This window comes from Paenibacillus gallinarum, from assembly GCF_014836635.1.
In the GTDB taxonomy this organism is placed as follows: domain Bacteria; phylum Bacillota; class Bacilli; order Paenibacillales; family Paenibacillaceae; genus Paenibacillus; species Paenibacillus gallinarum.
This window is the reverse complement of sequence record NZ_JACSQL010000014.1, coordinates 57,672-115,342: the sequence shown is the minus strand read 5'-3', so window position 1 is coordinate 115,342 and position 57,671 is coordinate 57,672. Positions and strand designations below refer to the sequence as shown.

The following is a 57,671-nucleotide window of genomic DNA, read 5'->3' as shown; positions in this document are numbered from 1 at the left end:
CCACGTTCCCACGCTAAAAACCTTATATTAGGACGGACTACAGCTAACGTTCTGTCATCTTCGTCGCTCAGCTCCTGAGGCCTGCGCTTGCGCATTACAATCTGATCTGCAAGCTGGAGAACTTCATAAATATTTATGAAGTAGAGAACAGGAATAAGAAGACCCAGCAATATGAGCAGCGGCACATTAATTTGTATACCAATCGTAGAGAAATAAAGAAGAGCTGATAAATCAAGAAATAAGAGAAAAATAAATGTCAGACCTTTAAGGTATACACCAAGATATAAATGACCCAGACCCGGGAATAAAGCAGATAATAGACCTGCAATAAACTTATGTTTTTTGCGTGTAAAACGTTTTGATGAGCCAGATTGCATGGAAGGCTGCATGTGAATATCCACCTCCTGAAGAACAAACTATGAACAGTAAGTCCATTTTATTTTTGATACTACCCTATTCTCTTTTGTGTGTAACTGGAAAACAAATGGGATTTATCAAGTCTAACCTTCATAAATAGAAAATAGTAATAGAAATATAAAAAGAACTGTTCAGTATGTTTGAACAGTTCTTGTATGATCTATATAAGATACAAAAGAATACCCTTGTTATGCAAGCAAGTCTTCTATTCCACTGATATGGAGCGAAATTGATGCCACTCTTGCAGCTTAGTAACAAGGGACACCGTATTGAAACTGGTTGGAACTAGCACATGCAGAGTAACCTCGACATGCCTTTCTAACTCTGATCGATAGTTTGATGAACTAATATCCAGATCGCTTACTGTCATTTTACGAACGGCAATCTTCTCTTCCTCCATAAAATGAGAGATTTTCTCTAACAATACAGGTGTAGACACCGCACTTAGTGTAATAATGTGGGGTTTATTCGCTTTCAGATAACGCCTTTCCACTTTATTAAACACCCATAGGTTAAGAAGAACCAATACGGTGGATACAATGGCAGCGAAATAAAATCCAGCACCTACTGCAAGTCCAATACCCGCAACTACCCAGATAGAAGCTGCCGTTGTAAGTCCTGTAATGGACTTTCCTGTAAATAAAATGGTCCCGGCACCCAAAAAACCAACCCCTGTTATTACAGCGGCTGCTAAACGAGCAGGGTCCATACGAACATTCGCTTCATTCACGAAATCAGCAAAACCATATGCGGACAATAACATAATAAGTGCAGAGCCTAAGCAAACTAAAATATGTGTCCGAAAGCCAGCTGCATGGTTGGACCGCTCTCTCTCAATTCCAATTAATCCACCGAGTGTCATTGCAGTCAATAATCTTAAAAGGATATCCCAATATCCAATGAACCATGGATCGCCCATGTTATCTTACCCCTTCCGTTAAACTCATCCAGTATTAGGAACGATCGTTTATCCTATTCAAATGAAAAGTCGTTAATTCCACTCCAGGAGCAACCTCCTGCGTTTCTACCGGTTTAAAACCGTATTTTTGATACAAGTTCGAAGCTGGTATATTTTTAAGTCCCGTTGAAACGATGATTCTGGGTACATCCCGATTTAGATTCAGCACATGTTCAATAAGCTGTCCTGCTATTCCTTTACGAAAATGAAGCGGATGAACCATCATCCGAGAAATGGTCTTGGTTCCTTCCTCTTCTGTCTCTACAGCTATCGCCCCGAGTAGTTCCATATCATCTGTTATATAACCAAAAAACGATTCACCGCATCCCTGAATCGTCTCTACGGTATCTAAAAGCGGTGGAATTTCATTAAAGCCAATCCACTGTGCTTCCAGGCGATATGCCAAGTGCTGAAGTCTCCAAATCTCAAGGACCAAATCTGTATCCTGTAAAGAGACTGGTATGATTTTGCCTTCCATCTAAGCTAGTTCCTCCTACCATAAAAGAAGCCCGTCATCATCGACGAGCTTCCCTCAGTATATTCAAGCGCAACCTAGCGGCTTAAAACTTCAACAAGCAGTTTATTGGCAAGTCCAGGGTTTGCTTTACCCTTACTTTCCTTCATCACTTGTCCAACCAAGAAACCAATAGCTTTCTGCTTCCCTGCTTTGTAATCCTCTACTGACTGCGGATTAGCTGCAACAACCTGTTCAACAATCGTCAGAATGGCTCCTTCATCACTGATCTGTACGAGCCCTTTCTCTTCTACAATCTGCTCAGGAAGTTTGCCACTCTCCAGCATTTCTTTAAATACAGTCTTCGCGATTTTATTGCTGATTGTCCCCTTCTCAATAAGGCCGATCATTTCTCCGAGTCCTTGTCCAGTCAGCGGGAGTGCAGTGATCTCTACCCCTTCACTGTTAAGGTAGCCAAGCAAGTCCCCCATAATCCAGTTGGAAACAGCTTTCGCATCCGAAGTGTATTTCATGCTGTCTTCAAAAAGGTTAGCAATATGCACAGATGAAGTAATGACTTCCGCATCATAGGTTGGAAGGCCATATTCCGAAGTATATCTCGCCTTCCGCTCGTCGGGAAGTTCTGGAATCGAAGCGCGAACGCGGTCTTTCCATTCCTGACTAATATGAAGGGTAACTAGATCCGGATCCGGGAAATAACGATAATCATGAGCTTGTTCTTTACTCCGCATGGATAACGTTTTGCCAGCAGCTTCATCCCAGCGGCGTGTTTCTTGAACAATCTCTTCCCCATCATCAAGTAGCTCCGCTTGACGAATCTCTTCGTATTCTAATCCACGCTGCACTCCCCGGAAAGAGTTCATGTTTTTCAGTTCTGCTTTCGTTCCGAGTTTGGTCTCACCAAAAGGACGAAGACTGATATTAGCGTCACAACGTAACGAGCCTTCTTCCATCTTCACATCGGATACATCGCAATACTGCATAACAGCACGAATCTTCTCAAGATAGGCACGCGCTTCTTCTGGAGACGAAATCTCAGGTTCAGATACAATCTCAACAAGCGGTGTTCCTACACGGTTGAAGTCAGCAAGCGATGCATATCCACCGTCAACGTGTGTCAGCTTGCCCGCATCTTCTTCCAAATGCAAACGAGTGATACCAATACGTTTCGTTTTGCCGCCTACTTCAATGTCAATCCAACCATTCTCCCCGATTGGCTGATCATACTGTGAAATCTGATATGCTTTCGGCGAATCTGGATAGAAATAGTTCTTACGATCAAATTTGCTTACATCCGCAATGGTACAGTTAAGAGCCATTGCTGCTTTCATGGCATATTCTACTGCTTGACGGTTAAGTACCGGCAGTACGCCGGGGTGTCCTAAACAAATCGGACATGTATGTGTATTAGGCGGTGCTCCAAATTCCGTAGAGCAGCCGCAGAAGATTTTGGATTTCGTATGGAGTTCAACGTGAACTTCCAGTCCGATGACAGTCTCATATTTCTTTGATGACATATTCTATTTCCTCTCTTTCCTCTGTGAATTACAGCTGTGGACGCTGTTTATGGTAATCGGTGTGCTGCTCAAAAGCATGGGCTACACGCAGAACGGTTGACTCATCAAAAGCCTTTCCGATAATCTGCATACCAACAGGCAATCCATCTGCAAAACCACAAGGGACGCTGATCGCTGGAACACCGGCGAGACTTACAGGAATGGTAAGAATATCATTCAGATACATCGTTAGCGGATTATCTACTTGAGATCCAAGTTTAAATGCAGTTGTCGGAGCAGTAGGCCCGATAATTACATCATAGTTTTTAAATACTTCATCAAAATCATTTTTGATCAAAGTACGTACTTTTTGAGCTTTCAAATAATATGCATCATAGTAACCTGAGCTAAGCGCATAGGTACCCAGCATAATACGGCGCTTCACCTCAGACCCGAAACCTTCACTGCGGGAACGGTGATACATATCCAGCAGATTGTCCGGATTCTCAGCACGAACGCCATAACGTACTCCATCAAACCTTGCCAGGTTAGAGGAAGCTTCAGAAGAAGCAAGCAAGTAGTAACTTGCTACTGCATATTCGGTATGCGGAAGAGAAACTTCTTCCCATGTAGCGCCCAGGCTTTCAAGCACTTTCAGGCCTGCCATGACCGTTTCTTTAACCGATGCATCGACACCTTCTCCTATATATTCTTTTGGTACCGCAATTCGCAGCCCTTTCACATCGCCGGTCAAAGCACTGAGGAAATCAGGTACTTCTACATTAGCTGAAGTAGAGTCCATTGCATCATAACCGGAAATCGCTTGGAGTACATAAGCGGAATCTTCCACATTTTTGGTGAGCGGTCCAATCTGATCAAGAGAGGATGCAAAAGCAACGAGTCCAAAACGAGAGACACGCCCATAGGTAGGTTTGAGTCCAACCACGCCGCAGTAAGATGCAGGCTGACGGATCGATCCTCCTGTGTCGGAACCTAGTGTGAAATAAGCTTCACCCGCTGCCACAGCTGCGGCTGATCCACCACTGGAGCCGCCAGGTACATGATCCAAATTCCAAGGGTTACGTGCTGGATAGAAGCTGGAATTCTCGTTGGAACCCCCCATTGCAAACTCATCCATATTTAATTTGCCGAGTGTAATCGTATCGGCTGCTTTCAGCTTTTTCACAACTGTTGCATCATAGACAGGGTCGAAATTTTTCAAAAACTGACTGGCACATGTCGTCCGAAGTCCTTCAGTAACAATATTATCTTTGATTCCTGCAGGTAGTCCAAATAGCAAGCCTCGCTCTTCTCCAGCCGCAAGCTTGTCATCAAGACGTCTTGCAGCCGCTTGTGCTCCTTCTTCATCTAAAGTCAGATAAGCACGAACCTGTTCTTCTACTTTGCCGATTCTTGCATAAGATGCAGCCACTAATTCGGAAACTGAAAACTCCTTGGCATGCAGCTTATTATGTATTTCGGGTAATGTAAGATTAAGCAAACTCAACGGTATTTACCTCCCTATTGTATCTATTCAAGTATAGCCGGAACTTTAATCTGACCATCTTCTTCATCCGGCGCATTCAGCATAACTTTCTCTATTGGCAGACTTTCACGCACTTCATCTTCACGCATTACATTTGATACATGCAGTACATGTGTAGTCGGCTCGATCCCATCGGTGTCTAGCTCGTTCAGCTTTTCAGCATACTGCAAAATCGCGTTCAATTGCTCCGTTAGCTGTGTTTCTTCCTCTTCGCTTAGGTTAAGACGTGCCAGCTTTGCTACATGCTGTACATCCTGATTAGTAATACTCATACTAGGTTCGTTCCTCCTTCAAATTAACCCTATCTATTCATATTGTGTCCATTTTAACACGTCCATGCAGTGAATCAAATGAAATCGTTATAAAGAAACAAAAGGAGCCGGGAAAAATATCCGGCTCCTTACAATTAAATCCATGCACGTAGATTAACTTGCTTTATAAAATCCGCTTGTGACATTGGTTCGTTCGCGGCCTCTTCTTCCTCTTCCACTAATTCCAGTTCATCGCCATTCAGTAACTGACGAAACAACTTCTCATTATGTGTAGCCAGTGCGTAATCAATAAGGGCATCCCTCTCTATACGCTCTGCTTCCTGTCTCAAGATTTGTTCTTCGGGTTCTATATCACCTGATGGAACAAAAAAGTTGCGATTAACCTGAGGAACACGAATCACATAGTCAAAAGCATTATCTGGATTCCGATCATACGCAATAATATAACCGTAATCTCCTACAGGAAGATTCTGCTCAAAGGCGTCCGCGACGATGATAATCTTTTCCCCTAAATTCAGCATCGTCTACCTCCTGATTCATTATTGTCTGTCTAGTCTACTAAAAAAAAGTAACGATGTCTATGGAAAGAATCGCCCCATGCGAGATAAAAAGATAGATAAGATAAAGAGAGCTAAATAAAAAAAGAACGCAAACCGGGACGAATCCTCAGTCTGCGTGCTTGTCATAGTTGGGTGTTTCTAATAAAGTTCATTCTACTCATTAAGAATAGATTTGTCCATACCTTTAGACGAAAAATGTCGGATTTTCTACTATTTTTAGCGAGAAGCACGAACGTATGGATTATTTTGTTTCTCAAATCCGATGGTTGTTTTCGGGCCATGTCCGGGATATACCACAACATCCTCATCAAATGTATAGAGTGTATTCTGTATGGAGTCAATCAACTCACGCTCACTGCCTCCAGGAAGATCGGTACGTCCTACACCCGAACGGAATAATACATCACCGGCAAAAAGATCTTTACCGCTAAGCAGACTCACACTGCCTGGTGAATGTCCTGGAGTGTGGAATACTTTAAAGGTATGTCCTACTAAATTCAGAGTCTGACCGGCAGCGAGGTCATATTCTGCCGGGCCTGTCATCAGCGGTTCCGTCACATCAGGCCAGCGAAGCGATCCATTCCATTTAGGAGATTCCAGCCATTCTGCTTCCGCTGCATGCAGATAGACAGGGCACCCTTTCCACTTCCGGATTTCTTCTACACCGCCCATATGATCAAAATGAGCATGAGTAAGCACGATAGCTTCAATCTCAAGATTCTCAATCGCCCGGACAAGCGACTTAGGGTTCATACCCGGGTCAATAATAAAAGCTTTATTGGTATCTTCTCCTTGCACCAAATATGCATTTGTTTGCAGTGGTCCAAGGTTAAAAGTTCGTATATTCAGCATCTAAAAACCGGAAATCAGTTCACGCAGCTCACGTATAATCGCTGCCTGATACTCCGTACCCTCCCCGTAACGTTTTATAATTTCCTTGCGTGTTTCTGTGAGATTATCCTGATAATCTGCCGCCTCACGGTCTTTATTCTCTGCCTTAAATTGAACCATTGCTTCCTGCACATGAGCAGGACGAGGTCCCCATGTTCCAAGCACGTGACCACCGGAGTCTGTAAAGATAACTACCGGAATCGAACGTCCACCCAAGGTTAAGAATTGATCCATAATTTCAAGGTGATTCTCCATAATCAGTACTTCTGTAGGAATTCCTGTAATCTCCAATGCTTGGAATACGACCGGAATATTACGAACGACATCTCCGCACCAATCAGCTGCCAAAATAAGAACACGCAAATCATCACGATGATTTAAGCTTTCAAAGAAAGCTTGATCTTCGGCATTTGCCCACTCAAACCGTTGATACCAATCTTGAAAAGCCTCTTGGTTCTGAGTCATGTTCGAAACAAATTCTTCTGGTGGTAATCCTTTACCGAATTTATGCGATAAATTTGGAGCCATGAGAAGCACTTCCTTTCCGTTTCAGAATGTGATCAATTGATATGATGATTACATATAAACCAAATCGATAAAATACAAACAGAAAAGGAAGATATGATCATCCTTACTTACTTTATGTAAAAACGAGGATACCCTGTAAAGAAGATCAAAGGCTCTCCTTTTCCATCATATCACGAAGTTCTTATTTTCTTCTACCAAGACAGGTGTCCACTACAGCTCAGTCCGCATATGGTACAAAAAAGGAGGTCGATGGCATGAATCACTCTGCCCGTCCCGGACAGACCGCTCCCTACGCTAAAGGACCCAAGACAAAGCTGCCTTCAGCAAGAAAAATCCGCAGGGCTTGCAACAAAGAATTGTACCGGACTATAAAGCGACTCAAAGTTTATATTGCACCAGACCTTGTAACACAAGGAGAAAATCTATATTACCGAAAAGTGATCGGCAACCTGATCTGGGTGAACGAAAATCATAATAACCGAAAAGCTCAGTGTGACTGGTGGGACAAAGATGTACTCCCTGAGCTTGCCGTACTTTGGGATATCCCAGAAGCCAAGCTTTCCGCTGCATTTCGAGATTCCTACGGAGGATAACTTCTGCTTATTTAGGATGAAGGCAAGTCTTTTCTGAATTCATCCCTTCTGGGGAGCCGAACAGGTAAAGCCAGAGCACCCAGTAAAATGAGAATCATCCAAAACACCGTATAACTAAAATCAAAATCAATCCCGCCATGCAGTATAAGAATCAACCCGGCAGGTAAAAGTTCCGGGGCATACCGCCACAGAAGTCTTCCTATATAGAGGAAGAGACTTGCCATAAGCATCAGCCCTATCAACCCCGTATCGATCCACATATCGAGATAGGCGCTATGTATTTCATTCCCCGCATACGGGGCTGATTGCACCGTATGCACGGCATGTTTCCAGGCCTCCCCGCCATGCCCCAGCCAAGGGGAGTGCAGGGCAAATCTGGCTGCATCCTGCCACATGACCTCCCGGGAGACCCAAGTCTCTCCGGAGGTCATTCTTGCGGATGCAGTATGGATCACGAGCCAGGCACAGCTGGCAAGGCTCGCTGTACTTACTGCGGCAGCGGCCACCCTCCGGCCGCGCGCAAGCAGTGCATGGAGCAGCAGCGCACCTGTGAGCGCTGCGATCTCCCCCCCGGCCAGCCACAGCAGGCCGGGGATTGTTGCCGGCGCAAGGCTCGCACCGGCAAGTGCTCGGTGCGTGACAGCCGCCGCAAGGAGCGGCGCAGCACCCGCACAAAGCAGCAGCAGGCGTTGTCCGCGCTGCTGCAATAGGAGCATGGCGGCAGCGCATACGCACGCCGCCAGCCAAGCACCGCGCGACTCGCTGAGGAGAAGCGCGGTTGCAGCTGGATACAAAGCAAGAGACGAGAGGATCACTCGCTCTCTTGCACCTTTTCCACTGCAGCTAAAATCGGATGTTGCTGCCGCGAGGCGCTCCAGTAAAAACATCCCAACAAGCGCTGCATAGGCATTCGGATATTCAAGCACCCCGGATAATCTTGCTCCCGCAAAGCTAATTAGCGGATCATCCGTGCGCAGAATGGTATAAGGTAATACAAACAGACCACATACAGCAGACAAACCGCTAATCACAAGAAGCCAGCCTGCTACCTGAATACTTGCGGCAAGCCATCTTTTCCCGAGTGGTTTCCTCCCAAGCAGAAGACAGACTGCGGCAAAGACACTAATAAATCCAAACCGAATCATATCTTGAAAAGTACCTTCTAGACTAATCGGATTCCCCCCTATGAATTGGAGCGCATAAATAACAGATAGAAGTAGAGGAATCATATATAAAAAAAATCCTTGGCCGTAGAAAGGATCATACCAAAGTCTACTCTTTTTTCTTATCTGAAACCAAACATATAAATACAGAGCAAACAGCGCACAAAAAAACATCCCTCCAAATTTATATACATCTTGAATATAAAAGAGACCTCGTTCCATGATCCCCATCACGAGCACAAACCCAGTAAGGCCACCTAATATAGAATACAGCCATCGTTCTTTTTGCGCAGATTGTTCTCCTATATTTTGATGCATCATGATTTAACGATTCCTCTTTTCCTTTTTATCTTCCTACCTACTATTCCCTAAAAAAAAGAGGTCAACCCTATATAAGGGTTGACCTCTTATCTAACACTGTTGTTCAATTTTCCCATGCTACTTACGAGTTAGGAAGCAAATCACGACAAGCTCGTTCCAGGTAAGGATCGACATGTAGGAAGTCCCGGTAAGCCTTGTATTCTTTCCACAGAGTATCCCGGTCGCCTGCTTGTCCGCGTACCGCTCGGATTAGGATGTTTTTTGGTGTGTGCTCCATATCAATAAACTCCAGCAGCTGTGTTCGATATCCCATCATATCAAGCAATTTAGCTCGAATGGAATCTGTAGCAAGAGCAGCGAAACGCTCTTTCAGAATGCCATGAGACAATAATGGGTTCATAACCGAAGCTTCCATTTGCGCAAACAATTCATGCTGACAGCAAGGTACAGACAAAATAACCGAAGCTCCCCAGCGAACTGCTTTATCCAGTGCGGCATCGGTTGCCGTATCACAGGCATGAAGCGTAACCACCATATCTACTTGTTCAAGCTCATTATACTCTGCAATATCTCCTACCAAAAACTTCAGATTCTGATATCCCAGATTCTTGGCGATCTGACTACAATGTTCAATGACATCTGCTTTCAGATCAAGTCCAACAACCTTAATTTTCCGTCTCTGCTTCACCGCCAAATAATGATAAAGAGCAAACGTTAGATACGATTTACCACATCCAAAATCAACGATAGTAATCGGTCTCTCCTCTGGCAGACTAGGCAGGATATCCTCAACCATCTCTAAAAAGCGATTGATCTGTTTGAATTTATCATATCTACGAGCATGTACTTTTCCTTCCTCACTCATGATACCGAGTTCAATGAGAAAAGGAATCGGTTTGCCATCTTCAAGTACATATCTTTTTTTACGATTATGTGAAAGGTCAATCTCCTTTTTGGACGGGGACCGAGTTAGAATGGAGACCTTGTATTTTTTACTGATCAAAATTTGATAGTCTGCTTCTGGTGTACACAGCATACCTTGTCTAAATGTTTCCTCGAACAAAGCGGTCACAGCCTTAACTGCCTGCTCTGGTTCTAAGTTTTCATGAATCACCTTATTGTTCTGATGATATGCAAACTGATAGTGCAATTTATTCTTTAGCAATAACGGCTTAATCTGTACTTTTGAATAAAGTTGGCCTTCTCGTTTACGTAACTGGCTAAGCGTAGCATTGATCAAAGCCTGCTCTTCAAATATATTTGTAATTAATTTTCGTAAAGAATCCAAAATGGTACATCTCACTTTCTATATAACTTTATCTTAGTAACGATAACATATTAGACACTTATGTTCAGTAAGTTTATTTTTATCATGGAGAGACTGAATCATACTACTTACTTTGCAAATGATAAAGCCCTTCTTCTACCTCTTGACGAGGCAGCCCTCCTTGTTCAAGCCTCTTATCCTCTAGTTTTAAAAGGCGATGATAGAACACGCGAGCTTCTTCTTTGTATTGTTCTTCACGGTCCACCAAACGATACCAACTATTCTCAGCTTCCGCATATTGACCTATTTCCTCACGGTATAATGCTGATAATCTTTCCGTTTTGTCAGGAAGTTCATATCCTTTGACTTTCACATATAGCTGCTGAATTCGTACCGGTGCTTGCAAAATATCCGGATTGGCTCCATTCAGCATACAGTATAGATATAAATGCAAAGCCTTCATATACCGAATCAAGCTTACGTCTGTGTGTCCTTGATCCTGATATATCTCGCCTTCTTCTTCTAGAATACGGGCAACCTGCTGAACTTGATCTACTTCTACCCCACCACCTTGACGGAATAGATCAATAATATCCTCGGTAGGTAACGAATTCAGGAGCTGAGAATTTAAACGAAATTGACGTTTTAGCCATTCATCGAGCTCCCATAACGCTTCTATATGTTTTTTCTTTTGTTTGAGTTCAAACACTTTGCCGATCATGTTGGTCATTTCCTCCACCATACGAAGGAGATAATCTCTTCTAAACATATGGACTTCCACTCCTTAATCAGCGTATCCGTACTGTATCGTATTGATTTTACCTGCATTCATCCGAAAAAGCCAAACCACAAAAAAAAGCAGACAGGTTCTTTCATTCACCTGTCCGCTTGCTAATCTATATTTTTAATTTACATGCTTATTCATAAACTCTAAGATAACTCGTGCCAGCTCTTCCGGTGCCTCTACCATACTCATATGCCCAGCACCACGAATTAAAGCTTGCGTAACTCCTGCACCATCTGCAGTAAAGGTTCTATCCGGGGGTACGACTCCATCCGATTCGCCAGCGATAAGCAGTAGAGGTACGTTGGACTCCTCCAGAACATGACGCCGATCAGGGCGTTCTCTCATTGCGATTGCTGTGCTCGATGCTCCTAGCGGAGAAGTACGATATCCAATTTCCTGAATTTTATCGATGACGGTGGACATCCGTTCACGGTTTTCCTCTGCAAACAAACTCGGTACGAGAGAATCCACAAAATTCTGAATTCCTTGTGTTTGAATGGTAGAGACGGCTGTTAATCTTTTCTCTTTTGCCTCTTCGCTGTCTGGATAAGCAGTGGAATGAACAAGTCCAAATGCTTTAATCCGTTCAGGATAACGTTCTGCAATAGAAAGAGTGATGTACCCGCCAAGTGAATGACCAAATACACTTACTTTGGCTACTTCAAGTGCATTCAACATTCCTATTACGTCGTCTGCCATTTGATCTATGCTGTAACTGCTATTTGGAGCATCTGACTGACCATGTCCTCTCAGATCAGGAACAATGCAGCGATAATTCGCTGTGAGTTCAGGGAATAGTTCATCAAAATAAGCTGAACTGCCGCAGAAACCATGCAACAGTAAGATGGCCTCTCCTGCTCCTTGATCCTTATATGCAATGTTCTGATTTCCAAGTTCAATTTTCTCCATCAGTTACGCCTTCTTTCTGTTAGCCGTATTAAAAGACCCTGATTAAACTTATCTATTCTATTACTCTTTTTATAACCTGCTGAAACGCTCTACTTATCTATAATCATTTCCTAGACCTCAATAGCTAATTCATTTACTTGGCCCATTCTTGTGTGGTCTACACCTGCTCTAGCAGCGTGTGCAATCTGTGAAGCCATATTCATTACTTGATACAGTGAGGTCATTTGCAAGATGGAATACGGCCTAGGACCGTTCCTATTTACAATGCCGACAATACTATAATTCCCTACAGGAGGCAGTTGTCCTTTTACGGACCGTCCCGGGAACAAAGCAGTACCCTTACCTATAAATCTACCTATATTAGCAGCATCTCCTAGACAGGCATCTATGGCAATAATAATCTGATCAGGAGGAATTTCTGCAAGATACGACTCCAGGTTCGTTGCATCACAAGGATTTGAAAGCGTACCTATCACTCTTGTAAAACCATGATCACACAGATAAGTTCCGGTCAGCGGGCCAAGTGCATCGCCAGTAGAGCGATCTGTTCCAATACATACGAAAGTAATCTCTTCTTCCCTATGCTCGGTATATATTTGTTTAAAAAAAGAGACAAGCTGATCCGCTGTCATCGCGTTCTTCACTGACATTCCGCTTCGAGAAGTAAGAGAAGTGAATTTAGACAATACCCGTCATCTCCTTTTCGTGTCTTCTTTTTCTTTCTATCCTACTCCTTACATGATACAATACGAACAAACTTTACTGTACCGAAAGGAATGGACGGAATATGGATTTATCTCAAAAAAGCCCGGAAAACATTGATTACATGATTGAGGCTATTAAAGGAAAATTAAAAATGGCGAGTGCTTCTGCCCTGCAATCTTCTGCTTTTTCCGTGGAACAATATGATGATATCTATGACCTATACGATGTTGTCAATTCAAAAACAAATCTTAGTATATCTGAAGTGGAAGCGCTAGTGTCTGAGCTTGGTCGCCTGCGCCGCGTGTAACAACTGCATAAGAGAATATAACAAACAGCCCTGTGCTTACGATGGCATATAGATCATTTCCTGATTAGGAGAAAATCTATAGGATCCATGTTAAGTTTACAGGGCTGTTTTTTATAATGAAGAAAGAAACGTTCTACGTTCTATGCATGGGATTCCAGTATGAAAGCAGATTCTGCCTTGCCTACCACAGTACGTGCGTCATTCCGGATCTCTCCGGGGAACTGCTCCGTAAGGCGCTGGATCGTCTCTGCATTATCATAACCGATCTGTGTAAGAATGGATTTCACAATGAGCCCCCACTCTTCATCTGAACCATCAAGTACTTTAAAACTGATACCTAACCGTTCCTTGCGTAAAGCCAAACAGAATACACCCTGAAACCCGCCTTTAGCTACAATATTATCATCTTGAAGGAGGACAGAGTCAACTCGTCCTGTTCCTCCGACCATCTCTGGAGCTTTATTCATGGCCGTAGTAATCACTTCTACCGCTTTGCGGGTTTCCTCATCTTCAATCAAATCTGGACAAGCCAGTTTAAGAAATGCCGTTGCCATTGTTGAAATAGGCAGTGCGAAAACAGGGAATCCACAACCATCCACCCCTGCTGCCATATCACTTGGATCAATTTCCCCTAGATGAGATATGGTTTGTTTGATTTCTTGTTGAACTGGGTGATTCGGATCGGCATAGGAAGAAAGATCATATCCCTTTACCTTACTGTACGCAAGAACTCCCATATGCTTACCCGAACAATTATGCAGGAGCCTTCTCTTATCTCCTTGCTGCCGAATATAATCCGTGCGGCTCTCCTCATGCAGCGGAAAACTTGGTGCACATACAAGTCCGTCTTCATCCAAATTTATCTTTTCTTTCATGTGCTCTAATGTATTCCTATGAAAAGGTTCTGAGCGATGAGAAGATACCATCAGTGCAATTTCTTCTTGACTAAGATCGTATGCATCCACAATTCCTGCCCGAATTCCAGGTATTGCTTGAAGTGGTTTTGCAGCAGAACGTGTAAATGTCCTAAAGTGGGGATTTCCTGCCGAATAAACAACCTGCTTCTTATCATTCACGATACATATATGTCCTCGGTGTGCACTTTCAAGTACGCCCGAACGAAATTCTTTTATTAACATTGTGTCCGTCATGCTAGTTCTCTCCTTCTAAATAAAGGGACCCTTTTTCATTATTATAGGATACCCTAACATTCACCATAGTACAGTATAGTACAAAGATGATATTTTGACAGATAAAATAGGTAAACTATTATGAAAGGTTCATATTTAAGTTGAAATTTTTAACTATAAAGGAGCTCATTAAAACATGCTAAAAAACAAAAACCATTCGTTAATATGGACTAGTATCGGTTTTGCTGCAAGTTTCATTGTTATTTTTCTTATTGCTTTTCTATTCTACATACTGGGGACAGACCGCATACAAGAACTTGATATCCGGATTCAAGAGTTGCTATTCCCTTCTGAAACCAGCTCGTACTATGCTCTCCTCCCTCTTATGCGGGTGATCACATCCTTTGGTTCCTTTCATTATTCTTTGATGGTAGCACTCGCATTCGCTTGTTATTACATTATTTATCGAAGTCGTTATTTAGAGGGAAGCATCGTACTGCTAAGTTTTCTCGGAATGTGGGGAATTAACGCCCTTAGTAAATACATTGTGCGCCGAGAACGTCCGGATCTTGACTTTCTTATCAGCGTTAGCGGTTACAGTTTTCCAAGTGGACACGCCATGGTTGCCGCTGGTTTTTACGGTTCCCTGCTATTAATCGCAGTCTATTCGCTGAAACAGAAAAAAGGAGATCCCATGTTACTTACTATGATTGGCATCACGGTTATTTTCTTACTTGGATTCAGTCGTATTTATCTGGGTGTACATTATCCTTCAGATGTGTTAACAGGATTCACTTCAGGCGGCGTATGGGTGTTATGCATAAACAAGGTCTTTCGAACTGAATTTGCATTATCTCCCTCTATGAAGCACTAGATGTTACCATCCTTGTTTCAATACTGGCAAGGAACGTTTATATATCGAATAGCAAGGCACAAGAGCAAGCAAAGGAGGCGATTGTTATGTGGGCCATCATCTTAAGTATCGTAATGGCGATTCTCATTGGACTTATCGGCGATGCTCTCGTTGGCCATAACATGCCAGGTGGTATTTTAGGATCGATGATTGCAGGTTTAGTCGGTGCTTGGATCGGTACGATGCTATTCGGTGACTTTGGTCCCGTCATCGCTGATTTTGCCGTAGTCCCAGCCATCATCGGAACAGCAATCTTTGTTTTTCTTCTCGGACTTATTGGAAAGTTGTTTAGAAAAGCAGCTTAACGGGGTAAGAAAAGAACAAGAAGTAATGAACTTATAAAATTTAAAAATTAGAGGAGCGATTATAATGAATCAAAACGACATGGAATACAATAGATCAATTGCAGACTACAGAAACGAAGATACGGGGAATAGCAGCAACTTTACGAAAGGTTTATTTATCGGAGGGTTGATTGGTGCTGCAGCAGCGCTGCTTTTCGCACCGAAACCGGGCCGCGAACTTCGCGGTGACTTGTCTTACCGAATGGGTGAAGTATCCGATAAAACGAAAGAAGTGGCTACCGTAGTTGGCGATAAAGCTTCTGAAATTGCAAAAACAGTTTCTTCTAAAACTACAGACTTGGCTAAAACAGTTAGTGATAATACTTCTACTGTCATTACAAGTGTGAAACAAGCAACTGCTGACGTAACGGATGAAGCTAGAAAAGCTTCTGAAAATGTAAGCAACGAAGCACAAAAATCTTCAAACAACATTTCGAATGAAGCAAAAAACGCAACTTCTCAGGTTGCTGCAACTACTGAAAAAGCTACCAATGAAGCGAATCGTGAACTGAATCGCAGTTCTAACCATTCATCCACTAACCATTAATATCTATCCTTCATCTGAGTAGCGTATAGCCAGCTGTATACAGCTGGCTATTTTTTCATCATTTTAACGATACGGAACAAAGGAGGAGAATCGATGAGTACGATGGACATAAACACAGATAAGAAAAAAAATGAACACAAGGAGATCGTTAATGATCATCCTTTTGAGCTAAGACATGAAGTAAAGAATTTAAATTCACGTCTCGATGGGATCTATAAAGCAATGGAAAGTGTAGAATTCAAAGATTTGCTGGAAAATTACAGCAGCACCAAAAGACGCCTTTTGTCTAATTTCACCGCTGGGATTGCTCGAGGATTAGGTATGTCTCTGGGTACCGTTGTTGTACTCGCTTTATTAGGTTGGTTACTCAGTCTAATTGTGGATATGAACCTCCCAGGTATCGGAAGATATATCGCTGAACTGCAAGGCTATATAAATCAGGCCAAGTAATCATCTTCTATGATCCCGAAAATAATTCATATAATTGAAAGAAGCCTTATTAATTACCTTCCAAAGGATAATTATAAGGCTTTTTAAATTTCATTCCTGGTTCTTCTTTTTTTGAACCTTTCCGGTTTTGATTTTTAGAATATCACCTGTCCAACCCTTAAAGTACATCCATAAGTACATGCTTACCATACTGAGCAAAGTAACAGTAATTGTCACGGTAAATCCCCATGACGTCGTAATCCATGGTAAGTTCTCAAAGTTCATTCCCCAAATGGCACCTACCGCAGTAGCTGGAGTAAACACGGAGGTGACAATAGTCAACGTCTTCATAATATCATTTCCTCGAATCGAAGATGAAGCATCATCAATGGAAATGAGTGTATCAATCTCTTTTTCGTAGTGTTTAAACAAACTATCCATGCGTTTCATTCGGTAGTAAAGCTTCTTATACGTCAATCTCTTTTCCAAATCCAGCTCATAAAAGGCTTCATTAGCTGCATACATTAATTCTTGAAAAGAAATAAACTGATTACTCCAAAACAACAATTCAAAACGCGCATTCAAGATTTTATCCATTAATGTCCGGGCATTCTTTTCTTCCATACTTTTTTCCAACTTACGAAGATTAAGTTCAAATTCATCCATACCGATATGAAAATAATGCAGCAGCGTACGCGCCATGATAAATAAGCCCGATACCGCATCGTCAGCTTTTGACAATACCATTAATCTTTCTTTTGAATAGAGCATCTGTCTAGTGCCTTCATCTATATTTAAGGTAACCAGCGTTCCAGGTTCAACATAGAAGTAAAATTGGCTTTCTATGCCTTCTTCCCCGATATCTTTTTTAATGGTATACAGAATAGAACCGAATAATACCTGTTTCCCTCCAGCTACCGTACGAGCTGATATATAATTCGTTTCCAAATCAGGTAATTTACTAAGCCACTCTGTAGCTCCAGGCAAGATATCACGAAGTTCCTTTAGTTCCTTGCATCCAAGGTCAGTTACATTATAATTTCTCCACTGAAAGTGATCAAAGATCTTCAAATCATGACCCATTTCCTTAATATCGTATTCTTCCAAAAAAGCCCCTCCCTTCCTTTATGTCATTGCAATAAAAAAAGCATGCGCGCATTCCGATGGAAATGCAGGCATGCTTCCAAGCTTACGTAAGCAATTTGATAAGTTAAAAAGAAGATGATTGCGACATAATCTGTTTTAATTTTTCCGTAGCTCTCTTCTGAATACGAGATACGCTCATTTGGGAAACCCCTAATTTCTGAGCAATAGCTCTTTGCGACTGTCCATCTTGGAACGCGAGCAGCAGTACTTTCTGTTCTTGTTCCTTCAATTGGTTCATCGCTTGCTGAAGATCCATTCGTTTCTCTACCGAATCATAGTCATTCACATCCGAACTAATCAGTTCACCAAGAGTAGCTGTACTCTCATCTTGTGATAACGGCGAATCCAGTGAAACATAATGATAAGACTCACGACCTGCAAGCACCTCTACTGTTTCTTCAACGGTGAGGTCCAGATAACTCGCAATTTCTTTCACATCAGGCGAACGTTCAAGTTTCATCGTCAAATCATCAATGGCGTGCTGTACCAGCGCACCTTTTTCTTTGATCCGACGCGGCACTTGTATGTACCAAGATTTATCACGAAGGTAGTTTTTCATATGTCCAATCATGCTTTTCATAGCATAAGGCTCGAAAGGGATCCCCAAGGATATATCATATTGACTGAGTAACCTAACGAGCGCCATTTGACCAGTTTGATACAAATCTTCATATAAATCCGGCCTATTCCTGGATATTTTCCCAGCAGCCATTTTGACCATAGGCTCGTATTTCTTAATCAGTACGGTGGCAATTTCGTTATCTTTGGTTTGTTGATATTCCCAAATTAACCCTACTGCTTCATCCATAGACTCTTGGGGAGTCGACCGTTCAGTCATACCGTTTCCTCGCTTTTATTGAGGCGTTTGGTCAGTACAACCTCAGTTCCTTTACCAGTTTCACTTGTTACATTTACGTCATCCATAAGAGCCTGCATGAGATAAAAGCCTAGGCCACCGATTTGAACTTCATTCAAATCTTTGTCATGCAGTGTAGCGACTCCTTCTCTTTGCTCAACACGTTCAAAGCTCTCCCCTTCATCTTTGACCGTAATAGCAAGTTCAGAATCGTCAAAATTAAAAATAACTTCTACAACTCCATTTTCCTCACCGTAGGCATAAAGCACGGAATTATTGCATGCTTCGGAGACAGCAACTTTCATATCCTCGATCTCTTCATAGGAAAAACCCATTTTAGATGCAATTCCGTACAGATTAAGCCTAACAATATCAACAAAGTCGGCTGTCGCCGGCAAATTCAGTTTTACACTTTGTGATTCTGCTTTCATTTTACCTTCGTTCCTTTCCTATTGGGTATTCTCCTGTGAGACAAAAAATTTCGAGATACCGGTCATATCAAATAATTTTTGAATATTTGCTGGCACTTCTTCTACTATAAAATTCGTATTCTGACCATGTCTTACTTTCAGGATCGATAGCAAGATACCAATTCCTGTACTATCAATGTATTTCAGATCTTTCAGATTTACGATTAAGTTCTTTTCAGTGTCCCCCACGAGTGGTTCCATTGTATTGCGGAAATCAGGTGCAACGGAGAGATCAAGTTCTCCGCTCAGATAAACCTTATTAGCATTGTCTACCGTTTCCGTACTTACATTAAACTTTTCATTTTTGTTTGTATTCATTAGACATCTCTCTCCCGATAAAAATGTTATCTATATTGAATTAACCTCAGGTATACGATATGAAACACTTTTTATTTTCCATTCTTTTCTTTAAAGTATGGAGGTTGCTCTGGAAGTATTATATGTCTGACGAAACTCACTTATTTTTTGTTTCACATTTGACATTTTGACAGGTTTACTAATGTAACCATTCATTCCTTCCAAAATACACCGATCTTTTATTCCATCCATTACATTAGCAGTCATTGCGATAATCACAGGTTGAGGTCTATGTCCAAGCTCAGATCTAATCCGACGAGTACATTCAAGTCCGTCCATAATCGGCATCTGCAAGTCCATGAAAATGAGATCATATGAATTCGTTAACGCCATCTCCAATGCCTGACTCCCATCCTCGGCAATATCCGAAGACAGTCCAAGTTTCTTCAGCATGCTAGTCATTAATTTCTGATTAATCGGATGATCATCCACAACAAGAATAGTTGCTTGAGAATCAGCCTCTTCATCAGGACGTTCTGCGAAAACAGGAAGCTCTTCATCTTCCAACAATTGATTATAAGGAAGCATATTCACCGTAAATACAAAGGTAGCACCTCGTTCTTCCTCCGTATCTACTCGGATTGATCCTCCCATCATATCCACTAGATTTTTGCATATGGCAAGACCCAGGCCTGTGCCACCATATTTCCGTGTCATGGATGAATCAAGCTGGGAAAAAGGCTTAAACAGATGATCGGCTTTCTCAGGCGCTATGCCAATCCCTGTATCCTTAATCGTGAATTCTAGTACATAACGGCACTGGTCAAACTCCTTAAGGGAAGCCATTAAATATACCCCGCCATGCTCTGTAAACTTAATAGAATTGGCAATCAAGTTCGTAAGAATTTGTCGAAGTCGGGACATGTCTCCGTAGAGAACGCTCGGGATAGCCTCATCAATGAAATAAACGAGTTCCAATTTCTTCTTGGAAGCTTCCATCTGAAATAAATTATAAATTTCTTTAATACAAGAAGATAATTCAAATGGTTGTTGTTCAAGTTCCATCTTCCCTGATTCCATTTTGGTGAAATCCAAAATATCATTAATGATAATGACCAAGGCATCTGCACTGTTACGAATGATTTCGGTATATTCTTTTTGTTCCTCTTGTAACTCTGTTTCCATGAGTAGATCAATCATTCCGATGACACCATTCATCGGTGTTCTGATTTCATGACTCATCATTGCCAAAAACTCTGTTTTGGCTTGCACTGCAATTTCTGCTGCTTCTTTAGCCTGAACTAGCTCTTGATTAATCCGTTCCAGCTCCATTGTTTTTTGTTGCAAGAGCATGGACTGAATTTTGAGGCGTTTGTTGGATAAGTACATATCCACGAATCCCTCAATTTTGGATTTCAAGATTTGAGGAATAAAAGGCTTTACCATGTAATCAATCGCACCTGCAGAATAACCAGCAAAAAGATGCTCTGCCTCTTTACTGTTTGCTGAAATAAAAATGATAGGTATATCTTTCGTTTTATCTCTAGCCTTGATTAATTTGGCTGTCTCTATTCCATCTAGACCAGGCATCTGCACATCCAGAACAATGACTGCAAAGTCATACTTCAGCAGACATCTAAGCGCTTCTTCACCTGAAGTCGCTTTAACGAGAACATATTGCTCACTTTCGAGGACTGCCTCAAGAGCTAGCAGGTTCTCTGGACGGTCATCGACAAGTAAAATATGAATCGGCTCTTTCATCCCCATAGCCATGGTCCCCCTTACTACTTCAACTTACGATATATTTTTTCAACCCGATCCATCGGTTCATAATCTTCACTATAACCAGAAAAGTGTATCGATTCTTTAGATCCGAGTACCAGTACGCCAAGGCGACTCAAACTTTCATGAAACAAACCGTGTACATGACGCCGTAATTCGTCATTAAAATAAATCATCACATTTCTACAGAATATAACGTTAAATTCGTTAAAAGAACGATCCGTTGCCAGATTATGTTCAGCAAAAATAATATTCTTTCGTAAATAAGGATGAAGCATGACCGAATTATAACGGGCCGTATAATATTCAGAGAAAGCACGGGTCCCCCCTGCTTCCATATAATTTTTCGTATACAACTTCATTTTTTCAATTCCATATACGCCTTCTTTGGCCTGCTGAAGGGAGCGTTCATTCATGTCTGTGGCATAGATTCGAGACTTCTCGTAAAGCCCCTCTTCGTGCAATAGAATTGCCATAGAATAAACTTCTTCTCCCGTAGAACAGCCGGCATGCCAAATCCGAATATAAGGATATGTTCTAAGCAGCGGAACTACCTTCTCACGGAACATCTTGAACAAGCTGGGGTCACGAAACATTTCCGTAACTGGAATGGACAAACTTTGCACCAATTTCTTAAATGCAGCACGTTCATGCAGTACCTTATGTTGAAGCTCAGAAATTGAATTCATATGTTCTGTATCTACATGGTGTAGAATCCTTCTTCTCAGCGAAGGCATAGCATAGTTTCGAAAATCATACCCATAAAAACGATGAATCCCTTCTAGAAGCAAATCGATCTCGATTTGCTCCCTCTCTTCCTGTACAGGTTTCTCATCGAAAGATCCTTCTGAAATTGTCGTTTCCCCAGTTGACATAGATTAGTCCACTTCCTTACTTTATACTTCCAAAAATATAGTTTCGAGTTCTATTCTCATAAATAAGGGTTCTAACTCTTATACCCACTTTTCAAGCTTACGAATACAACCATACTCGCATTAGAGATAAAAGTTGATCCGTTTGTATCGGTTTTTTCACATAATCTGAGGCTCCTGCCTCTATACATTTACCTCGATCGTCCTTCATTGCCTTCGCTGTCAAAGCAATAATTGGCAATTTTTCAAACTCAGGCATTTGCCTAATTCGGGTCATCGCCTCATATCCATCCATCTCCGGCATCATCATATCCATCAAGACAAGATCATAATTCCGATTCTTTTCAAGAAGCTCTATCGCTTCTCTTCCATTCTCGGCAAAAGTTACATCCATACGGTAGCTTTCCAGTACACTCGATAAAGCAAATACATTACGAATATCATCATCAACTAACAAAATTCGCTTGCCTTCAAATAAAGTTTCTTTATTATAAAGATTTTGCAAAATCTTTCTCTTGTCTTCCGGCAAGTTTGCCTCTACCCGGTGTAAGAACAATGTAGTCTCATCAAGCAAACGTTCTGGAGATTTAACATCCTTAATAATAATGGATTCAGCGTACTTACGAAGTTTCATCTCTTCTTTACTATCCAGTTCCTTGCCTGTGTAAATAATGATAGGCAGATCATTCAGCTGTGCATCATCACGAATCTGATCCAATAGTTCAAATCCTGTTATATCCGTCAACATGAGGTCAAGTACCATGCAGTCATATCTCACTTTGCGCAGTTCCTCAATCGCTTCTTTCCCTGTGGAAACTGCCGTTATGGCTACATCATCATGGCCGATGAGTTCAATAATTGCATTACGCTGTATCTCATCATCCTCTACAATGAGAAGACGTTTCAATGATTTATCTATATAAGATTCAATATGAGCAAAAGCCTGATCCAATGATTCCCGGTTAGATGGTTTTTTCAGATAAGCAATAGCACCCATCATAAGTCCCTGTTTAATTTCATCCATTACAGAAATCACATGCACCGGAATATGACGAGTAGACAGGTTTGCCTTCAATTCATTCAAGACACCCCAACCATCCATCACAGGAAGCTGAATATCAAGAATAATCGCGTCTGGCAAATAGCGCTTCGCCATCTCAAGACCCACGTCTCCTTGCAAAGCAACAAGTGCTTTAAAATCGCGTTGCCTTGTCATGTCGAGCAAAATATTAGCGAATTTCGGGTCATCTTCGATAACCAACATCACGCGGTCCCCGTTTTGAATATCTTCTCGGTCATCTTTAATGTTGTTAACAACAGCTACGGACGAGGAAGATAATACTTTAGGCGGACTAGAAGGAATGGTCATTGGTTTATCATAAATAACTCTATCTTGCTTAACAAAACTTTCATGAGTTGCAGCTGATTCTTTATACTCATTCACCGCTCCATTAAGTTTCACGGCATCTTCTTTAAGAAGAGGCAAGAACAGAGTAAAGGTGCTTCCTTCTCCTTCTTCTGAACAGAGCTTAATTTCCCCGCCGAGCAGTTTAGCTAACTCTCTGCTGATGGATAATCCCAGTCCCGTACCTCCATATTTCCTGCTTGTCGTTCCATCCACTTGTTGGAAGGCTTCAAAGACCAAATCAATTTTGTCTTGCGCAATTCCAATACCCGTATCTTTTACCGACATCGAAATGTAAGGAATATCAACATCAAAATATTCTGGCAGTTCTGATCTTTCAGCTAGCTTCATATTGACCGTAATCGAACCAGAAGTGGTAAATTTGAAAGCATTTGATAAAAGATTACGTAAAATCTGTTTCACACGATGTCCATCTGACACAAAGGACGATGGCAGATTCTCATCCGTTTCAAAATGAAGTTTCAGGTTTTTGCTCATCGCTACAGGTGCAAAGTTTTGTTCTACGAAGCCCTGTAGATCCGAGATATTAACTTTTTCATGGTTAACTTCCATTTTCCCAGATTCTACTTTAGATAAATCTAAAATTTCATCAATCATTTTCAAGAGATCAGCACCTGACATATAAATGGTTTGTGCATACTCTTTTTGTTTTGGAGTCAGGTTTCCATCTTTATTCTCTGTTAGAAGTTGAGAAAGAATAAGCAAACTATTAAGCGGCGTTCTAAGCTCATGGGACATATTAGCAAGGAATTCCGATTTGTATTTCGACGTAATAGACAACTGCATCGCTTGCTGCTCCAGTTGACGTTTCGTTATTTCTATCTGTTCGTTCTTCTCTTCTACCTGCTGTACTTGCTCTTCGAGCGCTCTGGTCTTACCAAGAAGTTCTGTATTAAAATGCTCCAATTCTTCCTGTTGACGTTGCAGTAATTCTTCCGAACGTTTGAGTTCTTCTGCTTGCTCTCCCAGACTTTCGTTTGAACGACGCAGTTCCTCTTGTTGGGTTTGGAGTTCCTCGGATTGCATTTGAAGTTCTTCTGTCAGCGCCTGCGATTCACGTAAGAGTTCTTCCACACGCATACGACGATTAATATTGTTAATGATAACGCCGATATTATTGACTAGCTGCTCAAACAGCTGCTTTTGCATGTAAGTTAGCGGTTCAAACGAAGCTACCTCAACTACACCAAGCATTTCCTCTTCAAATAAAATAGGTCTAATGAGGATGCTGGCAGGTGCGGAATGGCCAAGACCCGAACCAATTTTTAAATATCCATCAGGTGCTTCACTAAGTTCAATCACTTTTTTATCAAGTGCGCTTTGTCCAACAAGTCCTTCTCCAATTTTGAAGGTAGATTTACTGTTTGATTCTCCTCCATCAAAAGCATAAGCTCCATAACATCTTAACTCGTCTGGATGTTTATCCTCATCATGAAGATACACAGCACCATAATTCACTCCAATAACAGGAGCAAATTCACTTATAAACAACTGGGACACTTGTTCTGTTGATCCTATGCCCCGCAGTAAATCAGTAATCCGAGCCATATTGCCATTAAGCCAGTTTTGGTCCTCTTGTGCTCTTGTATATTCTTGCTCCAATAACTGCTTTTGTTCCAGATCTTCAGCCATGTCTTTAAACACACGGGCGATCTGGCCAATTTCGTCTTTCGTTTTGACTTTGATTCTTCGGATGGTGCGGAATCTCCCTTTTCCAAAACTCTGAATCATCATCGAAACGGTACTTAATCCTTTTGTGATACTAGGAATGACCCAAAGTATAATAGCAAGAGCAATAAGTAAACCAGCTACCAAAAAGCCGCCAAGCCATTGAACCGTTTTATTCATTTTATCTTTTGCTGCTATAATTTCCTGATCGATCAATAAATCCTGATATTCATTCAGCTTGGTTAGACTCGTCAGCGCATCCTGCTGTATTGTAGCCCCTGCGTTGTTGCGATACGAGTTGGACTCTACAATCTTCTGGTCTTCCAGAAGTTGCATAGCACGAGCCGTATAATTCTCAAACTCTTGGATCTGATCTTTTACATCAGTAAGCAGACTAATTTCCTCTGCTGTATTTGCACGTTCCTCAATTTTCTCTAAATTATCTTTTAGGCTTGCCTGCTTTTCATTGATCTTTGCAGTTGCCGATTGTAATGTGGTCGCATCAGGATTCATCATAGCTGTCGTAATATAGAATGCAACATCGTTTACATCCGCACGTACGCCAGAAGTGAATCTAGTCTTCATGTACCTATCGTTATACATATTATCAATTTCGCTTTTCATGTTGTTGGTAGCGTTAAAACTGATCATCGTAAGCACAAGTAAGATCGCCATCATTGCACTGAAGCCAACAAGCAATCGAGTGCGTATTTTCATTCTCTTATTCTCCTTTTAGTGAAATCCATACTAAGCAAATATCATCTTCATGTTCTTTCGTCACTTCTTCATCAAAGAACGTCTGGCGCATCTCTTGCTCGTCAAAATCATGGTTCTTACTTAAGCACTCTTTCAAAAATGCAAGTTGCACTTCTGTTTCTCCATCCACAGCTTCGAGTAACCCATCCGTGTACATCGTAATATGACTATCACCTTTATAGTAGACAGTGTGAGTTTCTGCCTCCATCGTATCAAAAAGTCCAACGGGATGAGTGACACGGTCCAGTGAAATCACTTCACCATTTCCTTCAAATAGCAGTGCAGGAGGATGACCGGCATTGACGTAATCAATCCGCATTTCGTTCGTATCAATAACAAGATATATAGCTGTGAAATAGTACATAACTAACTGATCATCAAGATAAAGTTGATTGAATCTTCGGTTTAATTCCTTCATGACCCGGTCAGGTTCAATATAGGTGGTTACGGTGTCTTTTAAGACAGAAGCAATAAACATACAAAAGAGTGACGAGGAAATGCCATGCCCCATCATATCTAGCAATATAACCCCGTATCTTCCTTTACCAAGCGGGTACCAAGCATATAAATCTCCTGCAAGTTCAGCAGATGGCTGATACAAAGCATTCACCTTAAACTTGGGGTCTTCAATAGCGGGACTGAGTACCGCATTCTGAACAAGACTGGCTAGTTTTAGTTCATCTTGGATACGCTGGTCTCGCTCTTTACGCCAATCTTTTTCCTGCTTTAGACGTAAGGCCAGACGAATTCGGGCCATTAGTTCCACTTTGTTAATCGGTTTCGTAACGTAATCCATAGCGCCTACATCAAGGGCTTCAGCAAGTTTCTTAGAATCCCCAACAGCGGTCACCATAATGATAGGAATGTCTTTAAGATGAGGATAGGTTTGTACAATACGACAAGCTTCTATTCCATCCATTTCTGGCATCATCATATCTAGCAAAATGAGATCTACATCAGGTTCCTCCGCTTCATCCGATGGAAGATCTATATTCTCACCTCGAACTTGAACCCCTAATACATCAAACATTTCAAAAGCGGATTTCGCAGTAACGATATTTTTATAATTTTCTTTCTTTAAAATTTCACGAATAATAATAACATTGGTCGGATTGTCGTCTACGATTAGTATTCTCATAACCCTCTCCTTCTACTAGCATTAATTATACTAGGGACTGTTTTTTCTGTAACAGAAATAATATACTTTCTTAACTATAGCAAATTTTAAAGAGATAAGATATTTAAGATAACGTGCATACATAGCAACACCTTTTCTTAAACGCACAGAAAGGAATGGGAGTTAAATCCTCCCATTCCTTGCCTCATATTTTTTATATACACTTGATTTTGGTATAGACAAATACTATACACTTCGTTGAGCTATAACAAGAACTTTCCCTTTATCAAGCTCTTTCTCGTAGTATTCTGCTTCCGTTTCAGTAAATCCAGTGGATACAATTTTAGCACGAAGTTCATCCCCACGAGAACGGAACAGATTAGCAATTGAATCAAATACGCCTTCTTCTTTCAAACCAATCTCTTTAGCGTTTGCTTTATTAGCAATGCGGTCAGTCCGGTCTTCACTATGTGCCAATACGAAAATATCTTTCGCTAAATAATCTGCGTCTCGAAGTTCTTTTACCGTTTCCACTGCCTGAATTCCGTTCTCAACGAGTTTAGCATACGCTTTCGAATTCGTTGTTTTCATGATATCCACGCTCCTTAGAAACCTCTGAATTTTCCAAATAGTTACCTAGTATATAAACGATTCTATTTCTTTTGAAACAAAGATCTCATTTCTTCTAAAAAGAGGCTTCATCAAAAAATTCCACTTGTTTCAAATGCTCATTCTTGTCGAAATAGACTTTTACAACCTGGTGACCTTTAATGTACACATCTCCATCTTCAGCAATGAAATCTGGTTTGCCAAGCGTATGTTTGATGCTGCGCGGAGTAAGTTCCATGTATACATCATTCACCTTTAAGTACGTTGCCTCTTTCTTCACCTGAATATAGGAAACGGTTCCATCTATAATACCGATGGTCACATCATCATAAATGTATTCTCTACTACCCAGTATTAAGTCTTCTTTCGTCTGTTCGGGATACCCTTTCTTGTTCAGCACCTCTGACTTCGTATCTTGTAAGGAAATATCATTTACAGTTTTGAATTCAGACTGTTGCTCGATCGGCAGTATTTGAGTTGGCTCCGACTTCTTTACCGCCAACTCTACTGATTGATTGCCTTGCCACATTGCGGCAGGTTCAGCCGTAGGTTGAACGGAAAAGGGAGATGTGAGCGCCAACATGATTAGCATGGTTTGTAACATCATCTCTCACCCTTTCTTCTTCTCCTTATGCTGTACCATCCTGCCGCACGTACGTTTATCCTGTTAGGGATGCTTGTTTATATCGCTATGGCAAGACTTCTTACATACATTCTTTTCAAATTAACGTCTGATTTTGTTCCAAGTGTCTGCGGCAATATCAACATAATTGAGCCACTTTTTACTTGTTGAATTCTCATGATGTGCAAGACTCGGAGTTACGATTCCTGCAGAAGTTCCTCCAGCAGCAGGCAAAGCTTTTACTTCCGAAGCCTGTTTTTCTGCTACTCGGCTGCTTCTTACAACGTTACCCGATTCTTTCTTGTGTTGAAACTTACTCATTACACTACTTGATACTTGTTTAGCAGCACCTGTTACTTCTGCCAGAACTTCACCCAAATTTCTCACAGATACCATGACTGGATCAATTTGTTTCATTTTATGTTCCACATCTACTGTAATCTCATTAGCATGACGAACGGTTTGCTTCACCTCATAACCTAATTCATCAATTGTACCTTGAACTTCTTTCAGTGTTTTGGATACGTTATCCAGGGATTCTTGAGCTGTCTTTAATGTCTTAATCAGGAAGACAACCAGTACAGCAAAAGCAACCGCAATAATAGCTACGCTAATTTGCCACAACATTTACACAACCTCGCTTTCGTTTCTTCATCAATAGTGTTTGTTATTCGAGAATTACCCGCCGTGCACAGTCTCGAAACAAGAGAGTAAGCTCATCAAATATAAAAATCATGAAATTATTTATAAAAAAATATATCTATTATTAGAAGGGAAAATTCAATCAACGCTGACTCTTACTTGGCATCCTTCCTTTTTTGTTTCACCCGAAGTTCACTCGGTTAATGAGAACTACGAAACGAGAAGAAATTGCTGATGTTCATTGGAATTCTCCTATCTCATACATACGATCCACAAGGATAGTTCCTAGGGCCGTTCGTAATTTCTTATCGTAATGAAAATATAGAAAGGATTGATTCTCATGCTAAAATGGACTCTTATCTTTTTAATTATTGCCGTTGTTGCTGGTATCTTCGGATTCTTTGGTATTGTAGAGGCAGCTGCTTCTATTGCTAAAGTACTCTTCTTTATCTTCTTGGTACTCTTCGTTATTTCTCTCATTATGGGGAAAACGCGAGCCTGACGGTTATTAAAACAGAACTAAAAACATAAAAAAGCTGCTAGCCTTGCTAGCAGCTTTTTTATGTTTTTAGACAAGTAAAATGTATAGTTTGGATAAATATTGAATTAAATGTTATTTTCTGTGTTTCAATACCTATCTGAAATGGTTATTGTTATCTCAGAACAAACCATTACATATATCTCTAGGAGGAAAACAAATGAAAAAATTAATTACCATTACAGCTGCTCTCGCCCTTACCGCATCTTTCGCAGGGGCTGCTAGTGCTGCCACTGAGACAACGGAAACGACAACTACACCAACTACAAATTCTGTATCTGTTTCTACCGAGGCAACAAGTACTACAGTTTCTGAAGTAGTATACGAAGATACGGTCCTTGTTAAACCAGGTGATGGAATTGACCTTCCGCTGCTTCCTTTGGAAATTACAAAAACAACATATTTCTATGATACGCCAAACGGAAAAGCTCTTGGTGCATTGAGCTCACAATTCGTTTCCGTTACAGGTAACGAAATTACGAACCGAATCACTGGTGATACATGGGTAGAGATTTACACTTGGAAAGGCGTTGCTTGGGTGAACACAGGAAAATAACCTGATCTACTATTGAAAATTGTCCTTCTTATAATATGTAAGGGTGTGCGCTGTAAGTTTTAAACTTACAGCGCACACCCTTTTTTCCGTAAAATCATATTGGATCGATAAAATTTCAGTGTACAGCCATTTTAGGTTCTACATGTACATGAACATGCATAATGTTATGGTGCCGTCTCATATTTTCCTCGATGGTGTCACTAATTTTATGTCCTTCCACCAGACTCAAATTCGGGTCTACTTCTACGACGACATCGACCATGACATGACTTCCATACAGTCTAGCTTTTACATCCTTAATTCCTAGGACTCCTGCAGTTTTGGCAATCGTACTTCGTAAATCAAGCAGTGCTTCTTCGTTAAAACCGTCCGTTAAACTATGCGTTGACTCTCTAAATATATCCCAGGCTGTTCTACAAATTAAGAGTCCGACAACAAAAGCAGCTACCGTATCAAGCCATGGCAGACCAAGTTGCGCTCCCAATATGCCGATCCCCGCACCTACACTGACCAACGCATCCGATAAGTTATCTTTGGCAGCTGCCATAAGCGCCTGACTTTTAATTTCCGTAGCAAGCTTACGATTATAGAGGTAAACAAAAATCATGACTATGGCTGAAATCGCTGCTACTGCAGCTGACCAAGCGTTTGGAATTTCTCTACTTCCTGCGAATAATCCTTTGCCTGCTTCAATCAATACTTGAATACCAACCATTGCCATAATAAAAGATGCCACCATTGCCGCTACCGTCTCTGCACGAAAATGTCCATAAGCGTGATCCGAATCAGGTGGTTTTCTTGAGATTTTAAGGCCAATCAGTACAGCAATGGATGCTACAATGTCAGTCATGTTATTTAAACCATCGGCTTTTAGTGCACTGGAATTAAAAATAACCCCGCAAAATAATTTAAAAGCAGACAAGACAAGATAAGCTCCGATACTGACCCAGGCACCGCGCTCTCCTCTTTTTATATCATCATATGCGTTCAACGAAAAAGACACTCCCTCAAATTAACTTTATCCATAAAAACGATAAGTCGGTAAACATGGTCTACCTATGTTACCAAACGGTAAGCGAGTGGGTCTACAGAAACAGTGTTGCCGTCCCACATTGCTGTAGTCACCGTGAAAAATTGTTGCTTTATAGCAGGGCTGTATGATTAGATAAACTTTGTTGTATCAGTGCAACTACCCTTCCCTATCCTCTGCACCCACTTTAACTATTCTTTCCCTTGTTCCTGTATTTAAAAACGTATAAAATGAGATGGATACCAGAAAGTAATCTAAACATCTCTTAGGAGGATGTATCGAATGAGTGAAGATCAAGAACAACGCAAAGTAAGCCTGGCCGATGCAATCAAACAAAAATTGGCACAGAAGAAAGAACAAGCTTCTGCCGGTGGCCGTGGTGGATTCCAAGGCGCAGGGACCAAAAAAATGGTCAGTCAAAATAACAAAAAACCGAATAACCAACGCCGTCGTACTGGCGGTTCATAAAAAGGTTCTCTGTTAGCAGCCTAAAAAAGTCCGTATCTCTATGTAGAGATACGGACTTTTTGTATGATTACATCCAAGCTAAAACTTAAACTTCAGCTGGATACATTTGAGCACGAAGCTGTTTTACTTCTTCACTATCAAGATACTCATCATAACTCATTGTGCGATCAATTACGCCGTTCGGTGTAATTTCAATGATACGATTAGCAATGGTTTGAATGAACTGATGGTCATGGGAAGTAAATAGAATCGTACCATCAAAATCAATTAATCCATTATTCAGTGCTGTGATGGATTCAAGGTCAAGGTGATTCGTTGGCTCATCCAAAATCAGTACATTGGCGCCATTCAGCATCATTTTAGAAAGCATACAGCGAACTTTTTCTCCCCCGGAAAGCACACTTGCTTTCTTAAGTGCTTCTTCACCGGAGAACAACATACGTCCCAAGAATCCGCGCAAGAATGTTTCTTCTTGATCTTTGGAGAATTGACGCAGCCACTCTACCAAATTCATATCGACACCTTCAAAATATTTGGAGTTGTCTTTCGGGAAGTAAGCTTGAGTTGTCGTAACACCCCATGTGTATTCACCTGAATCTGCTTCCGTTTCGTTCATCAGTACTTCAAACAAGGTCGTTTTTGGCAAAGTATTAGGCCCAACGAAAGCAATTTTATCTCCTTTGTTCACAACAAAGCTCAGATCATTAATTACTTTCTCGCCTTCTACCGTTTTCACAAGACGATCCACAGTAAGCAACTGCTTACCAGCTTCGCGTTCTGGTTTAAAGTTAATAAACGGATATTTCCGGTTAGACGGACGAATATCATCTAATTGGATCTTCTCGAGTTGTTTCTTACGAGAAGTTGCTTGTTTTGATTTCGAAGCGTTCGCAGAGAAACGTTGAATAAACGCTTGAAGTTCTTTCATTTTATCTTCTTTTTTCTTGTTTGCATCACGTTGCAAAGCAAGTGCGAGCTGACTTGATTCATACCAGAAGTCATAGTTACCTACGTACAGCTGGATTTTACCAAAGTCAATGTCAGCGATATGCGTACATACTTTGTTCAAGAAGTGACGGTCATGGGATACGACAATAACGGTACCTTCGTAATCCATGAGGAAGTTCTCAAGCCACTGAATGGATTCTAGATCCAAATAGTTGGTAGGCTCATCGAGCAATAGGTTATTCGGATTACCGAACAAAGCTTGTGCCAGGAGAACACGTACTTTTTCATTACCGCTGAGTTCTGCCATTTTGCTATCGTGCATTTCACGGGGAATACCTAGACCGATCAGAAGTGCAGCAGCATCCGGCTCAGCATCCCAGCCGTTCAGCTCAGCAAATTCACCTTCAAGCTCTCCTGCACGAAGTCCATCTTCTTCTGTGAAGTCAGATTTAGCATACAGTGCTTCTTTTTCTTTCATAATTCCATAGAGTTTCGTATGACCCATAATTACGGTCTCTAGCACTGGATACTGATCATATTCGTAATGGTTCTGTTTCAGTACGGCCATGCGCTCACCCGGAGTCATGTGTACTTCGCCTTGGTTGGGTTCAATCTCACCAGACAAAATTTTCAGAAACGTAGATTTACCTGCTCCATTAGCACCAATAAGACCATAACAGTTACCTGGTGTAAACTTAATGTTTACATCCTCAAATAGTGCACGCTTTCCGTAGCGGAGTGTTATACCGCTTGTACTAATCATGTTAGAAATCCCATCCTTTATATTAAATTAAATTTATTTCTTAATTGGTTCGTAAGGTTCTATGCATGCCTAATGTGCATACATCAGCCACTAAGCCGCATTTACCCGTATGGCAACATATTATAGCATAAATATGATGAAGTTTCTCAATTTACCATAGGAATACATACATTTTGGATTTATTTCATTACTCATGTACAATTAAGTGATATTCTTAACAGCACAATATCATTTTTATATATGAACGGAGGTATTTTAAACTTATGAAAATTATATCTATTGAACCTACGCCCAGTCCAAATACGATGATGCTCCACTTGGATGAACAACTTGAGGCGGGAATTCGTAAAACATATACTTTGGATAACGAACGCTCTGCCCCTGCTTTTATTCGTCAAATGCTTCACATCAGCGGAGTGAAAAGTGTGTTCCACACCGCAGGTTTTGTAGCACTTGATCGTAAAGGAAATGCAGATTGGTCTGAAATTCTTGGAGAAGTTCAAAACAAACTTGGTCAAGAAGGCGCAGAAATGAACTGGACCCAGTCCGAAGACGCTATGGGTGAACATTTTGGCGAAGCACAAGTATTCGTTCAATTTTTCCGTGGTATTCCTATGCAAATAAGGGTGAAATCCGGATCTCAGGAAGAACGAATCTCTCTGTCCGACCGTTTTGTCAAAGCTGTCACAGAAGTTGCTTCCAGTACGCTCATTAAAGAACGTAAATTAACCGATTATGGAGTACGGTATGGCGAACTCCCTGATATTGCTCGGGAAGTGGAACAAGAACTTGAAGCTGCATTTCCGCAGGAACGACTCATTAAAGTCATTGATCAGGCGATTGCTCACGGTGCCAATCAAGATGAATTTATAGAGCAGCGCCGTGATCTGACAGATGATGAAGTGAAGGTTGCTCTTCAGAATGAAGACTGGCACGTTCGCTATGCCGCATTAGATCAAATGGAGCCCTCTCCCGAACGAATCGAGATGATCAACACGGCTCTTCAGGACGAAAAAATGCAAATTCGCCGCCTTGCAATCATATATCTAGGTGATCTAAAGACACCGGAAGCGCAGGAACTATTATATGAAGCAATGCAGGATAAATCACCTGCTGTGCGCCGGACTGCTGGAGATACGCTATCTGATATCGGGGATGCGGCTGCCACACCTGTTATGATTCCTGCACTTAAAGACACAAGCAAATTGGTTCGCTGGCGGGCTGCGCGTTTTCTTTATGAAGTAGGAACCGAGGACGCGAAAGATGCCCTCGAAGAAGCGGTACAAGATCCTGAATTTGAAGTCAGCCTTCAAGCGAGAATGGCTCTTGAACGTATTGAATCTGGCGAAGAAGCTGCAGGTACAATATGGCAGCAAATGGCTGGCCGGACCAAAAATTAATTTTCACAAAGAACTCACATTAAAGGAATTTCATACCATTGATTTAGAATTATCCTTCCTTTATACTAAAGTCTGTTTTTAATAAGAGTTTTGAACAATCATATAATTAAGATACACCTCATCATACGTAAGTTATCAGGTGAGGTAGAGGTCGCGAATACGATCAGTAAACCAGGAGAGGCATATGAGCTGCCGCTAGCATCCGGGCTGAAAGGCGTATTCGCCGAAATCTGCGAGTAATGCTCTATTGAAATATACTCCAGGTTGGGGCTGTTTTCCGAAAGGGACAGAACTGTCATAGCATGATTCTCATTTTGAAAGGGAACAGCTATGTTGAGCTATCTTCACATTCTAACGAAATAAACGTATGGTGCCGAATTCATGATATAGACCGCCGGCGCCCGCCCGCGGTCTTTTTGTATTGTTTGACTCAAATCGAAGGAGTGTATTTAGAATATGCAACAAGACTCACCCGCACCTACTCTAAAAAAAGGGCTTAAAGCCCGTCATATGACAATGATTGCTCTCGGTGGTTCTATCGGAACGGGACTATTTCTAGCGAGTGGCGGCGCGATCGCTACCTCGGGTCCAGGCGGTGCCCTTATTGCTTATGCAGCTGTCGGCATCATGGTGTATTTCCTCATGTCGAGTCTTGGAGAGCTAGCTACATTTATGCCAGACTCAGGATCATTTAGCACCTATGCTACTCGTTTTGTTGATCCTTCGCTCGGTTTTGCGCTAGGTTGGAACTTTTGGTACAACTGGGCGATCACGATTGCAGCTGAACTGTCTGCGGCAACGCTAATCATTAAATACTGGTTCCCTGACAGTAACTCTGCATTATGGAGCTTGCTCTTCCTGTTACTTATTGTTGGACTCAATGTTCTTTCCGTTAAAGGGTACGGAGAATCTGAATATTGGTTCGCTTTTATTAAAATTATTACCGTAGTTATATTCCTGATCGTAGGTGTCATGATGATTGTAGGTATCATCGGCGGCGAAGCCATTGGCTTCACTAACTTTACGATCGGAGATGCCCCGATGCATGGAGGATTTTTTGCACTGCTCGGTGTATTTATGGCTGCTGGTTTCTCGTTCCAAGGAACCGAACTTATCGGCGTTGCGGCTGGTGAAAGTGAAAATCCGCGTGAGAATGTTCCGCGCGCGATCCGTCAAGTGTTCTGGCGAATCCTGCTCTTCTATATCTTGACGATTCTGGTTATCGGTCTCGTGATTCCGTATACCAGCCCGAATTTATTGAAATCTGGAATTGACAATATTAGTGTCAGTCCATTTACGTTAGTTTTTGAAAAAGCCGGATTTGCATTCGCGGCATCCGTCATGAATGCTGTTATCCTTTCCTCCGTTCTTTCAGCAGGTAATTCAGGGATTTACGCATCCAGCCGTGTATTGTTTGCTCTTGCTAAAGAAGGAAAAGCACCTCGTATCTTTAGCAAACTAAATGGCAAAGGCGTGCCCATCTATGCTCTGCTAGCGACGGGAGCAGTAGGAATGCTGGCTTTCTTTTCATCCATGTTCGGAGATGGCGTAGTATATACATGGCTTCTGAACGCTTCTGGAATGTGCGGATTTATTACATGGCTTGGTATTTCGGTTAGTCATTATCGTTTTAGAAAAGCTTATATCGCCCAAGGACGTGACTTGAAAGACTTGCCTTTCCGTGCAAGATGGTTCCCATTCGGACCTATCTTCGCTCTTATTTTATGTATGATTGTCATTGTGGGCCAAATATTCACTTTGGATCTAGCTGACTTAGGATGGCTTGATATCGTTGCAACCTACTTCACTATTCCACTTTTCCTGATCATCTGGTTCGGATACAAATGGAAGTATAAAACAAAAATAATACCTCTTCAGGATTGTGATTTCGAAACGGGTCAATCTTAATGAAAAAGCCTGTTCTACAATTGTTGTAGAACAGGCTTTTCTTATTTCAATTCCCAGCTGACCTTTACTTTCATATCTCCTGTATCCTCAAAATCAGACACATAATAGGAAACGGAATTCAGCCCTAGGCTATATAAATCCTTAAGTGCCTCTAAAAGTCTTGCCTTCTCCCCGCTGTAGCGGAATAGTACTGCCTTCTGTTCTTCTTTCATTTTCCCCTTTACGAGTGCTTTCAGATCTGCAGAACTGTGTATAATTTTGTCTTCATTATAGAGCACATAATCCAGCTTGTTGTATAGGCGATCATATACGTCCGCTTTATTGTCTGTTTGCTGTAATACATTCAATGTTTCACGGTAAAGAGAAGATGCTTTAGGATATTGTTTTTGCCACGTATGATCTTTTCCCATCTCATCGTCAGTAAGTAAATAATAGTTATAACTCACCTTACCGGGTTGATTAGGAGTCGGATCATCCCAGGTTGTGTCCAGATGATACCACTTCCCATCAAGCAATACCAGATTCCAAGCATGAAGTTGCCCCCCTGCTTGACCTTCCACAATTCGGTTCTTAATACCTGATTGTTCTAACATTTTATAAGCAAGTAACGAGTAACCTTGGCATACCGTACTGCCTGTAGCAAGACCATCATAAGCCGTATATTTCCGTAGAGATACATCGTAAGCCAAATGAAGTACAATCCAGTCATGGATGGCTTCTACCTTCTCGTGTGAATTCATTCCTGGAGTTATGATCTCTTCTAATATCTCTTTAACTCTTCGTTCAACATACGCGGTTTGGGCTTTGGTCTCGCGGTATTTCAGATCAATAGTCACTTCCGCCGATACATTGTTCCCCTTGTAATGATAAGCATAACTTTTAATATTGTATTGGATATAGGGGTCGCTTGCCATTGCCTCTTCAATTGCTTTCTGTAAAGTAGCCTTGAGCGTTTTAATTTTTCCTTTATACGTAAACTTCACACTTTCTGTTCTGCCCAGCATAGCTGTCGTCAGTACAGTGTGCATGCTCTCTGATGTAATTACTCTCTCTGTAGAAGCTGCATACAGTGTATCGAGGTCTACTACCCGGGGGATCACAATAATCATCACAAGGGCGAGCAGTACAACGATTAACAAACCAAAGCGGTTTTTCCTCAAGGTCGTCTCCGCCTCTCTTCGGGTAATGGGCTCTAGTCTTTGCAGGAATATTGTAACACAAACGCTCTTGGCATCTCTTTTCTAGTTTTGTCGATCTTCATCGAAAAAAAATAGCTTCCTTAGTAGGAAGCTATTTTCTAAATCTAATTATATCTATTCAGTTTCGGTCAAATAAGTACCTGTACATCCATTCATTAATAATAACGATAGGAAGACTGACTATTCATGAAAAAATCAAGTTTCCCTTGTAACTCTGCCAGACGATTGAGTACTTGAGCTGCTTCTGTAACAGTCACAAAACGTTCAGGCAGGAATCGTCCATCGATGAGCGGCAGCAAATCCAGCTTAATTGTTAGTGAAGCAGCGCCTTTATTTGTAATCTGAGAAGCATCTGCTACAGCAGCCAGATCTGTTCCCTGTTGATAGAACTTAGATAGTTTTTCGTATTTCAGCACACTCATGATAATTTCAGCTAAATCCCCACGTGTAAGTTGTTTTTCAGGAGATAATTTTTGTTCCGGATCCGCTTCAATCCAGGAATGATTAATAAGAAGATTCATTACTGATGCATAAGGACTCTCTATATCCACATCTGCAAATATCTTATCGTCTTCACTTCCTGAATAATATATTTCATTTTCCACACCAGGATTAAGTCCTCTTGCTAAATACGTATACCAATCCCCTTTGGTGATGGTACGTTCCGTCTCTATTTTCCCTTCGTCGTTCGGTGTTAACACCCCATGAGTGACCAACTTCTGTAGTACAGATTCCGCACTGTGTCCTTTAATATCCACAATATCGGATACAAGGCTTTCCTGTTTGGTTCCATAGAGAAGTTTCCATTTTCCACTAGAAGCATCAAGCGCTTCATTGCTGTAATAGTCAATATCGCTTAATTGTGGATGATACACAAGCTTAATGGATCTTTCTTCTCTATTTCCTTGAATTCCATAATACCCGCCAAATCCTTCGTATTGAAGTGTCGTTTTGGTTCGATCAAGGAAAATCTTTTTTGCTGCCTCTTTCGTCACTGCTGGTTCAGATGCAGCCGGCATATTGGCAGCATCAGCAGAGAACTGAGAATAAAAGCTCTGCACTGCTCCTGTTTTGTCCATCGAGATGCTCACATTATCGCCATACACAGGAATCCCATTCAGATAACGAGTAAAATTAAAGAAATAACTTGTGTCGGAATTGCTCACCGTACTCAGTTTTAGTTCCTTCGCTGCGTTTGGAACGAGTGCCAGAACTTTATTGATTGCCAGCTTTTTCGCAGCTTCTGCTGTGATTTTCTGTTTGTTCTCTACTGTTTTATCGACCTCAGTCTCATTATCCATACTATGGTTGTAAATTTCGTAACTTTGAATTTCTCCAGTCTTTGCGTTAACTTCGGCGGAGATCCCATTCATGTACATATACGAATTATCCTTATCCTCTTTAGACCAACGGATATTCCAACTCGGCTCTCCAGACCGGTAACTTCTTTTCTCATAACGGCTTTCAGAAACCTGATACCCCTTAGGAGTCGGGAATGTGTTTTCTACTAATTGCAGGGCTTCCTCAGCGGACAGATCTTTCTTTGAAGGAACAAAAGCATTTCCATTTGGCAAAGACTCAGTAACATATTCTGTTTTTGTATCTGTTGAATTATATGTGCTAAAAGTTTCTCCTGTATTCGCATCAATGGATTCCATTCCTGTTGAAGGCAAATAACCAAGATAATAATTGCTATGTTTTTTATTATAACTGTATTTATTAGGGATGTAGGATAGCTCTACATTAAAGTTCTTTTCGAATATAGATCTTGCTTCTTGTGCAGACAATTTGGGATTAGGAGAAGGAAAGTCGGACTGTGGTATGTTTCTCGAATAATTAGTCACAACCCCGCTGTCGTGTACAGTAACATAGACTGTATTTTCACTCGTAGGCAGTCCATTCACATGAAGTTGATAAACAAAATAGTACTGTGCATGACCAAAAAGCGGAGATATCGTATCTCCTCCATTAGCGTCTAATTTAACATAATCATCCTCAGATAATCCTTTGATGGCTTTATGCAAAAACGCTTTGCTGATTGCTTCAGATTCAGCATAAGAAATACGTTTAGCATCACTGTCTGCTTGTTTCTCCCACAAATATTCAGGCAAATACACAGACAAGACTTCTCCTGTCTCACCATGCACAGTAGCACTGAATCCATGAGAGGATGAACCCATTCTAATTTGGAATTGCAAATCCCAGACTTTATAATCTGGCTGCGGGTATAAATTCCCTCCACCATAATTAGATGATGTTAACGTTGCTTTTTTTAGTTCAGGAAACAATGCAATCACATTGTTATACGCTTTTTCTGACGAAATTTTTGCGCCTTTTGGAAGTTTTGAGTCTAGAACAATTGAAGATTGACCACTTCCCGCCTCACTTGCTGTCTCAGTTACAACGACAGAAGCAGCGGAAACACTATGAATTGCTCCTTGCGTATGTACTCCAAGCATAATAGCCGCCATGGTAGCTGCTACTTTTTTCACAGAAATCGATGACCTTATATCCAAAATTTATACCTCCCCCTAATTTCCAATCTATTCCAGTATATCACACTATAATCTATCACATTCCACATTTCCTAATTAAAAATTTCAAGATAAACACCCAACTTTTTGCCAAAAAACGTGTTGCAAACCTCATACACTCTAACATAAACTGCCACGATAATTAAACCCTATCTCATGAAATCGTCTTCGCTTCTCATGAAAAATAGATACACAAATAACCGCCCCGTAATCCCGGAGCGGTTATTTGGACGGTATAGCTGCCTATCTGTATTGTGCGAGTTTCTCATTTAACTCACGCGTTTGTCCGTATATATTCTGATAGAGCGCAAACAGTTCATCGTATACTGCAGCCGTCTCCGGATTTGGTTCATAGGTTTTCGCAGGACGAATAAAGGCTGCTGCACATGCCTGTAAAGAATCAAACCATCCACACCCGTAAGCCGCAAGCATGGCAGCCCCCATAGCAGGACCTTGTTCGCTTTCGAGCTTCACAATCCGGCTATTGAAAATATCAGCCTGCATTTGCAGCCAGGTTTCATTTTTAGCTCCGCCGCCGATCGAAACGACTTCTTGAATGTTTTTGCCAGATTCACGGATGATATCAATGGACTCTCTTAATGAGAAAGTAATCCCTTCCAGTACGGCACGTCCAAAGTGGGAAAGAGAATGACTTGCGTCTACGCCAATGAAACTTGCGCGAATATTGGCATCTGGATGCGGAGTCCGTTCGCCAACGAGATAAGGAGTGAATAAAAGCCCCTTACTGCCTGCCGGTATAGCATCAATGCCGCTAAGCAGTTCATCAAAGGAAAGATCTTTTGCAAACGTATCCTTAAACCAAGTCAAACTATAACCCGCAGCGAGTGTCACACCCATAATATAAAAAGCATCTTTCTCCCCATGGTTAAAGAAATGTACTTTCCCTTCAAAATCAAGCTCTTTACGCTCTTCATAAGCAAGTACAACCCCTGAGGTTCCGATACTGCTCATCGTCTGTCCTTCATTCAGAATGCCGGCGCCAATCGCCCCGCAAGCATTGTCTGCTCCCCCGGCAAATACTTTCGTGTTTGCGGTAAGATTTGATGCTTCTGCAATCTCTGGAAGCAGTGTTCCCACTTCTTCAAAGGACTCAACAAGTCTTGGGTAGAGAGAAAGTGGAAGTGAGAACGCTTCTGCAATCGTCTGACTCCAGCTTTTGCTTGCTATATCTAATAACAGCGTCCCCGCCGCATCGGAATAATCCATCGCATAGTCGCCGGTTAATCGGTAACGAACATAGTCTTTAGGAAGTAAGAATACGGCCGCCTGCTCCATGATCTCAGGTTCATGTTTTTGCACCCATAATATTTTAGGAAGTGTAAATCCTTCTAATGCACGGTTTTTTGCAATCTGTAATAGATCCGCATCTAACGTTTCCTCGATAAGACGGCATTCCGCGGTCGTTCGTGTATCATTCCATAAGATAGCGGGACGTAGCACCTGTCCATCCTTATTAAGTAACACAAGCCCATGCATCTGACCAGAGAAGCTGAGACCCGCTACTTCCTCAGCCGAAATGTTAGACATCTCCATGAGCTTACGAAGAGACACTAAGGTCTGCTCGACCCAATCTTCTGGATTCTGTTCGCTGTAGCCAGCTTTCGGTTGATGTAATGGATATGGCTGTGATGATTCAAATAAAACGTCTCCGCTGCGGTTGACAAGTACCGTTTTCACAGCACTCGTTCCTAAATCGACACCAATAACATAACTCATTGTATTTCTTCCTCCTTCATTGTCCCATTCTATTTGATCATCAAATAAAGAAACGTCCCCGCACCTTTCGCATACGGGCGAAAAAGGCCGGGGACGATCCGTAAAGACTAACTATTGCTGTGGCGTCCTGTTGGCATGATCAAGACTGATCAATGATTAGTCAGCCAAGATATATTGGTTAAGTGTCGCTTTCAGAAGTTCTTGGCGACCTGATTTGTTAGCACGCGGTGTTTCGTTATTAAGTGCATATTCAGCAAGGGAGCTAAGCGTTGCTTTACCTTCAACCACTTCGGCACCAACACCTTCTTTAAAGCTTGCATAACGATCCTCAATAAAGTTATCGAATACACGATCTTCGATCAGTTTCGCAGCAACTTTCAGACCTTTCGCATACGTATCCATACCTGCAATGTGAGCAAGGAATAGATCTTCTGGTTCGAAAGAAGAACGACGTACTTTCGCATCAAAGTTTACGCCACCTTTACCAAGACCGCCATTCTTAAGTACTTCGTACATGGTAAGTGTTGCATCGTAGATATCTACTGGGAACTCATCTGTATCCCATCCGATCAGAAGATCGCCTTGGTTTGCATCTAGTGATCCAAGCATACCGTTGATACGAGCGACACGAAGCTCATGGTCAAATGTGTGACCTGCCAGCGTAGCATGGTTAGCTTCAAGGTTCAGTTTAAAGTCTTTGTCCAAACCGTATTTTTGCAAGAATGCAATCGAAGTAGCAGCATCAAAATCATATTGATGTTTTGTTGGTTCTTTTGGTTTAGGCTCGATCAAGAATTGAGCGTCAAAGCCGATTTCTTTCGCGTAATCTACAGCCATATGGAACATACGAGCAATGTTGTCTTGCTCAAGAGCCATATCTGTATTTAGCAACGTGTCATAACCTTCACGTCCGCCCCAGAATACATAGTTTTCTGCACCAAGACGTTTACCCACTTCTAGCCCTTTCTTGATCTGAGCTGCTGCATGAGCATATACATCTGCATTACATGTAGATGCTGCACCGTGCATGAAACGTGGATTCGTGAACATGTTTGCTGTATTCCAGAGCAGTTTTTTACCTGTTGATTTCATATGATCCTCAATAAGATCAACGATTGTATCAATATTGCTGTAGAACTCACGCAGACTGTTTCCCTCAGGGGCGATGTCTACATCGTGGAAACAGAAGAACGGCAGATTCATTTTTTCCATGAATTCAAATGCTGCTTCTACGCGAACTTTCGCAAGGTCAAGACCCGAATATTTATTATAAGAACGAACAGCTGTTTCTGCACCAAAAGGGTCAGCGCCGCCCGCTGTTAGTGTATGCCAGTAAGCCATACCGAAACGGAAATGTTCCTCCATTGTTTTACCTGCTACGACTTCTTCCGGATTATAAAATTTAAATGCCAAAGGATTTTTCGATTCTTTACCTTCAAATGCAACTTTGTTAACGGATTCAAAGTAAGCCATTGTTACAAAGCCCTCCTCTAATTGGTCTAATGTCCGATTCGCGAAATCGTTTACACCGATATACTAACACACCGCTCATCACTTTGTCTATTGGTTAAACTAAGTTTGTTTGTTCTTCTTCTTTTCTGTTACAATAGACTTTACCTCTATTCTAAATAGATAAGTTATCGTAAATAATTCAATGTAAAATCCTGAAGGGACGTGCTGATCCATGGCAATAACCGGAGATCAGGCTCTGGTCAAAAAGATTAATAAAACGATTATTTTAAATACGATCCGGGAACATGCACCTTTATCTAGAGCGAATGTGTCGACTCTATCCGGATTAAATAAAGCAACGGTATCTAATCTTGTAGCGGAACTCATTGACGGGCATTTGGTCACTGAACTCGGACTAGGTGAATCCAGCGGAGGACGCAAACCGCTTATGCTTCTATTCAATAAGCAGGCTGGTTATGCAGTGGGTCTTGAAGTCAGTGTGAAACGTTTACGAGGTGTTCTAACGGATCTTGCCGGAACCATTATTGCTGAAGACGTTCAGCCTCTTACAAGTCACGACGTGTCATACGTATGTAGCTCCATTGTCTCCATGACGAACAGGCTGCAGCAAAAAGCGCCCCCTTCACCACACGGTGTCATTGGTGTAGGGATTGGAGTACCAGGCATGGTAGATGAAGAAGGAACGATTCTATTTGCCCCGAACCTTGCGTGGAATATGGTTCCTCTTCGAAGTATGTTAGAAAAAGAACTGGAACTTCCGGTCACGATTGATAATGAAGCCAATGCAGGAGCACTCGGTGAACTTCACTTTGGAGCAGCTAGAGGGACACGCCATCTGATATACATCAGTGCGGGCATTGGGATTGGATCTGGCATTGTAATTGATGGGGAACTTTATAAAGGAGCATGGGGTTATGCAGGTGAAACAGGACATATGTCCATTGATGCAGAAGGAAAGCAGTGCTCCTGCGGAAATCGGGGGTGCTGGGAGCTCTATGCATCTGAAAAAGCGTATGATGAAGCCAGCTTGCAGCTTCCTTCCCGTTCCACTTCGGATCTTACGATCCTTGCTGCCAAAGGTGACCCTGTCATTCTGGAACTCTATAAAAGCATGGGACACCGGCTGGGTGTCGGGATAACAAACATCGTAAATAGTTTTAATCCAGAACGCATCATTATTGGGGGACCCTTATCGAAAGCACAAAAATATATAGAGAGCTCACTGCAAAGAGTTGTCGCTGAGCGAACACTTCCCTACCATCGGCGTAGTCTCCATATTGAATTCGCTGAACTTGGAGCAAACTCTACCTTAATCGGTTCTGCCTATGGAGCCATATCCCAATTTCTTGGGCAGATTCGAGTTCGATCATAAATGTAAAAAATTAACTGAAATAGACAAAAATTTGCCCTATTTTCTGGACCGTTACCTTCCGTATCCAAGGTATAATAAGTCTTATTATGTGTCATTTATTACTGCAAAGCTCCCATTTGCAGCTATACTTCACGCACGGAATGGAGAGAACTCTCGTGACTTATGTGGATACTTCCGATATTTCAGCCGCGATGTTCATCACGGTCCTGCTTTTCCTTATTGTTATTGCTCCCTTGGTAAGTCTAGGAATTCTCAAGTTATTTCAGGGTAAGAAAAAACAGGCATTATGGTATGTTCTATCGGGTGTAGCCGTCTATTTTATATTCCAGTGGTTTATGTGGTTTGTTTTTTAGCTAACGTTTCACTGCCTATTTTTTATTAAAAAGAGAGAGAGACATGATTCGTCTCTCTCTCTTTATTTTATCTCCAAGAACACGCCCCGCTTTTTCTCTGTGATGTGCTCATCAATTCTGTTTAATCCGGTTTGCTACTTGCTGATGCTCATCAGAGCCGAATTTGGTAAGTGCGTCTTCCGTTAGCTTCTCATCTGATTGTATATATTTTTCCTTCAATTTCAGTATTCGGAGCACATGTTCATCTATTTCGGCCTCGGTTAACCTTCCCGTTTCTACTGCCGTTAGTATGGCCTCATATGCTTCTGATGCTTTGTCTGGAGTATGACCGAACAAAAGGATATCAACTCCAGCCTCAAGCGCCATAACAGCTGCCTCTCCTGAGCCATAATTCTGTTCGATTGCTCCCATCTCAAGGTCATCCGTAATAACAACCCCCTCGTACCCAAGATCCTCTCGTAAGATGTCTTGAACCATGACGGAAGACAGAGATGCCGGTTTTCCTGAGGAATCTATCTTTGGATACTTGATATGAGCTACCATGATCATGTCTGCTCCTTCTTCTATCGCTTCACGAAAAGGAATCAGTTCTCTTTCTTCTAGCTGAGCTTTCGTCTTGTTAACAACCGGCAGACTTTCATGTGAATCAACCGAGGTATCCCCATGTCCGGGAAAGTGTTTTATAGCAGAGATCATACCCGATTTCTGTAGTCCTTTCATTACAGCGATCCCATGAACGGATACTTCTGCAGCGGTGGTGCCATAAGCACGATCACCAATTACCGTATTATCTGGATTGCTAAATATATCAAGTACGGGAGCATAGTCTACATTAAATCCAAAAGCACCAGCCTCTTCTCCAATAACTCTGCCCACTTCTTCGGATAAAGCTGAATCTCCCTTCTTCCCAATCATAAGACTGGATGGAAATTCTGTCTTGCCCTCCGGTAAACGAGACACCCGCCCGCCTTCTTCATCCAAAGAGATAAAAAGCGGTCTATTTTCTACTGGATTATTTGATTTTATATCATTAATAAGTTCTAGCAGTTGTTTTTTGCTCTCAATATTTTGCTTAAATAGGATGACACCGCCGATTCGGCCTGAAGCAATTAACTGTGTCTCTTCCCTAGAAAGTTCTGTGCCCGAAAAACCTGAGATAATCAGCTGACCTATTTTCTGTTCCAAGTTCATCGACATGAGTTCTGACTTATACTTGTCGGTCTCATCATCTATGGAAGGAACACGGTCAGGTTCAACCGACTCCGTATTATCGAAATCCTGTTCGTTATCTTCTTCTACTTTATTCGCCCTATTTTCCGCATGGTTACTGTCCAATTCCGTGGGGGAATCAGCAGATTTTTCAGGGATAGCTACTTCCCTAGAACAACCGATCACCAAGAACAACAGTAGTAGCACCAATATATAATAACTGTTTCTCATGTTTTATCTCTCCTACAATACATTCTATTATCGTATGATTCCCTTTATATAGGTAAAAAACCGCATCCGTAAAGGATGCGGCTTACTAGGGCTTCCAATTGTATTACCTCAATTAAATAAAATTTCAAACATTTCTGTTCACTAATCTACAATAGGCTGAATATATAAACTAAGTATTAATTCGTTACTGCACTGTGCTCAAGACTTTCAATGAATCTTTCCGTATCCATTGCTGCTTTACATCCACTGCCTGCAGCTGTAATCGCTTGTCTGTAACGCGTATCCTGAACATCTCCGCAAGCGAATACGCCAGGTACATTCGTTTCACTTGTGCCAGGGTTAACAACAATATATCCGTTTGCATCCGTAGTCAGTTGACCACCCAGGAACGCTGTGTTTGGATTATGACCAATGGCAACAAATACACCGCTAGCTTCAATAATTTCTTCTTCGCCGGTAGCATTGTTAAGCACTTTTAAGCCTTTTACTCCGCTTCCATTTTCGCCTGCAAGGATCTCAACAGGTGTGCGATTCAGTGCCCATTCAATTTTTTCATTATCACGCGCACGGTCCTGCATAATTTTTGAAGCACGCAGTTCTTCACGGCGATGCACAAGTGTTACTTTAGATGCGAAACGAGTCAGGAAGGTTGCTTCTTCCAACGCAGAATCGCCGCCGCCGATTACGATAATTTCTTTACCGCGGAAAAAGAATCCATCGCATGTTGCACAAGTACTTACACCATAACCTACGTTTTCTTGTTCTCCAGGAATACCGAGGTATTTTGCAGAAGCTCCTGTGGAAATAATAACCGTCTCGGAGACAATTTCGTCTTGTCCTTCGACTTGAATTTTAAAAGGACGCTCTGCCATATCAATACTATTAACCCATCCAGTACGGAATTCTGCACCAAAGCGCTCCGCCTGTTTGCGCATATTATCCATAAGTTCAGGTCCCATAATACCATCAGGGAAACCAGGGAAATTTTCCACTTCTGTCGTCGTTGTGAGTTGTCCTCCCGGTTCTGGACCTTCAATTACGAGTGGTTTCAAATTGGCACGTGCCAAATAAATGGCTGCAGTCAGGCCGGCTGGCCCTGTTCCGATAATAACTGATTTATACATTCACTTTACCTCCTGATTTCTTCCGCAAACACTAGAGTAAATGAACTTCGAATGAACCAGGGGCGAACAAGCATACAATAAGTTATTACCTTATTCGCCTGGAAGACAACTTCATAACATATCAACTCTTGTCATCCATATACGAATGGGAAATAATATAATGAATTGCTTTACCCGTTCATGTTATAAGTAAACTTTACGGAAAAGGAATAAATAATTTATAATAATTCTAATCTAGATATAATTATGATCATTTTCAAAGTCGCTGTCAATGCTCTTTGCTCGCCTTAATCCTGATCTAAATAGAAAGACAACAAGAGGAGGTATTCGAAAGTTTATGACAGAAGCAATGATTGGAAGTATTATCTCTGCCTTGTCTACTGGACTTGGGGCAATCCCGATTCTTTTTATGACCAAGGTAACTCACCGGCTGCGAGATATTTTACTCGCTTATGCTGCCGGAATCATGACATCAGCATCTATGTACAGTCTCATCCCAGAGGCTCTCAGCCAATCGAATCTTATTGTCCTTTCCATCGGAATCATGGCAGGAAGTTGTGTGCTGCTCATCTTAGAGAGGTATATCCCGCACATCGATCTAGAGAATCCTGAATCAAGGCCCTTTAATATTGAAGGCAAGGCTTTCCTTATCATTGCTGCAATCACGATGCACAATCTTCCAGAGGGGCTTTCCGTTGGAGTAAGTTACGCGAGTTCAGACGAAACTCTAGGTAATCTGATCGCCTTGTCGATTGGTCTACAGAATGCGCCTGAAGGATTTCTTGTTGCCCTATTTCTAGTGAATCAAAACATTGGCCGATTTAAAGCGCTCGGTATCGCTACGTTAACGGGGGCAGTCGAGATTATCACGGCGTTTATTGGATACTCGCTAAGCAGTGTAGTTGATGGTCTTGTTCCTTATGGTCTTGCCTTTGCTGCAGGAGCAATGATGTTTATTGTGTACAAAGAACTAATCCCTGAAAGTCACGGAGACGGTAACCAACGTGTAGCTACGATCTCCTTTCTTCTAGGTCTCATCACGATGATTACCCTTACTGAACTTTTCTAATTTGGCGTAAAAAATAAACTTCTATACAGCAAAAGCGTCGTTTTCACGACGCTTTTTGTTTTCTATCTATTTTTTTATTATTTGCTTTTCTCTAATCTACGGCATTATTTTAACAATCGCAAACCATTTAGAATAACCAAAATCGTACTGCCTTCATGACCGATAACTCCAAAGGGTAAAGCGACCTCGGTCAGGAAGTTACCTGCAATAAGCAGCGTAATTACGGAAATAGCAAATACAATATTTTGCTTCACTACTCTTGCTGCTCTTCTAGACTGCTTAATACTCCAAGCGATCTCTTCAATATTGTCATTCATCAGAACCACATCAGCTACTTCAATAGCCGTTCCGCTTCCAGACATACCCATTCCCATCCCTACTGTAGCTGCAGCTAGAGCTGGTGCATCATTCACTCCATCCCCAACCATAACTACATGACCATAGGTTTCACGGAGCTTACGTACCTGTTCCACTTTTTGCTGTGGCAAGAGTTCCGCATAGACAAAATCTACACCCGTCTCTTCTGCTATAACGTCCGCGGTGCCTTGACGATCCCCCGTCAGCATAGCGACTTTGACCCCTAATTGTTGCAATCGTCTCACCGCATCCGCTGCCTGCGGACGTACCGTATCACGCATCGCAATGATCCCGGCTATGTCGTCACCTCGCATAATGACGGATACGGTTTTTCCTTCTTGCTCTAGGGATGCTCTCGTATGAACCCAGAACGAATCAACCTCGCCCTGATCGAACCTATCCGTCTTACCAATACTCCATTTCACACCGTTTACGATTCCTTCAAGTCCCCACCCTGTAATGGACTGAACTTCATCAGCCTCAAGAATTTCAGCTCCTGATATGCGTGCCTTATTTACAATCGCTTCTGCAAGGGGATGCATAGACTGGCTTTCAATGGCAGCAGAGACAGCAAGCAACTGCATTTCGTCATAACCTTCTGCTGGATACAAGTCAGTTACTTCGGGAACTCCCCGCGTAAGCGTACCTGTCTTATCAAAAGCGACAACGGCCGTTTTAGCCATATTTTCCACATGTGCTCCGCCTTTAAAGAGAAGTCCTCTTCTTGCGCTGCTTGAGATGGAAGAGAGCATCACTGGCATGATCGAAGCTACCAGCGCACATGGGGAAGCTACGACAAGGAATACACATGCTTTATAAAATGAATCTCCCCAGGTCCAGCCAAACAGGAGGGGAAGTGCCCCAATGATAATAAGCGTAATTGCTACAATAAACTTGGCATATATTCCTTCAAATTTCTCAATAAATCGCTGTGATGCAGGAACTTCGCTTTGTGCTTCTTCTACTAACTTAATGATCTTCGAAAAAAGTGAATTTTCGGCCTGCTGAGTTACTTCAATATACAACGCCCCTTCACCATTCATCGTTCCAGCAAAAACCTCATCCCCGGTTGTTTTCTCTACCGGTGTAGACTCTCCTGTAATGGAAGATTGATTTACCGCAGAATATCCTTTGTATATTCGACCATCGGAAGGCATTAATTCTCCTGGTTTTACTAGTATCAAATCTCCTGGTACAAGTTCTTCCGCAGCAACAAGCTCCATACTTCCATTATCGATTCGCAGCGCCGTTTCCGGCTTCAATGAAATAAGGGATGAAATATCTTTATGACTGCGTTCGGTTGTATAACTCTCAAGTGCTCCACTCAGCGCAAAAATGAAGATAAGCATAGCTCCCTCATTCCAGTAACCAATCGTTGCTGCACCAACGGCCGCTGCAATCATGAGCAGGTTTACATCTAGATCCCGTTCCTTAACTAGCGTCGCTACCCCTTCTTTTGCTTTGGTCCATCCACCGATCGTGTAAGCTGCAATATACAGCAGAATGGACAAAAACTCATGAATGCCGGAAACTCCCCATGCAACGAGCATCATCACCCCGCTGCCAAGTGCTGCCTGCATCTCCTTGTTTTGAAGCATCATTTTAAAATTCGGACCGCGTTTGCGCCCTGGCTGTGGAGCAGCAGAATTTCCTTTCACTTGTGTAACTGTATTTAATCTCTTATTTATTGCATCCATTACGATCACTTCCCTCTCTTTTATTGTCACTTTCGGTCGGCTAATTGAGAATGAGATCCATTGTTAGTGCCCTTAAAATGGCACATGCTGCTTCGGGAGGCCCGAAGCAGCATGGATTTATCGACTATTGAGTTGAATTTTTCTTCTACTTTTGCTGAGAATGATAATCAATATTGCATCAGTACAATTGTTTTTATCTAATGCAACTTTTTTTATTATTATATTCCATATCCCTGCACTTGTAAACAAAGTTTTGTTAAGTAATGAGCTGAATTTAGAATTCATTTATGAACAAAAAAAGCACCCCATTAGGGTGCTCGGTCATCTATTCAATAATGTTATAACTTTGGTTTAAATACGGGATACAGCAGATTGCTGACTCGCCGCAATGGCCTGTTCAAGATCTTGCAATATATCTTGAATATTCTCTGTACCAACCGATAGACGAAGCAACTCTGGATGGACCCCGGCTGCCTTCTGTTCATCCTCGCTTAACTGCTGATGTGTTGTACTTGCTGGGTGAATAAGAAGTGACTTTGAATCTCCTACATTCGCTAAGTGGGAGAACAACTGTACATTTTCGATTAACTTTGCCCCTGCATCTGCTCCGCCTTTGATACCGAAGGTAAGGATGGCTCCCTGCCCTCTAGGCAGATATTTCTGTGCAAGTGAATAGGATGGATGGCTCGGTAATCCTGCATAGCTTACCCACTCTACATCTGGATGGCTTTCTAAATACTCAGCAACTTGCAGTGCATTGGAACTGTGGCGTTCGAGACGGAGATGAAGGGTCTCAAGGCCCTGGAGCAATAACCATGAATTAAATGGTGCAATACTTGAGCCCAAATCACGAAGTAACTGAACCCTGGCTTTTATAATGTAGGCTAGCTCTCCTACCGCCTCTGTATATTTTAACCCATGATAACTTGGATCCGGTTCTGTCAGACCAGGGAATTTGCCGCTCACACTCCAATCAAACTTCCCGCTGTCAACAATCACCCCACCAATCGAAGTACCGTGCCCGCCTATAAATTTGGTAGCCGAATGAACCACGATATCAGCTCCATGCTCAATGGGTCTTAACAGGTATGGACTTGGGAACGTATTATCTACGATCAGAGGTATTCCACTGTTGTGTGCAATCTCTGCGACCGCTTCGATATCAAGTACATTCCCTTGCGGGTTTCCAATGGTCTCTGCATAGATGGCTTTTGTTTTATCTGTAATCGCAGCTCGGAAGTTTTCGGGATCTGTAGAATCTACAAAATGAGCGGTAATCCCAAGCTTCTTCAGTGTATTCGAAAATAGGTTATACGTACCGCCATATAGGCTGGAGGAAGATACGATTTCATCCCCACTACCTGCAATATTCAGGATAGAAAAGGTGATTGCAGCTTGACCTGAAGCTGTGGCAAGTGCTCCTGCTCCGCCTTCAAGAGCGGCAATTCGTTTCTCGAATACATCCGTTGTAGGATTAGTGATTCTTGTATAAATATTTCCGAATTCTTGAAGGGAAAATAAATTAGCTGCATGTTCACTGTCACGGAATCCATAAGAAGTCGTCTGATACAAAGGAACCGCTCTAGATAAGGTCGTAGGATCAATTTCCTGACCTGCGTGTACAGCGAGCGTTTCAAAAGCAAAGTCCTTTTTGTCATTTGACATATTACTTATTCCTCCTTAACGAGATGGCTACCTCGTATTTTCCATATTCTCTCATAACTTGAACCTTTTGAAAAGAATTAATTCCGAGTTTTCCTATAAATATTGTGTAAAGTATGAACAAAAGGTTGAATATTGCTTCAAATAAAAAAACTCCTTTCATTGAATTACGAATGAAAGGAGTTTTTTTGGTTTTACGAAATGTTATTGTCGGCATGCCACAACCGGCGTAGATAAGCGGCTGCATCATCTGCTTGCTCAGCCGTAACCCCTTCGAGGGAGATATCGATGTGAGGTTTATAGGTTTTGAGCAGTTCAAAAAATAAAGGATAATCAAGGATACCTTCACCAGGTAGCGGATTATATTTTTTACCGTTTACATCAAAGGCAACATCTTTGGCATGAATCGCAATCATACGATCAAATAGCTTATCGAAGACATCTCTCAAAAAATCAGCCTGATTCACGACATGCTCTAACTTCATCAGGTTACATGGATCAAACAATAGGCTAACGCTGGAGTTTGGAATCTCCTCAAAAAGACGCTGCATATGCTCTGTGGTGTGCATCGTATGCACAGAAACAGGTTCAATGGCTATATTTACGCCCCATCTATCTGCCTCTTCTGCCAGCTCCATCACTGAATCACGCAGTACAAGGTATCCTTGCTCCTCATAAGATTCCGGATGCGATCCTTGGTAAGTCGTGAGGCTTCCTGTTTCCGTTGCCACGATGCTACAACCAAAATCACGGGCATACCGCAAATGCTCCTTAAACCTAGCGAGTTCAAGCTTTCTTGCTTCCGGATCAGGATGAACCGGATCAATATAGCATCCAAGAACGGCAATGCGAATTCCTTCATTATCAAATTGTTCGCCCACCCAATGAGCAAGGCCTGGGCTTAGCTTTCCGTTCGATGAATCAATATCAGAAAGCGCTTTAGAAAGTGCGAGCTGAACAGAAGTAAATCCGCTGCCCGAAATACGGCGGGCTAAATCTGCTGTTTTCTGTTTACCGAACGTATGCGCCAGTACTCCAAGTTTCATTCTCGTAATCCTCCTTTAGGCGAGAAATGCTAGCGAGCGAGCCAGCCACCATCTACATTCAGTACATGTCCATTTAAATAATCAGATGCATCCGATGCGAGAAATACAACAGGACCTTTTAGATCCTCTGGGGTACCCCAGCGACCAGCCGGAATCCGTGCTGTTATATCTTTATACCGATTTTCGTCTTCCCGAATCTGCTCCGTATTGCTTGTAACCATATAGCCGGGAGCAATCGCGTTGACTTGTATCCCTTTACCAGCCCATTCATTCGCTAGAGCCTTTGTCAGTCCAGCTACTGCATGTTTACTTGCCGTATATCCAGGGACGTTGATTCCACCTTGATAGGAAAGCATAGAAGCGATGCTGATAATCTTACCGCTTCCCCGCTCAATCATATGCCGGCCCGCGAGTTGACTAAGAAAAAACACCGTGTTTAGATTCAAATCTATCACGTCGTGCCAATCCGAAGCTGCGTGATCCGCAGCCGGTGTACGCCGAATAATTCCTGCGTTGTTAACAAGGATATCAATTTTCCCTTGGAACCCAAGAGCCTGTTCAAAAACACCAGCTAGCTCTTCCTCGATGCTTAAATCCGCTTGAATAGAAATTGCCTTACGCCCAAGGGCTTCAATGGCCTGTACAGTCTCCGTAGGCAAAGTGTTCGAAACGGCAACAATATCTGCTCCTGCCTCAGCAAGCCCTAGTGCCATACCTTGTCCAAGGCCACCAGTTGTTCCGGTAACCAATGCTACTTTTCCGCTCAAGTCAAAAATACTCATCTATCCCGCCTCCTGCAAGTTAATAATCGATTGTTATCCCTGCATCTTTATAAGGAGCCAGTATGCTCTCATCCAAAGCACGATCACTGATTACCTTATGAACCTCAGGTAGCTGTGCAAATGTACGAAGTGCAAAATTCCCGAATTTATAATGATCAACTACAGCATAGACATGCTGTGCAGTTTGAATGAGTGCTCTTTTTAATGGGACCAGATCACCGGTATAGATCGAAAAACCAAACTCTGGATGAAGAGCCGTTGTAGAAATGAATGCCTTGTGAATGTTCAGATTTCTAATAAAATGCTCGGTATCTTCACTAACTAGCATATTTCTTACCCGCGATCCCCCAGGTACTACGAGGCGGATTTGGTCTTTCTTGGTGAGTTCTGCAATAATAAATAGATCGTTCGTAATTACGGTAAGGGGGTCGTTAGGCAGCAGTCTAGCAATCTCCAGCGTGGTACTGCCGCCGTCTAGAGCGATAATGTCTCCCGGTTTAATATAAGTGATCGCCCGCTCCGCAATCTCTATTTTCTCCGGATTATGCTTCTCCAGCGCCCCTCTGCTGGTGAGAATACCATACTGGTCATTCTGAGCCAGCATCGCACCGCCATGGACTCTCATCAAGAGTCCCATTGATTCCAGCTTATCCAGATCCTCGCGGATCGTCTTTCCTGTTACATCCAGCTTCTCGCTGAGTTCACTTACCGTAACTTCTTTCTGTGCAAGCAGCGTTTCCATAATCTTTTCGTGCCGTTTCATTGAGTTCATAATTGGTTCAACTTCCTATCTGTATTTCTGTCTTACGTCTATTTTAGCTCGGTCATTGCAACGCCGTCCATATCATCGAACGTTTGGTTCTCACCGGCCATTGCCCAACAGAAAGTGTAGTTGCTTGTTCCTACACCGCTATGGATGGACCAACTAGGAGAAATGATCGCCTGACCTTGTCGAACAACGAGATGTCTTGTTTCATCTGGCTCCCCCATCATATGGAAAACGGCTCCTTGCTCTGGCAGATTAAAATACAAGTAAACTTCAGAACGACGATTGTGGGTATGTGCAGGCATTGTATTCCACATATTCCCTGGAGCGAGTTCAGTGATCCCAAGTACTAACTGGCAGCTTTTGATACCGCCTTCATGAATGTATTTGTAAATGGTTCTTTCATTTGAGGATTCAATGCTGCCAAGATGACTTGGCGTTGCATCTTCTTGTGTAGCCTTAACCGTAGGATAAGCATGATGAGCAGGTGTAGATACAAAATAAAACTGCGGTGTTTCTTCCGCTCCTGCGTGGAAAATAACTTCTTTTACACCTAAGCCGATATATAAGCATTCTTTTGCTCCTACCTCGTATCTCACACCATCAGCAGACACAGTCCCATGTCCGCCTATGTTAATAATTCCAACTTCACGGCGAGCAAGGAAGAAGTCCGTACCAATATCCTTCAGAGGAACTTCAAGTTTAATATCCTTGGATACAGGAACAGCGGAACCTACAATATAACGATCCACATGCGAGTATACCGTAACGAGTTCGTCCTTAGAAAACAGTTGTTCAATCAGAAACTCCTCACGTAAACGTTTGGTATCAAAATTTTTCACTTCATTGGGATGAGACGCATAACGGTTTTGCATTTTCTCTTCAACCCTTTCCATAATGGATAATGTATTTTATTCGTTCATATAGGTTTATATTAGTTCATTTTGTTTCATTTGTGTATACCTTTTTTAAATAAAGACAAAATAAATCGTTACATCTTGTAAATAAAACAAAAAACGACCCCCAAAGGAGTCGTTTTCGACGTATTTTTAAAACTGAGTTCTTAGTAGCTGCTGTTAGAACGTTCACCTTTTGCAATGGCTACGCCGCCGCTTGTCCCAATTCGGGTAGCTCCTGCTTCGATCATCACTAGTGCATCTTCGCTACTGCGGACACCACCGGATGCCTTCACGCCAACATCAGGACCAACTGTCTTGCGCATAAGAGCAATGTCTTCTTTCGTTGCTCCGCCAGTAGAGAAACCGGTTGATGTTTTAACAAAATCTGCTCCTGCTTGTACTGCAAGTTTGCATGCACGTACTTTTTCTTCCTCCGTTAACAGACAAGTTTCAATAATTACTTTCGTAAGAGCTTTTCCTTTAGCAGCATCGACAACAGCCTTGATATCAGCAGCAACATAGTCATCATTGCCGTCTTTCAGCGCGCTAATGTTAATCACCATATCTACTTCGGTAGCTCCGTTAGCAATCGCATCCTTGGTTTCATAGGCTTTCACCTCTGACGTAGTCGCTCCAAGGGGGAACCCAATTACCGTACATACTTTTACCTGCGGTGTATCTTTCAACACTTCATAAGCAGTCGATACAAATCCTGGATTTACACAGACAGAAGCAAATCCATACGTTTTTGCCTCTTCTGCAAGCTTAATAATATCTTCACGGCGGGCATCAGCCTTAAGTAATGTATGGTCAATTAATGGAGCAATCGCGGTTTGTGTCATGATTGGAATCGTCCCTTCTTATATCAATCCTATGATGTGTTAGTTGAAATCTTTAAAAGTTCATCTGTAATCATAACAAGACTATCTTCCTAAAGCAAAGGTCATATACCGAATTTATAGTACAGTTTGTGTAACCTGCTTTCTTTTCATTCAGTTAGTCAGCATATTTCATTTCTCAAAGAAAATAAAAAATACCTTGCCCGCTCAGTAAAGAGCAGACAAGGTATTATGATTAACGATTGGATTAATGAGCAACTGCGTTGTTCATCATGATCCAGATGGAACCTACAACAATCGTAAGTACCAACAAAAGTCCAAGAATCAAAGCCATGACATTCCATTTTGGTTTACCCGGTTCTCCTTCACGAACATGCATAAAGAAGAAGAGTTGAACGATAAATTGCAATATTGCCATAATCAAAATAATGATCATGTTTACTGTTTTATCGAACATATCGTTCAAAACAACCACAAGCGGGATGATCGTGAGCACGATCGAGATCAGATATCCGATGAGGTAAGATTTGAACGACCCGTGATTCTCATGAGAATCATGTGTATGGTTATGTTGCTCTGCCATCTTACATCACCCCCATCAAGTAGACGACGGTAAGTAAGAAGATCCATACCACGTCCAAAAAGTGCCAGAACAAGCTAAGTGCCATTACTTTACCGCGAGTTACAGACGTAATGCCGCGTTTCTTGAGTTGAAGTAAAAGTCCGAACATCCATACGAGACCAAAGGTAACGTGAGCCCCGTGCGTTCCTACCAGGGTAAAGAATGCACCAGTGAAAGCACTTGTTGTAATCGTAGCACCTTCATGAACCATTTCAACAAACTCGAAAATTTCAAGACCCAAGAAGGCAAGACCGAGAACCCCAGTTAC

Annotated in this window: 57 protein-coding genes and 1 riboswitch (2 of these 58 cut by a window edge); of the genes, 14 read left to right on the top strand and 43 right to left on the bottom strand. The window is 41.9% G+C overall.

The features are described from left to right. The 9 genes from H9647_RS21955 to H9647_RS21915 all read right to left on the bottom strand — a co-directional run. Positions 1-389: the beginning of a DUF4097 family beta strand repeat-containing protein gene (locus H9647_RS21955; RefSeq protein WP_191804062.1), read on the bottom strand. The gene continues 1,531 nt to the left of window position 1, outside the view; only the first 389 of its 1,920 coding nucleotides appear in the window; the start codon lies at positions 387-389; its stop codon lies beyond the left edge, outside the window. A 233-nt stretch (positions 390-622) separates the two neighbouring features. Next, positions 623-1,336, bottom strand: coding sequence for an MgtC/SapB family protein (locus tag H9647_RS21950; RefSeq protein ID WP_191804060.1), 714 nt, complete (start codon positions 1,334-1,336; stop codon positions 623-625). Between the two features lie 34 nt (positions 1,337-1,370). Further along, a complete protein-coding gene (locus H9647_RS21945; protein WP_191804058.1) occupies positions 1,371-1,853 on the bottom strand; it encodes a GNAT family N-acetyltransferase in 483 nt (160 codons plus the stop codon). A gap of 74 nt (positions 1,854-1,927) precedes the next feature. Next, positions 1,928-3,367, bottom strand: coding sequence for an Asp-tRNA(Asn)/Glu-tRNA(Gln) amidotransferase subunit GatB (gene gatB / locus H9647_RS21940; RefSeq protein ID WP_191804056.1), 1,440 nt, complete (start codon positions 3,365-3,367; stop codon positions 1,928-1,930). A 28-nt stretch (positions 3,368-3,395) separates the two neighbouring features. Next, entirely contained in the window at positions 3,396-4,853 is a 1,458-nt protein-coding gene (gene gatA, locus H9647_RS21935; protein WP_191804054.1) for an Asp-tRNA(Asn)/Glu-tRNA(Gln) amidotransferase subunit GatA, read from the bottom strand. Between the two features lie 23 nt (positions 4,854-4,876). Then, the gene (gene gatC, locus H9647_RS21930) at positions 4,877-5,164 is read right to left on the bottom strand and encodes an Asp-tRNA(Asn)/Glu-tRNA(Gln) amidotransferase subunit GatC (protein WP_191804052.1); all 288 of its coding nucleotides are present in this window, start codon (positions 5,162-5,164) and stop codon (positions 4,877-4,879) included. A 134-nt stretch (positions 5,165-5,298) separates the two neighbouring features. Beyond that, a complete protein-coding gene (locus H9647_RS21925) occupies positions 5,299-5,685 on the bottom strand; it encodes an ATPase (protein ID WP_160035831.1) in 387 nt (128 codons plus the stop codon). A 255-nt stretch (positions 5,686-5,940) separates the two neighbouring features. After that, positions 5,941-6,576 carry an MBL fold metallo-hydrolase gene (locus H9647_RS21920; RefSeq protein WP_191804050.1) on the bottom strand — a complete coding sequence of 212 codons (636 nt, stop codon included), beginning with the start codon at positions 6,574-6,576 and terminating at the stop codon, positions 5,941-5,943. After that, the gene (locus H9647_RS21915; protein ID WP_191804049.1) at positions 6,577-7,143 is read right to left on the bottom strand and encodes a thioredoxin family protein; all 567 of its coding nucleotides are present in this window, start codon (positions 7,141-7,143) and stop codon (positions 6,577-6,579) included. A 254-nt stretch (positions 7,144-7,397) separates the two neighbouring features. Here H9647_RS21915 and H9647_RS21910 point away from each other — a divergent pair, with 254 nt between their 5' ends. Further along, positions 7,398-7,736 (top strand): hypothetical protein, encoded by a 339-nt coding sequence (locus tag H9647_RS21910; RefSeq protein ID WP_191804047.1) that lies wholly within the window; start codon positions 7,398-7,400, stop codon positions 7,734-7,736. Between the two features lie 11 nt (positions 7,737-7,747). On the opposite strand, the gene H9647_RS21905 is transcribed toward H9647_RS21910, so the two are convergent. The 5 genes from H9647_RS21905 to yyaC form a co-directional block, all read right to left on the bottom strand. Continuing rightward, entirely contained in the window at positions 7,748-9,220 is a 1,473-nt protein-coding gene (locus H9647_RS21905; RefSeq protein ID WP_191804045.1) for an O-antigen ligase family protein, read from the bottom strand. A 121-nt stretch (positions 9,221-9,341) separates the two neighbouring features. Continuing rightward, complete coding sequence (locus H9647_RS21900; protein WP_191804043.1) at positions 9,342-10,508, bottom strand: class I SAM-dependent methyltransferase; 1,167 nt, start codon at positions 10,506-10,508, stop codon at positions 9,342-9,344. Between the two features lie 103 nt (positions 10,509-10,611). Beyond that, positions 10,612-11,256 carry a DUF6483 family protein gene (locus tag H9647_RS21895; protein ID WP_191804041.1) on the bottom strand — a complete coding sequence of 215 codons (645 nt, stop codon included), beginning with the start codon at positions 11,254-11,256 and terminating at the stop codon, positions 10,612-10,614. A gap of 135 nt (positions 11,257-11,391) precedes the next feature. After that, complete coding sequence (locus H9647_RS21890; protein WP_191804039.1) at positions 11,392-12,183, bottom strand: alpha/beta fold hydrolase; 792 nt, start codon at positions 12,181-12,183, stop codon at positions 11,392-11,394. A 110-nt stretch (positions 12,184-12,293) separates the two neighbouring features. Beyond that, complete coding sequence (yyaC, locus tag H9647_RS21885; RefSeq protein WP_225229487.1) at positions 12,294-12,869, bottom strand: spore protease YyaC; 576 nt, start codon at positions 12,867-12,869, stop codon at positions 12,294-12,296. A 101-nt stretch (positions 12,870-12,970) separates the two neighbouring features. On the opposite strand from yyaC, the gene H9647_RS21880 reads away from it, so the two are divergent. Next, entirely contained in the window at positions 12,971-13,195 is a 225-nt protein-coding gene (locus H9647_RS21880) for a DUF1128 family protein (RefSeq protein ID WP_191804037.1), read from the top strand. 140 nt (positions 13,196-13,335) lie between these two features. Here H9647_RS21880 and H9647_RS21875 read toward each other — a convergent pair whose 3' ends face one another. Further along, entirely contained in the window at positions 13,336-14,346 is a 1,011-nt protein-coding gene (locus tag H9647_RS21875; RefSeq protein WP_191804035.1) for an asparaginase, read from the bottom strand. A gap of 175 nt (positions 14,347-14,521) precedes the next feature. Between H9647_RS21875 and H9647_RS21870 the strand changes: the two genes are divergently transcribed. From H9647_RS21870 to H9647_RS21855, 4 genes are all read left to right on the top strand, one after another. Continuing rightward, a complete protein-coding gene (locus tag H9647_RS21870; RefSeq protein WP_191804033.1) occupies positions 14,522-15,199 on the top strand; it encodes a phosphatase PAP2 family protein in 678 nt (225 codons plus the stop codon). An 86-nt stretch (positions 15,200-15,285) separates the two neighbouring features. Then, a complete protein-coding gene (locus H9647_RS21865; protein WP_191804031.1) occupies positions 15,286-15,543 on the top strand; it encodes a GlsB/YeaQ/YmgE family stress response membrane protein in 258 nt (85 codons plus the stop codon). Positions 15,544-15,607: 64 nt separating this feature from the next. After that, positions 15,608-16,129: a YtxH domain-containing protein gene (locus H9647_RS21860; RefSeq protein ID WP_318245355.1), complete on the top strand. Its 522-nt coding sequence runs from the start codon at positions 15,608-15,610 to the stop codon at positions 16,127-16,129. A gap of 93 nt (positions 16,130-16,222) precedes the next feature. Next, the gene (locus tag H9647_RS21855; protein WP_225229486.1) at positions 16,223-16,579 is read left to right on the top strand and encodes a DUF5665 domain-containing protein; all 357 of its coding nucleotides are present in this window, start codon (positions 16,223-16,225) and stop codon (positions 16,577-16,579) included. A 90-nt stretch (positions 16,580-16,669) separates the two neighbouring features. On the opposite strand, the gene H9647_RS21850 is transcribed toward H9647_RS21855, so the two are convergent. The 11 genes from H9647_RS21850 to H9647_RS21800 form a co-directional block, all read right to left on the bottom strand. Further along, on the bottom strand, positions 16,670-17,665 hold the full coding sequence (locus H9647_RS21850) for a magnesium transporter CorA family protein (protein WP_191804030.1): 996 nt from the start codon (positions 17,663-17,665) through the stop codon (positions 16,670-16,672). Between the two features lie 103 nt (positions 17,666-17,768). Next, complete coding sequence (locus tag H9647_RS21845; protein ID WP_191804028.1) at positions 17,769-18,542, bottom strand: sigma-70 family RNA polymerase sigma factor; 774 nt, start codon at positions 18,540-18,542, stop codon at positions 17,769-17,771. Beyond that, positions 18,539-18,991 carry an anti-sigma B factor RsbW gene (gene rsbW, locus H9647_RS21840; protein ID WP_191804026.1) on the bottom strand — a complete coding sequence of 151 codons (453 nt, stop codon included), beginning with the start codon at positions 18,989-18,991 and terminating at the stop codon, positions 18,539-18,541. Before rsbW ends, H9647_RS21845 begins: the two co-directional genes overlap by 4 nt. Before the next feature lie 18 nt (positions 18,992-19,009). Further along, the gene (locus H9647_RS21835) at positions 19,010-19,348 is read right to left on the bottom strand and encodes an STAS domain-containing protein (protein ID WP_191804024.1); all 339 of its coding nucleotides are present in this window, start codon (positions 19,346-19,348) and stop codon (positions 19,010-19,012) included. Positions 19,349-19,438: 90 nt separating this feature from the next. Next, complete coding sequence (locus H9647_RS21830) at positions 19,439-21,094, bottom strand: response regulator (protein ID WP_191804022.1); 1,656 nt, start codon at positions 21,092-21,094, stop codon at positions 19,439-19,441. Between the two features lie 17 nt (positions 21,095-21,111). Further along, positions 21,112-21,984: a CheR family methyltransferase gene (locus H9647_RS21825; RefSeq protein WP_191804020.1), complete on the bottom strand. Its 873-nt coding sequence runs from the start codon at positions 21,982-21,984 to the stop codon at positions 21,112-21,114. Positions 21,985-22,081: 97 nt separating this feature from the next. Then, positions 22,082-25,792: a response regulator gene (locus H9647_RS21820; protein ID WP_191804018.1), complete on the bottom strand. Its 3,711-nt coding sequence runs from the start codon at positions 25,790-25,792 to the stop codon at positions 22,082-22,084. Positions 25,793-25,796: 4 nt separating this feature from the next. Continuing rightward, positions 25,797-26,969 carry a SpoIIE family protein phosphatase gene (locus H9647_RS21815; RefSeq protein WP_191804016.1) on the bottom strand — a complete coding sequence of 391 codons (1,173 nt, stop codon included), beginning with the start codon at positions 26,967-26,969 and terminating at the stop codon, positions 25,797-25,799. 225 nt (positions 26,970-27,194) lie between these two features. After that, entirely contained in the window at positions 27,195-27,539 is a 345-nt protein-coding gene (locus H9647_RS21810; RefSeq protein ID WP_191804014.1) for a general stress protein, read from the bottom strand. A 94-nt stretch (positions 27,540-27,633) separates the two neighbouring features. Further along, positions 27,634-28,140, bottom strand: a complete 507-nt coding sequence (locus H9647_RS21805; protein WP_191804012.1) for a hypothetical protein — start codon at positions 28,138-28,140, stop codon at positions 27,634-27,636. A gap of 141 nt (positions 28,141-28,281) precedes the next feature. Further along, entirely contained in the window at positions 28,282-28,806 is a 525-nt protein-coding gene (locus tag H9647_RS21800) for a DUF948 domain-containing protein (RefSeq protein ID WP_191804010.1), read from the bottom strand. A 355-nt stretch (positions 28,807-29,161) separates the two neighbouring features. Here H9647_RS21800 and H9647_RS21795 point away from each other — a divergent pair, with 355 nt between their 5' ends. Together H9647_RS21795 and H9647_RS21790 are read left to right on the top strand one after the other, a co-directional pair. After that, positions 29,162-29,323 (top strand): DUF1328 domain-containing protein, encoded by a 162-nt coding sequence (locus H9647_RS21795; protein WP_160035785.1) that lies wholly within the window; start codon positions 29,162-29,164, stop codon positions 29,321-29,323. A gap of 196 nt (positions 29,324-29,519) precedes the next feature. Next, positions 29,520-29,915 (top strand): hypothetical protein, encoded by a 396-nt coding sequence (locus H9647_RS21790; RefSeq protein WP_191804008.1) that lies wholly within the window; start codon positions 29,520-29,522, stop codon positions 29,913-29,915. A 115-nt stretch (positions 29,916-30,030) separates the two neighbouring features. Here the strand turns inward: H9647_RS21790 and H9647_RS21785 are convergent, their stop codons facing one another. Then, positions 30,031-30,906, bottom strand: a complete 876-nt coding sequence (locus tag H9647_RS21785; protein WP_191804006.1) for a cation diffusion facilitator family transporter — start codon at positions 30,904-30,906, stop codon at positions 30,031-30,033. A 321-nt stretch (positions 30,907-31,227) separates the two neighbouring features. On the opposite strand from H9647_RS21785, the gene H9647_RS21780 reads away from it, so the two are divergent. After that, the gene (locus H9647_RS21780) at positions 31,228-31,413 is read left to right on the top strand and encodes a hypothetical protein (RefSeq protein ID WP_191804004.1); all 186 of its coding nucleotides are present in this window, start codon (positions 31,228-31,230) and stop codon (positions 31,411-31,413) included. 85 nt (positions 31,414-31,498) lie between these two features. Here H9647_RS21780 and H9647_RS21775 read toward each other — a convergent pair whose 3' ends face one another. Then, positions 31,499-33,124 (bottom strand): ABC-F family ATP-binding cassette domain-containing protein, encoded by a 1,626-nt coding sequence (locus H9647_RS21775; RefSeq protein WP_191804002.1) that lies wholly within the window; start codon positions 33,122-33,124, stop codon positions 31,499-31,501. Between the two features lie 263 nt (positions 33,125-33,387). On the opposite strand from H9647_RS21775, the gene H9647_RS21770 reads away from it, so the two are divergent. After that, on the top strand, positions 33,388-34,524 hold the full coding sequence (locus tag H9647_RS21770; RefSeq protein ID WP_191804000.1) for a virulence factor: 1,137 nt from the start codon (positions 33,388-33,390) through the stop codon (positions 34,522-34,524). A 137-nt stretch (positions 34,525-34,661) separates the two neighbouring features. Further along, a riboswitch (Lysine riboswitch) is annotated at positions 34,662-34,873 on the top strand. Positions 34,874-34,980: 107 nt separating this feature from the next. Further along, the gene (locus H9647_RS21765; RefSeq protein ID WP_191803998.1) at positions 34,981-36,432 is read left to right on the top strand and encodes an amino acid permease; all 1,452 of its coding nucleotides are present in this window, start codon (positions 34,981-34,983) and stop codon (positions 36,430-36,432) included. A 41-nt stretch (positions 36,433-36,473) separates the two neighbouring features. Here the strand turns inward: H9647_RS21765 and H9647_RS21760 are convergent, their stop codons facing one another. The 4 genes from H9647_RS21760 to xylA all read right to left on the bottom strand — a co-directional run bounded on the left by H9647_RS21760 (position 36,474) and on the right by xylA (position 43,375). Continuing rightward, positions 36,474-37,541: a transglutaminase domain-containing protein gene (locus H9647_RS21760; RefSeq protein ID WP_191804081.1), complete on the bottom strand. Its 1,068-nt coding sequence runs from the start codon at positions 37,539-37,541 to the stop codon at positions 36,474-36,476. A gap of 245 nt (positions 37,542-37,786) precedes the next feature. After that, positions 37,787-40,147 carry a YcdB/YcdC domain-containing protein gene (locus tag H9647_RS21755; RefSeq protein ID WP_191803996.1) on the bottom strand — a complete coding sequence of 787 codons (2,361 nt, stop codon included), beginning with the start codon at positions 40,145-40,147 and terminating at the stop codon, positions 37,787-37,789. A 261-nt stretch (positions 40,148-40,408) separates the two neighbouring features. Then, positions 40,409-41,902: a xylulokinase gene (gene xylB, locus H9647_RS21750; protein WP_191803994.1), complete on the bottom strand. Its 1,494-nt coding sequence runs from the start codon at positions 41,900-41,902 to the stop codon at positions 40,409-40,411. A gap of 156 nt (positions 41,903-42,058) precedes the next feature. Then, on the bottom strand, positions 42,059-43,375 hold the full coding sequence (xylA, locus tag H9647_RS21745; RefSeq protein WP_191803992.1) for a xylose isomerase: 1,317 nt from the start codon (positions 43,373-43,375) through the stop codon (positions 42,059-42,061). A gap of 211 nt (positions 43,376-43,586) precedes the next feature. Here xylA and H9647_RS21740 point away from each other — a divergent pair, with 211 nt between their 5' ends. Then, positions 43,587-44,747: an ROK family protein gene (locus tag H9647_RS21740; RefSeq protein WP_191803990.1), complete on the top strand. Its 1,161-nt coding sequence runs from the start codon at positions 43,587-43,589 to the stop codon at positions 44,745-44,747. An 86-nt stretch (positions 44,748-44,833) separates the two neighbouring features. Then, positions 44,834-45,100, top strand: coding sequence for a hypothetical protein (locus tag H9647_RS21735; RefSeq protein WP_318245354.1), 267 nt, complete (start codon positions 44,834-44,836; stop codon positions 45,098-45,100). Between the two features lie 111 nt (positions 45,101-45,211). Here the strand turns inward: H9647_RS21735 and nagZ are convergent, their stop codons facing one another. Together nagZ and trxB are read right to left on the bottom strand one after the other, a co-directional pair. Then, positions 45,212-46,540, bottom strand: a complete 1,329-nt coding sequence (gene nagZ / locus H9647_RS21730) for a beta-N-acetylhexosaminidase (protein ID WP_191803988.1) — start codon at positions 46,538-46,540, stop codon at positions 45,212-45,214. Positions 46,541-46,716: 176 nt separating this feature from the next. Continuing rightward, positions 46,717-47,664 carry a thioredoxin-disulfide reductase gene (gene trxB / locus H9647_RS21725; RefSeq protein ID WP_191803985.1) on the bottom strand — a complete coding sequence of 316 codons (948 nt, stop codon included), beginning with the start codon at positions 47,662-47,664 and terminating at the stop codon, positions 46,717-46,719. Positions 47,665-48,001: 337 nt separating this feature from the next. Between trxB and H9647_RS21720 the strand changes: the two genes are divergently transcribed. Further along, positions 48,002-48,733, top strand: a complete 732-nt coding sequence (locus H9647_RS21720; RefSeq protein WP_191803983.1) for a ZIP family metal transporter — start codon at positions 48,002-48,004, stop codon at positions 48,731-48,733. A gap of 104 nt (positions 48,734-48,837) precedes the next feature. Here the strand turns inward: H9647_RS21720 and H9647_RS21715 are convergent, their stop codons facing one another. From H9647_RS21715 to cyoC, 9 genes are all read right to left on the bottom strand, one after another. Continuing rightward, complete coding sequence (locus H9647_RS21715) at positions 48,838-50,787, bottom strand: heavy metal translocating P-type ATPase (protein WP_191803981.1); 1,950 nt, start codon at positions 50,785-50,787, stop codon at positions 48,838-48,840. 351 nt (positions 50,788-51,138) lie between these two features. Further along, positions 51,139-52,452: a homocysteine synthase gene (locus H9647_RS21710; RefSeq protein WP_191803979.1), complete on the bottom strand. Its 1,314-nt coding sequence runs from the start codon at positions 52,450-52,452 to the stop codon at positions 51,139-51,141. Between the two features lie 191 nt (positions 52,453-52,643). Then, on the bottom strand, positions 52,644-53,495 hold the full coding sequence (locus H9647_RS21705; RefSeq protein ID WP_191803977.1) for a sugar phosphate isomerase/epimerase family protein: 852 nt from the start codon (positions 53,493-53,495) through the stop codon (positions 52,644-52,646). Positions 53,496-53,524: 29 nt separating this feature from the next. Next, positions 53,525-54,277 (bottom strand): 2-dehydro-3-deoxy-D-gluconate 5-dehydrogenase KduD, encoded by a 753-nt coding sequence (kduD, locus tag H9647_RS21700; protein WP_191803975.1) that lies wholly within the window; start codon positions 54,275-54,277, stop codon positions 53,525-53,527. A gap of 19 nt (positions 54,278-54,296) precedes the next feature. After that, on the bottom strand, positions 54,297-55,049 hold the full coding sequence (locus H9647_RS21695) for a DeoR/GlpR family DNA-binding transcription regulator (protein ID WP_191803973.1): 753 nt from the start codon (positions 55,047-55,049) through the stop codon (positions 54,297-54,299). A 38-nt stretch (positions 55,050-55,087) separates the two neighbouring features. Continuing rightward, positions 55,088-55,918 carry a 5-dehydro-4-deoxy-D-glucuronate isomerase gene (gene kduI / locus H9647_RS21690; protein ID WP_191804077.1) on the bottom strand — a complete coding sequence of 277 codons (831 nt, stop codon included), beginning with the start codon at positions 55,916-55,918 and terminating at the stop codon, positions 55,088-55,090. 188 nt (positions 55,919-56,106) lie between these two features. After that, positions 56,107-56,784 carry a deoxyribose-phosphate aldolase gene (gene deoC, locus H9647_RS21685; RefSeq protein ID WP_191803971.1) on the bottom strand — a complete coding sequence of 226 codons (678 nt, stop codon included), beginning with the start codon at positions 56,782-56,784 and terminating at the stop codon, positions 56,107-56,109. Positions 56,785-57,028: 244 nt separating this feature from the next. Further along, positions 57,029-57,364 carry a cytochrome o ubiquinol oxidase subunit IV gene (gene cyoD / locus H9647_RS21680; protein WP_191803969.1) on the bottom strand — a complete coding sequence of 112 codons (336 nt, stop codon included), beginning with the start codon at positions 57,362-57,364 and terminating at the stop codon, positions 57,029-57,031. A 1-nt stretch (position 57,365) separates the two neighbouring features. Beyond that, positions 57,366-57,671, bottom strand: the 3' portion of a protein-coding gene (cyoC, locus tag H9647_RS21675) for a cytochrome o ubiquinol oxidase subunit III (protein WP_191803967.1). The gene runs 312 nt beyond the window's last position; the window shows 306 of its 618 coding nt (coding positions 313-618); the start codon falls outside the window, past its right edge; it ends in the stop codon at positions 57,366-57,368.

Excerpts from the sequence above, each read along its gene's own strand:
- H9647_RS21830 (WP_191804022.1), bottom strand. The coding sequence starts at position 21,094 with ATGGGGATGAAAGAGCCGATTCATATTTTACTTGTCGATGACCGTCCA.
- H9647_RS21810 (WP_191804014.1), bottom strand. The coding sequence starts at position 27,539 with ATGAAAACAACGAATTCGAAAGCGTATGCTAAACTCGTTGAGAACGGA.
- H9647_RS21760 (WP_191804081.1), bottom strand. The coding sequence starts at position 37,541 with ATGATTATTGTGATCCCCCGGGTAGTAGACCTCGATACACTGTATGCA.
- H9647_RS21945 (WP_191804058.1), bottom strand. The coding sequence starts at position 1,853 with ATGGAAGGCAAAATCATACCAGTCTCTTTACAGGATACAGATTTGGTC.
- H9647_RS21790 (WP_191804008.1), top strand. The coding sequence starts at position 29,520 with ATGAAAAAATTAATTACCATTACAGCTGCTCTCGCCCTTACCGCATCT.
- H9647_RS21880 (WP_191804037.1), top strand. The coding sequence starts at position 12,971 with ATGGATTTATCTCAAAAAAGCCCGGAAAACATTGATTACATGATTGAG.
- H9647_RS21780 (WP_191804004.1), top strand. The coding sequence starts at position 31,228 with ATGAGTGAAGATCAAGAACAACGCAAAGTAAGCCTGGCCGATGCAATC.
- H9647_RS21855 (WP_225229486.1), top strand. The coding sequence starts at position 16,223 with ATGAGTACGATGGACATAAACACAGATAAGAAAAAAAATGAACACAAG.
- H9647_RS21875 (WP_191804035.1), bottom strand. The coding sequence starts at position 14,346 with ATGACGGACACAATGTTAATAAAAGAATTTCGTTCGGGCGTACTTGAA.
- xylA (WP_191803992.1), bottom strand. The coding sequence starts at position 43,375 with ATGGCTTACTTTGAATCCGTTAACAAAGTTGCATTTGAAGGTAAAGAA.
- trxB (WP_191803985.1), bottom strand. The coding sequence starts at position 47,664 with ATGTATAAATCAGTTATTATCGGAACAGGGCCAGCCGGCCTGACTGCA.
- rsbW (WP_191804026.1), bottom strand. The coding sequence starts at position 18,991 with ATGAAAGCAGAATCACAAAGTGTAAAACTGAATTTGCCGGCGACAGCC.
- H9647_RS21890 (WP_191804039.1), bottom strand. The coding sequence starts at position 12,183 with ATGGAGAAAATTGAACTTGGAAATCAGAACATTGCATATAAGGATCAA.
- xylB (WP_191803994.1), bottom strand. The coding sequence starts at position 41,902 with ATGAGTTATGTTATTGGTGTCGATTTAGGAACGAGTGCTGTGAAAACG.
- kduD (WP_191803975.1), bottom strand. The coding sequence starts at position 54,277 with ATGAGTATTTTTGACTTGAGCGGAAAAGTAGCATTGGTTACCGGAACA.
- H9647_RS21825 (WP_191804020.1), bottom strand. The coding sequence starts at position 21,984 with ATGTCAACTGGGGAAACGACAATTTCAGAAGGATCTTTCGATGAGAAA.
- H9647_RS21925 (WP_160035831.1), bottom strand. The coding sequence starts at position 5,685 with ATGCTGAATTTAGGGGAAAAGATTATCATCGTCGCGGACGCCTTTGAG.
- cyoD (WP_191803969.1), bottom strand. The coding sequence starts at position 57,364 with ATGGCAGAGCAACATAACCATACACATGATTCTCATGAGAATCACGGG.
- H9647_RS21705 (WP_191803977.1), bottom strand. The coding sequence starts at position 53,495 with ATGAAACTTGGAGTACTGGCGCATACGTTCGGTAAACAGAAAACAGCA.
- H9647_RS21720 (WP_191803983.1), top strand. The coding sequence starts at position 48,002 with ATGACAGAAGCAATGATTGGAAGTATTATCTCTGCCTTGTCTACTGGA.
- H9647_RS21915 (WP_191804049.1), bottom strand. The coding sequence starts at position 7,143 with ATGGCTCCAAATTTATCGCATAAATTCGGTAAAGGATTACCACCAGAA.
- H9647_RS21710 (WP_191803979.1), bottom strand. The coding sequence starts at position 52,452 with ATGTCAAATGACAAAAAGGACTTTGCTTTTGAAACGCTCGCTGTACAC.
- H9647_RS21695 (WP_191803973.1), bottom strand. The coding sequence starts at position 55,049 with ATGAACTCAATGAAACGGCACGAAAAGATTATGGAAACGCTGCTTGCA.
- H9647_RS21865 (WP_191804031.1), top strand. The coding sequence starts at position 15,286 with ATGTGGGCCATCATCTTAAGTATCGTAATGGCGATTCTCATTGGACTT.
- gatC (WP_191804052.1), bottom strand. The coding sequence starts at position 5,164 with ATGAGTATTACTAATCAGGATGTACAGCATGTAGCAAAGCTGGCACGT.
- H9647_RS21765 (WP_191803998.1), top strand. The coding sequence starts at position 34,981 with ATGCAACAAGACTCACCCGCACCTACTCTAAAAAAAGGGCTTAAAGCC.
- H9647_RS21805 (WP_191804012.1), bottom strand. The coding sequence starts at position 28,140 with ATGTTGGCGCTCACATCTCCCTTTTCCGTTCAACCTACGGCTGAACCT.
- H9647_RS21815 (WP_191804016.1), bottom strand. The coding sequence starts at position 26,969 with ATGAGAATACTAATCGTAGACGACAATCCGACCAATGTTATTATTATT.
- H9647_RS21740 (WP_191803990.1), top strand. The coding sequence starts at position 43,587 with ATGGCAATAACCGGAGATCAGGCTCTGGTCAAAAAGATTAATAAAACG.
- H9647_RS21820 (WP_191804018.1), bottom strand. The coding sequence starts at position 25,792 with ATGAAAATACGCACTCGATTGCTTGTTGGCTTCAGTGCAATGATGGCG.
- H9647_RS21735 (WP_318245354.1), top strand. The coding sequence starts at position 44,834 with ATGTGTCATTTATTACTGCAAAGCTCCCATTTGCAGCTATACTTCACG.
- H9647_RS21920 (WP_191804050.1), bottom strand. The coding sequence starts at position 6,576 with ATGCTGAATATACGAACTTTTAACCTTGGACCACTGCAAACAAATGCA.
- kduI (WP_191804077.1), bottom strand. The coding sequence starts at position 55,918 with ATGCAAAACCGTTATGCGTCTCATCCCAATGAAGTGAAAAATTTTGAT.
- H9647_RS21910 (WP_191804047.1), top strand. The coding sequence starts at position 7,398 with ATGAATCACTCTGCCCGTCCCGGACAGACCGCTCCCTACGCTAAAGGA.
- H9647_RS21715 (WP_191803981.1), bottom strand. The coding sequence starts at position 50,787 with ATGGATGCAATAAATAAGAGATTAAATACAGTTACACAAGTGAAAGGA.
- H9647_RS21800 (WP_191804010.1), bottom strand. The coding sequence starts at position 28,806 with ATGTTGTGGCAAATTAGCGTAGCTATTATTGCGGTTGCTTTTGCTGTA.
- gatB (WP_191804056.1), bottom strand. The coding sequence starts at position 3,367 with ATGTCATCAAAGAAATATGAGACTGTCATCGGACTGGAAGTTCACGTT.
- H9647_RS21905 (WP_191804045.1), bottom strand. The coding sequence starts at position 9,220 with ATGATGCATCAAAATATAGGAGAACAATCTGCGCAAAAAGAACGATGG.
- H9647_RS21950 (WP_191804060.1), bottom strand. The coding sequence starts at position 1,336 with ATGGGCGATCCATGGTTCATTGGATATTGGGATATCCTTTTAAGATTA.
- nagZ (WP_191803988.1), bottom strand. The coding sequence starts at position 46,540 with ATGAGAAACAGTTATTATATATTGGTGCTACTACTGTTGTTCTTGGTG.
- H9647_RS21775 (WP_191804002.1), bottom strand. The coding sequence starts at position 33,124 with ATGATTAGTACAAGCGGTATAACACTCCGCTACGGAAAGCGTGCACTA.
- deoC (WP_191803971.1), bottom strand. The coding sequence starts at position 56,784 with ATGACACAAACCGCGATTGCTCCATTAATTGACCATACATTACTTAAG.
- H9647_RS21870 (WP_191804033.1), top strand. The coding sequence starts at position 14,522 with ATGCTAAAAAACAAAAACCATTCGTTAATATGGACTAGTATCGGTTTT.
- H9647_RS21795 (WP_160035785.1), top strand. The coding sequence starts at position 29,162 with ATGCTAAAATGGACTCTTATCTTTTTAATTATTGCCGTTGTTGCTGGT.
- H9647_RS21895 (WP_191804041.1), bottom strand. The coding sequence starts at position 11,256 with ATGTTTAGAAGAGATTATCTCCTTCGTATGGTGGAGGAAATGACCAAC.
- H9647_RS21860 (WP_318245355.1), top strand. The coding sequence starts at position 15,608 with ATGAATCAAAACGACATGGAATACAATAGATCAATTGCAGACTACAGA.
- H9647_RS21835 (WP_191804024.1), bottom strand. The coding sequence starts at position 19,348 with ATGAATACAAACAAAAATGAAAAGTTTAATGTAAGTACGGAAACGGTA.
- H9647_RS21770 (WP_191804000.1), top strand. The coding sequence starts at position 33,388 with ATGAAAATTATATCTATTGAACCTACGCCCAGTCCAAATACGATGATG.
- H9647_RS21845 (WP_191804028.1), bottom strand. The coding sequence starts at position 18,542 with ATGACTGAACGGTCGACTCCCCAAGAGTCTATGGATGAAGCAGTAGGG.